General features: G+C 54.0%; 43 protein-coding genes and 1 pseudogene (1 of these 44 running past the window's edge). 14 read left to right on the forward strand and 30 right to left on the reverse strand.

Features of this window, described 5'->3' with window-relative positions; all coding sequences use genetic code 11:
* Positions 1-271 (forward strand): annotated as a pseudogene (locus ACFFJP_RS03075) (trypsin-like serine protease); the annotation flags it as partial.
* A gap of 155 nt (positions 272-426) precedes the next feature.
* Here ACFFJP_RS03075 and ACFFJP_RS03080 read toward each other — a convergent pair.
* The 8 genes from ACFFJP_RS03080 to ACFFJP_RS03115 all read right to left on the reverse strand — a co-directional run bounded on the left by ACFFJP_RS03080 (position 427) and on the right by ACFFJP_RS03115 (position 13,498).
* Positions 427-2,346: a sialate O-acetylesterase gene (locus ACFFJP_RS03080; protein WP_377240404.1), complete on the reverse strand. Its 1,920-nt coding sequence runs from the start codon at positions 2,344-2,346 to the stop codon at positions 427-429.
* A gap of 140 nt (positions 2,347-2,486) precedes the next feature.
* The gene (locus ACFFJP_RS03085) at positions 2,487-3,101 is read right to left on the reverse strand and encodes a response regulator transcription factor (RefSeq protein WP_377240407.1); all 615 of its coding nucleotides are present in this window, start codon (positions 3,099-3,101) and stop codon (positions 2,487-2,489) included.
* Positions 3,098-4,171, reverse strand: coding sequence for a sensor histidine kinase (locus ACFFJP_RS03090; RefSeq protein WP_377240409.1), 1,074 nt, complete (start codon positions 4,169-4,171; stop codon positions 3,098-3,100). Before ACFFJP_RS03090 ends, ACFFJP_RS03085 begins: the two co-directional genes overlap by 4 nt.
* Before the next feature lie 75 nt (positions 4,172-4,246).
* The gene (locus tag ACFFJP_RS03095) at positions 4,247-5,008 is read right to left on the reverse strand and encodes a tetratricopeptide repeat protein (protein ID WP_377240411.1); all 762 of its coding nucleotides are present in this window, start codon (positions 5,006-5,008) and stop codon (positions 4,247-4,249) included.
* A 622-nt stretch (positions 5,009-5,630) separates the two neighbouring features.
* On the reverse strand, positions 5,631-8,246 hold the full coding sequence (locus ACFFJP_RS03100) for a glycoside hydrolase family 3 protein (protein WP_377240413.1): 2,616 nt from the start codon (positions 8,244-8,246) through the stop codon (positions 5,631-5,633).
* Between the two features lie 71 nt (positions 8,247-8,317).
* Positions 8,318-10,861: a glycoside hydrolase family 3 N-terminal domain-containing protein gene (locus ACFFJP_RS03105; protein WP_377240415.1), complete on the reverse strand. Its 2,544-nt coding sequence runs from the start codon at positions 10,859-10,861 to the stop codon at positions 8,318-8,320.
* An 87-nt stretch (positions 10,862-10,948) separates the two neighbouring features.
* Entirely contained in the window at positions 10,949-11,962 is a 1,014-nt protein-coding gene (locus tag ACFFJP_RS03110) for a glycoside hydrolase family 43 protein (protein ID WP_377240417.1), read from the reverse strand.
* Between the two features lie 48 nt (positions 11,963-12,010).
* Positions 12,011-13,498, reverse strand: a complete 1,488-nt coding sequence (locus tag ACFFJP_RS03115) for an MFS transporter (RefSeq protein WP_377240419.1) — start codon at positions 13,496-13,498, stop codon at positions 12,011-12,013.
* Positions 13,499-13,838: 340 nt separating this feature from the next.
* Between ACFFJP_RS03115 and ACFFJP_RS03120 the strand changes: the two genes are divergently transcribed.
* Together ACFFJP_RS03120 and ACFFJP_RS03125 are read left to right on the forward strand one after the other, a co-directional pair.
* Positions 13,839-15,302, forward strand: a complete 1,464-nt coding sequence (locus ACFFJP_RS03120; protein ID WP_377240421.1) for a sugar porter family MFS transporter — start codon at positions 13,839-13,841, stop codon at positions 15,300-15,302.
* A 267-nt stretch (positions 15,303-15,569) separates the two neighbouring features.
* Positions 15,570-16,535, forward strand: coding sequence for an aldose epimerase family protein (locus ACFFJP_RS03125; protein ID WP_377240423.1), 966 nt, complete (start codon positions 15,570-15,572; stop codon positions 16,533-16,535).
* Here the strand turns inward: ACFFJP_RS03125 and ACFFJP_RS03130 are convergent.
* The 3 genes from ACFFJP_RS03130 to ACFFJP_RS03140 all read right to left on the reverse strand — a co-directional run bounded on the left by ACFFJP_RS03130 (position 16,526) and on the right by ACFFJP_RS03140 (position 19,324).
* Entirely contained in the window at positions 16,526-16,924 is a 399-nt protein-coding gene (locus ACFFJP_RS03130) for a VOC family protein (protein ID WP_377240425.1), read from the reverse strand. The genes ACFFJP_RS03125 and ACFFJP_RS03130 overlap by 10 nt on opposite strands.
* A gap of 297 nt (positions 16,925-17,221) precedes the next feature.
* The gene (locus tag ACFFJP_RS03135; protein ID WP_377240427.1) at positions 17,222-18,202 is read right to left on the reverse strand and encodes an alpha/beta hydrolase; all 981 of its coding nucleotides are present in this window, start codon (positions 18,200-18,202) and stop codon (positions 17,222-17,224) included.
* A 45-nt stretch (positions 18,203-18,247) separates the two neighbouring features.
* Positions 18,248-19,324: a glycoside hydrolase family 43 protein gene (locus ACFFJP_RS03140; protein ID WP_377240429.1), complete on the reverse strand. Its 1,077-nt coding sequence runs from the start codon at positions 19,322-19,324 to the stop codon at positions 18,248-18,250.
* Between the two features lie 717 nt (positions 19,325-20,041).
* Between ACFFJP_RS03140 and ACFFJP_RS03145 the strand changes: the two genes are divergently transcribed.
* Positions 20,042-20,734, forward strand: coding sequence for a hypothetical protein (locus tag ACFFJP_RS03145; RefSeq protein WP_377240431.1), 693 nt, complete (start codon positions 20,042-20,044; stop codon positions 20,732-20,734).
* Positions 20,735-21,160: 426 nt separating this feature from the next.
* Positions 21,161-21,625: a hypothetical protein gene (locus ACFFJP_RS03150; protein WP_377240433.1), complete on the forward strand. Its 465-nt coding sequence runs from the start codon at positions 21,161-21,163 to the stop codon at positions 21,623-21,625.
* Positions 21,626-21,829: 204 nt separating this feature from the next.
* Here the strand turns inward: ACFFJP_RS03150 and ACFFJP_RS03155 are convergent, their stop codons facing one another.
* The 11 genes from ACFFJP_RS03155 to xylB form a co-directional block, all read right to left on the reverse strand.
* Positions 21,830-22,153 carry a DUF5056 domain-containing protein gene (locus ACFFJP_RS03155; protein WP_377240435.1) on the reverse strand — a complete coding sequence of 108 codons (324 nt, stop codon included), beginning with the start codon at positions 22,151-22,153 and terminating at the stop codon, positions 21,830-21,832.
* Positions 22,150-22,719, reverse strand: a complete 570-nt coding sequence (locus ACFFJP_RS03160; RefSeq protein WP_377240437.1) for an RNA polymerase sigma factor — start codon at positions 22,717-22,719, stop codon at positions 22,150-22,152. Before ACFFJP_RS03160 ends, ACFFJP_RS03155 begins: the two co-directional genes overlap by 4 nt.
* The gene (locus ACFFJP_RS03165; RefSeq protein WP_377240439.1) at positions 22,709-23,086 is read right to left on the reverse strand and encodes a DUF6249 domain-containing protein; all 378 of its coding nucleotides are present in this window, start codon (positions 23,084-23,086) and stop codon (positions 22,709-22,711) included. The genes ACFFJP_RS03160 and ACFFJP_RS03165 overlap by 11 nt, the downstream gene beginning before the upstream one ends.
* Before the next feature lie 28 nt (positions 23,087-23,114).
* On the reverse strand, positions 23,115-24,554 hold the full coding sequence (locus ACFFJP_RS03170) for a serine hydrolase domain-containing protein (protein WP_377240441.1): 1,440 nt from the start codon (positions 24,552-24,554) through the stop codon (positions 23,115-23,117).
* Positions 24,555-24,838: 284 nt separating this feature from the next.
* On the reverse strand, positions 24,839-25,543 hold the full coding sequence (locus tag ACFFJP_RS03175) for a hypothetical protein (protein WP_377240443.1): 705 nt from the start codon (positions 25,541-25,543) through the stop codon (positions 24,839-24,841).
* Positions 25,544-25,876: 333 nt separating this feature from the next.
* On the reverse strand, positions 25,877-26,455 hold the full coding sequence (locus ACFFJP_RS03180; RefSeq protein WP_377240445.1) for a hypothetical protein: 579 nt from the start codon (positions 26,453-26,455) through the stop codon (positions 25,877-25,879).
* A gap of 11 nt (positions 26,456-26,466) precedes the next feature.
* On the reverse strand, positions 26,467-27,330 hold the full coding sequence (locus tag ACFFJP_RS03185; RefSeq protein ID WP_377240447.1) for an RHS repeat-associated core domain-containing protein: 864 nt from the start codon (positions 27,328-27,330) through the stop codon (positions 26,467-26,469).
* Between the two features lie 235 nt (positions 27,331-27,565).
* Positions 27,566-28,126: a response regulator gene (locus tag ACFFJP_RS03190; protein WP_377240449.1), complete on the reverse strand. Its 561-nt coding sequence runs from the start codon at positions 28,124-28,126 to the stop codon at positions 27,566-27,568.
* A 2-nt stretch (positions 28,127-28,128) separates the two neighbouring features.
* Positions 28,129-28,947 carry an RHS repeat-associated core domain-containing protein gene (locus tag ACFFJP_RS03195; RefSeq protein ID WP_377240451.1) on the reverse strand — a complete coding sequence of 273 codons (819 nt, stop codon included), beginning with the start codon at positions 28,945-28,947 and terminating at the stop codon, positions 28,129-28,131.
* Positions 28,948-29,511: 564 nt separating this feature from the next.
* Positions 29,512-30,831 carry a xylose isomerase gene (gene xylA, locus ACFFJP_RS03200; protein ID WP_377240453.1) on the reverse strand — a complete coding sequence of 440 codons (1,320 nt, stop codon included), beginning with the start codon at positions 30,829-30,831 and terminating at the stop codon, positions 29,512-29,514.
* Between the two features lie 157 nt (positions 30,832-30,988).
* On the reverse strand, positions 30,989-32,467 hold the full coding sequence (xylB, locus tag ACFFJP_RS03205; protein WP_377240455.1) for a xylulokinase: 1,479 nt from the start codon (positions 32,465-32,467) through the stop codon (positions 30,989-30,991).
* A gap of 181 nt (positions 32,468-32,648) precedes the next feature.
* On the opposite strand from xylB, the gene ACFFJP_RS03210 reads away from it, so the two are divergent.
* On the forward strand, positions 32,649-33,845 hold the full coding sequence (locus tag ACFFJP_RS03210) for a XylR family transcriptional regulator (RefSeq protein WP_377240457.1): 1,197 nt from the start codon (positions 32,649-32,651) through the stop codon (positions 33,843-33,845).
* A 50-nt stretch (positions 33,846-33,895) separates the two neighbouring features.
* Here the strand turns inward: ACFFJP_RS03210 and ACFFJP_RS03215 are convergent, their stop codons facing one another.
* Positions 33,896-34,201 (reverse strand): type II toxin-antitoxin system RelE/ParE family toxin, encoded by a 306-nt coding sequence (locus tag ACFFJP_RS03215; RefSeq protein WP_377240459.1) that lies wholly within the window; start codon positions 34,199-34,201, stop codon positions 33,896-33,898.
* A complete protein-coding gene (locus tag ACFFJP_RS03220; protein ID WP_377240461.1) occupies positions 34,194-34,448 on the reverse strand; it encodes a type II toxin-antitoxin system ParD family antitoxin in 255 nt (84 codons plus the stop codon). Before ACFFJP_RS03220 ends, ACFFJP_RS03215 begins: the two co-directional genes overlap by 8 nt.
* A 227-nt stretch (positions 34,449-34,675) precedes the next feature.
* Between ACFFJP_RS03220 and ACFFJP_RS03225 the strand changes: the two genes are divergently transcribed.
* Genes ACFFJP_RS03225 through ACFFJP_RS03235 form a run of 3 tightly spaced genes read left to right on the forward strand, consistent with a single transcriptional unit; the run spans position 34,676 to position 42,404 of the window.
* Positions 34,676-36,487, forward strand: a complete 1,812-nt coding sequence (locus ACFFJP_RS03225; protein ID WP_377240463.1) for a glycoside hydrolase family 43 protein — start codon at positions 34,676-34,678, stop codon at positions 36,485-36,487.
* On the forward strand, positions 36,487-39,498 hold the full coding sequence (locus ACFFJP_RS03230; RefSeq protein WP_377240465.1) for a glycosyl hydrolase 115 family protein: 3,012 nt from the start codon (positions 36,487-36,489) through the stop codon (positions 39,496-39,498). Before ACFFJP_RS03225 ends, ACFFJP_RS03230 begins: the two co-directional genes overlap by 1 nt.
* Positions 39,495-42,404, forward strand: coding sequence for an endo-1,4-beta-xylanase (locus tag ACFFJP_RS03235; protein ID WP_377240467.1), 2,910 nt, complete (start codon positions 39,495-39,497; stop codon positions 42,402-42,404). The genes ACFFJP_RS03230 and ACFFJP_RS03235 overlap by 4 nt, the downstream gene beginning before the upstream one ends.
* Before the next feature lie 25 nt (positions 42,405-42,429).
* Here ACFFJP_RS03235 and ACFFJP_RS03240 read toward each other — a convergent pair whose 3' ends face one another.
* The gene (locus ACFFJP_RS03240) at positions 42,430-44,049 is read right to left on the reverse strand and encodes a LytR/AlgR family response regulator transcription factor (RefSeq protein WP_377240469.1); all 1,620 of its coding nucleotides are present in this window, start codon (positions 44,047-44,049) and stop codon (positions 42,430-42,432) included.
* A 157-nt stretch (positions 44,050-44,206) separates the two neighbouring features.
* Here ACFFJP_RS03240 and ACFFJP_RS03245 point away from each other — a divergent pair, with 157 nt between their 5' ends.
* The 5 genes from ACFFJP_RS03245 to ACFFJP_RS03265 all read left to right on the forward strand — a co-directional run bounded on the left by ACFFJP_RS03245 (position 44,207) and on the right by ACFFJP_RS03265 (position 52,175).
* Positions 44,207-45,736 (forward strand): alpha/beta fold hydrolase, encoded by a 1,530-nt coding sequence (locus tag ACFFJP_RS03245; protein WP_377240471.1) that lies wholly within the window; start codon positions 44,207-44,209, stop codon positions 45,734-45,736.
* A gap of 116 nt (positions 45,737-45,852) precedes the next feature.
* Positions 45,853-46,308 (forward strand): MarR family winged helix-turn-helix transcriptional regulator, encoded by a 456-nt coding sequence (locus ACFFJP_RS03250; RefSeq protein WP_377240473.1) that lies wholly within the window; start codon positions 45,853-45,855, stop codon positions 46,306-46,308.
* A gap of 24 nt (positions 46,309-46,332) precedes the next feature.
* The gene (locus ACFFJP_RS03255; RefSeq protein ID WP_377240475.1) at positions 46,333-46,740 is read left to right on the forward strand and encodes a DUF1398 domain-containing protein; all 408 of its coding nucleotides are present in this window, start codon (positions 46,333-46,335) and stop codon (positions 46,738-46,740) included.
* A 344-nt stretch (positions 46,741-47,084) separates the two neighbouring features.
* A complete protein-coding gene (locus ACFFJP_RS03260) occupies positions 47,085-50,438 on the forward strand; it encodes a TonB-dependent receptor (RefSeq protein ID WP_377240477.1) in 3,354 nt (1,117 codons plus the stop codon).
* Between the two features lie 231 nt (positions 50,439-50,669).
* Complete coding sequence (locus ACFFJP_RS03265; RefSeq protein WP_377240479.1) at positions 50,670-52,175, forward strand: tryptophan halogenase family protein; 1,506 nt, start codon at positions 50,670-50,672, stop codon at positions 52,173-52,175.
* Between the two features lie 393 nt (positions 52,176-52,568).
* Here the strand turns inward: ACFFJP_RS03265 and ACFFJP_RS03270 are convergent, their stop codons facing one another.
* The 5 genes from ACFFJP_RS03270 to ACFFJP_RS03290 all read right to left on the reverse strand — a co-directional run.
* Entirely contained in the window at positions 52,569-53,108 is a 540-nt protein-coding gene (locus ACFFJP_RS03270; RefSeq protein ID WP_377240481.1) for an REP-associated tyrosine transposase, read from the reverse strand.
* A 399-nt stretch (positions 53,109-53,507) separates the two neighbouring features.
* Positions 53,508-54,449 carry a transaldolase gene (gene tal / locus ACFFJP_RS03275; protein ID WP_377240483.1) on the reverse strand — a complete coding sequence of 314 codons (942 nt, stop codon included), beginning with the start codon at positions 54,447-54,449 and terminating at the stop codon, positions 53,508-53,510.
* Positions 54,450-54,577: 128 nt separating this feature from the next.
* Positions 54,578-55,474 carry a GGDEF domain-containing protein gene (locus tag ACFFJP_RS03280; protein ID WP_377240485.1) on the reverse strand — a complete coding sequence of 299 codons (897 nt, stop codon included), beginning with the start codon at positions 55,472-55,474 and terminating at the stop codon, positions 54,578-54,580.
* A gap of 3 nt (positions 55,475-55,477) precedes the next feature.
* Entirely contained in the window at positions 55,478-56,305 is an 828-nt protein-coding gene (locus ACFFJP_RS03285; RefSeq protein WP_377240487.1) for an alpha/beta fold hydrolase, read from the reverse strand.
* 326 nt (positions 56,306-56,631) lie between these two features.
* Positions 56,632-57,671: the 3' portion of a diguanylate cyclase domain-containing protein gene (locus ACFFJP_RS03290; protein ID WP_377240489.1), read on the reverse strand. It continues 61 nt past the right edge of the window; only the last 1,040 of its 1,101 coding nucleotides appear in the window; its start codon lies beyond the right edge, outside the window — the gene reads right to left on this strand; its stop codon occupies positions 56,632-56,634.

Raw genomic sequence — 57,671 nt, forward strand, 5'->3', positions numbered from 1 at the left:
TGGACCGGCGTTTCTGCGCCGTAACCAGCAATTTTGGTTATTGGGTCTGAGTTCGCGCGGCGCTAACGACCATGGCAGCTTTTATGGCGGACGGGAAGTTTACAGCCGGGTGTCGTTTTTTCTGCCGTGGATCGAGCAGGTCATGCATCAGGCCGGACCACAAGTCCCGGCAACACTGGCGCTGCCTCAGCTACGGCGTTGGCCGGACGGGGTGACCGCAGAAAACATCCTGCAGATTTGTCAGGAGATAAGGCTGACTGCAAAACCCTGAGTTGGGCAGCGAGTTCTCTGAATCGGCTATTTGCCGAAGCTTTCGCTGCACACTGCGGCAAAAGCTCCGCGTTCAACCGCTTGTCCGAGCTGGCTAGCGCAGCCAGTATGTCGCGTGCTTTCATCAAGTGATGGGCATCACCTGACTTCAGGCCATCACTCTGCCAGCCGGGCGCTAAATGGCGATGCCGGCAGACCGGCGCTGTTGTAGAGCACCGCATCCGGATTGTCGGCATGGCCATAACGCACTTGCGTCGGGGCTGGCACTTGCGGATGAGACAAGCGGATCTGCCCATTTTCTAAGGCAACTTCAGCCCAGACAAACTGGCCGTCAGCACCAGCGATGGCAAAGGCCTTGCCGGGTTTCAGCACCAAGCCTTGTTCGCTGTGTGAAAAGCTCAGCAGCAACGACGCACCTTGTTGTTGCAGGCTTTGTAGCACTGGCCCGCGATACGCGATGTTTTCGCCATAAACCACCGCCCGCGCTGCAAGCGCCATGCGGCTGCTGAGCGTGCGCTTGTCGACCGGGTGGATGTCATTCCACTCGCCGGTATCGATGGCGACCACCATGGCAGTCTTGGGTTCGGTGAGCACGGCGGCTTGTGCTTCACGCAGACCGGCCCAGCTGCTTTGCAGTGGGTTTGATTGTTTCGGCAGGAAATTAGCCAATTGGACATATAAAAACGGCAATTCCGGCTGCTGCCACTGGGCACGCCACTGGCGGATCATGGCGCGAAAGCGCTGCTCATAGTGCTGGTAGGCACCGACATTAGATTCGCCCTGATACCACAACACCGCTTTTACCGGCAGAGTTTGCAGCGGCGCAATCATCGCGTTATAGAGCCCAAGCGGCTTCCAGCGGATAAAAGCATCCATCGGTAGCGCTTTGGCAGGCGTCGACGTCTGCATTTTCCACTGGCCGGTTAAATCGAATTTATTGCTGTCAGTGCCAAGCCAATAAGGTTTATCCGGGATAAAACCACTGCGGTTCTGCGCGCCATTGGTGACCGTGACGCGAACCGCAATCAAGTTGTCGCCGGCTTGAAGCAGGCCCTGTGGCAGCGGATAACGCCGTGGCGGATACATATAAGTGGTATTGCCGATTTGACTGCCGTTGACGTACACCTCTTCGGCATCAACGATAGATCCGAGCCGCAAAATCCGCGCCTGCGCGGCTTGTTCTGCTGTTAAGCGAATGGTTTTACGCAACCACCAGACGCCGGTGAAGGCATCTTGCCGAAAGCCAGGCACGGTAAAATCCGCCCACTTGCTGTCATCGAGCGCAGGCGAATACCAGGGCGTTTTTGCATGGAGGCCCGCGTCGTTCTTATGTAAATCACCATACCAGCGAGCATTTTTTGCCTGATCTGCCGCTTCAATATCGCGGATTAACGCATCGCTTTTGTAAATCTGCGCCAGTTGATAAGCGTCCGGAAACTGCTTAAGAGTGGACTCATCCAGCCAGGATTCGACCGGTGAGCCACCAAGTGCGGCGTTATAGATACCAATGGCTGTTTTGCTGTGAGCCTGTAAATCGCGGGCGAAATAAAAGGCCAGCGCGGAGAAATGCTGGATAGTCTTTGGACTGGCAACCAGCCATTGCCCTTCGCTGAGATCCTGCTGAGATGCTTTAAAATCATAACGTTGCGGTACATTAAACTGGCGAATAAGCGGATAGTTGGCGCTAAGCAGATCTGCCGGGTAGGCCTCTTCCAGCCGCGCCATCGTCAGTTCCATATTGGACTGACCGGAGGCGACAAACACATCGCCGAAGTAGACATCCTGCACTTTGAACAGGTTCTGACCCTGAAACTCCAGCAGATGCGGCCCACCGGCCACTTGCGGTGGCAAAGTCAGTTGCCAGCGGCCGTTTGCATCGGTTGTGACGGTGCCGGCAGCGGAGTCATTCAGGCGGACTGTGACTTGTTCACCCGGTGCGGCATAACCCCAAAGCGGCAGCGGCTGACCACTCTGTAACACCAGATGGTCACTGATGAGTTTGGGCAGGCGGATGTCCGCCTGCAGCGGGGCGGCGATGAATAACGTGAGCAGGGCGGACAAAAACAGCTTTGGCATCAGTCAGTTCCTTGGCTACATGGCACAAAACTCCAGACTGCCACGTACCCGCGGCAGGTCAAGCCATTTGACAGTTAAGGTCAGCCGGTCGCGAAATTTCGTAAAACAGCTGTGAACGCTGCCTGCTAAAAGCCCGCCACTTAAAGCCAGCCACGCTGCCTCGCGATGCGCGCGGCGTCGACGCGGTTGGCGGCATTAAGCTTATTGATCGCATCGGATAAATAATTACGCACTGTGCCTTCTGCCAGAAACAACAGCGCTGCGATGTCACTGGTGCTTTTGCCTTCACTGCACAGCCGCAGCGCGCGGCGCTCTTTGTCGTGCAGCGGGTTGTCCTGCCCGAGTGCCAGCATCGCCAGTTCCGGTGCTATCACTTTGCCGCCGGCCATCACTTTATCGATGGCGGCGAGTAATTCCGTGGCCGGGCTGTCTTTTAGCACAAAGCCGTCGACACCGGCCTGCAAGGCGCGGCGTACGTAACCGGCGCGTGAAAAGGTGGTTAGGATCATCAGTTTGCAGCGCTGACGTTCAGTCTTGTGCTGTTGTTCCTGCTGCAGCATTTCTACCAGTTCCAGGCCACTGAAACCGGGCATTTCGATATCGGTGAGCAACAAATCAAAGCTGTGCTGGCGCAGCAATTGCCGCGCTTGCTGGCCGTCTTCGGCTTCGGTGACCTGATGCTGGCCGAGCATTCGCAATAAGGTCGCCAGCGTGCTGCGTAAAATGGCCTGATCTTCAGCAAATAAAATGTTCATGCGGCGTGCTCCGTGATTGCGGGGGATTGCTGACAAGGCCAGCGCAAGACAAAACGGGTGGGTTCCAACTGCCAGCTGAAGCTACCGCCCAGCGCCTGCAGGCGCTGGCGGATGCCGGTCAAGCCGCTGCCGGGTAGCAGGTTGCTGCAGGGACCGTTGTCCTGTAGTTGCAGTTGCCAGTGGTGGCCATCGCTGCTGGCCTGCAAATAAAGTTCATCGCCATCGCTGTGTTTTAACAGGTTGGTGCAGAGCTCGGTCAGACAGAGCTCCAGCTCCGGCGGGCTTTGCGCGGCCAACGTGGTTAAATCCGCATCGACCAGACAAGTCCAGCCGTTGCTGCGCAGTAACGCTAACAATTCCGGTAACAGCACATCCAAGCCTTGCTGACGGTAGCCGCTGATGGTCTGGCGGACCTGCTGCAGGCTATGTCGCGCCAGCTGCTGCAACTCTGCCAGTTGCTGCCGTGCTGCCTGCGGCTGCTGTTGTGCCAGCCAGACGTCGGCGAGCTCGGCTTTTAACGCAATACTGGCCAGGCTATGCCCGAGTAAATCATGCAAATCGCGCGCGATGCGTTCGCGTTCCAGCTGGCGGGCCATCAACTGCAGTTCAGCGTCGCTGCGCTGCTGTGCTTGCTGATGCTGCAAGCGCATCCGCTCAACGATACCGGTCACTCCGACACCAAGCGCCACAATCACCGCATAAGCCTGCAACCATAGCGTCGGGTGCCACAGCCACAATAACGCGGCCTGCCACAGCAATAACAGCATGATGGCGGCAGCAAAACGAGCGCCGCTGAGCCAGAAACCGAGGAAAAAACTGAGGTAGGCAAACATCGCCATACTGCCGCTATTGAGCGGGGTCACCGCACTGGCGATGGCCCATAACCCGGCCAGCCACCACCAGCGCCGTTGTGGCTTGGCCTGATCAAGCTTCTGATAGATAAACAAAAAAGCGCCAAGCGCGCAGACGAGCACCGCCCATTGCCACCATGCGGTGGGTTGCAGCAGCGGCGGCAGGAAATAAAAGCCGAGGTACACCAGATAACCGCGACGCATGGTATTGGTTTGCATAGTTGGCTCCGTTCTGACAAAAACAGCACCGGGCAGGAAGGGCCCGGTGTTGTCGTGGCTAAAACATGGTGGTGTTTATGCGCCTTGCAGCAGCTTTTTCGCCCAGCCATAGTCCGGCGCCAGTTGCAGCGCCTGTTGCCAGTCCGCTTTGGCGCCGCTCAGATCCCCCGCTTCTTTTTTCGCCAGACCACGCCAGACATAGGCTTCGGCTTCGCCCCAGCAAATGTCCTGACAAGGTGCGGCGAATGCGCTAATCGCTGCATTGGTGTGGCTTAACGCAGCTTTTTTGTCACCGCCAAATAAGGTGGGTGTCTGATACGCCAGAATGGCGGCAGCCAGCGTGACGCGCGGGTTCTGTGGCTGCAGCGCGGTCGCAGCATCCAGCGCTTTACCGGACTGCTGACCGTAATACATGCCTTTAATCGGGTAGTAACCTGCCTGCATACCGCGGGTCAGCGCCAGCAAGGCCAGTGCTTCGGCTTTTAAGGTAGGCGCCGGTTCACTGGCAACCAACTGCTCCAATCGCTCGGCAGCAGCCGATAAAGCCGGCTTTAACACCGCTTCATCCGCCCGTACTGATGCGGTGACGGCCAGACGATATTGCGCGTAAGCGAACTGATAATCATCCTGCGCTTGCTGACTGAATTGCTGCAGCGCCTGGATATCCAGTTGTTGGCTGGCGAGGTCAATCGCGCTCAGCTGTTCTGTCACCGTCTCTGCAGCCGGTGCCAGTTGGCTGACAGCTAAGGCGCCCAGTAAAAAGACTGAGCGCAAGGTCAGACGCAGCGCATGTGTTGATGAATAATGTGTCGATGCAGTATGTGTTGTGGATGTCATGATGTGTGCTCCGGTGTAACGCCACCCTGGCGTTGTGGCAATCATGATGGCGCCCCGGCAGGAAGATCGGCAGTGTCAGACATCAGCAAGAGCGGGTGACAAATGTCAGGAGTTTGGGGGACATTGATATCATCAGAAGTTGTGTTACTGGCGGTGGGGTATAGGGCTACCAAGGCAACTTTGGGTGACATGTTGTGATGTTTGCGCTTGGGCGTCGCCCATCAATATCTGGTCTGTAACTGAGTTTTGTGCCAGTTGCGGACATTTTTTAATTATCATGTACGGCGTGTGACGCCCAGCGGGCGTTGCTTGCCGGTACCTACCGCCCCGACGTGAGGGTAGGCACGGTCAGCAACACCCGTTGTGCGACACCCGGTGTGCGACACCCGGTGGGTTTCGCTTTGCTCTACCCACCCTACCAGCCAGCGACCCGATCGTAGGGTGCAATGAGCAAAGCGAATTGCACCTTTGATATCCGTCGCAATATCAAACAATCTGAACCGAATTTCTGCATCACGCTCAAAACCGCCATTCCTAACGCCAACACCGGCGGCCATGATCTGGGCGAGCAACAGTGCATGTGCCAGTTGCCGGCACTCAACTACAGCCACCACCTGGTTTGCTATTGCCCGCCGCCACAAATGCCATTGCCTTCGTTTTCGGTTAAGCGAACTCTGGCCAGCTGGATTTGCAGGCCTTTGCCAGCGCTAATCAACAATGGATGGCTGATTTTGCTCAGATCAAAGGCTTTGTTGTTGTCAGTGAAACAGCGCAGCGGGATCTTCAGTTGTTGCCAGCCTTTGCCTTGCTGGCCCGCGAAGTTTGCAGTGAAATCGAGTAAGGTTTCACAGCCCGGTTGATCTGCTGTGCAGCGCATGCCGAGTTGAACTTTGCCCTGTTGTTCCGGCATTGCTAATAGCTGATATTCCAGTTCCAGTACCATGTCACCGTTGGCCTGGCGGGCCAGGTCTATGGCTTGCTGCTGGGCATGGGCAATAGCTGCCGTGGCCGGTGCGCTGAAACTCAGCAGGATCGAATCTTCCTGTTGCAGCCGGTCGGTCGCTTTGCTCGCGAGGGCGCCTGTGGCTGATTGTTGCTGCGGATCTGTCACTATCGTGACCTGAGCGCCATCAAGGAGCTGCAACTGCCATGGACTCACTGCTTTACCGGCATGCAGATAACGGCTGAAATTCACTACCAAATCGGCACTGATGCCAGAGTTTTCGCTGAGTTTTGCGACCACAACATCATCCTGATAATTCAGGCCATAACCAAAAGCGAATTGTGGCTTGTAGTCGGCATCGCCAATATTCAGCGGCTTGCCAGTCGCATCGGCCGGCCAGGAAAATGGCAGTTTGCCCTGGAAATCAAAACGGATGTTGCCATCCGGTGCCCGTACCAGCACATCGGCGATGGCACCGCCTTCAGTGCCCGGTAAAAAGGCGGCGACAAAAGCGTCGGATTGGTTCAGCTCCGGATTGACCCACAAAGGCCGGCCCGATAAAAACACCGACACGGTTGGAATACCCTGGGCTTTTAACTCGGTCAACACCTGCAGCGCGCGGCTGTCGTCAAAGGCCAGATGGGCGCGGTCACCGACAAATTCGGCATAAGGCTCTTCACCAAATACCACCACGGCCAGATCCGGTTTGCTGGTAAAACGGCCATTTTCACTCAGTTCAACTTTGCCGCCACCGGCTGCCAGCGCGCCTTGAAGGCCGGCATAAATCGATTCACCATTGGGGAAATCGCTGTTTTTATTGCCAGCACCTTGCCAGCTTAACGTCCAGCCGCCGCTTTGTTTACCGATATGGTCGGCGCCATCCCCGGCCAGTAACACTTTGCTGTTCGCTTTGATTGGCAGTAGCTTCTGATTGTTCTTCAGCAATACCAGCGACTTGCGCGCTGCTTCGCGCGCTACAGCCCGGTGTTCTGCGCTGCCCAGCAGCTCAAACTTGCCGGCGAGCGGGCGTTTGGACGGTTGCACCTGGTCAAACAGGCCCATCTCGGCCTTGATGCGCAGCACGCGGCTGACTGCTTCGTCGAGGCGGGCTTGAGTAATACGGCCGTCTTTGACCTGCGCCAGCGTGTTGTCATATAACTTCTGCCAGCTGTCCGGCGCCATAAACATATCAAGGCCAGCGTTTAATGCATTGGCACAGTCGGTTGGCGTGCAGCCTTTGACCTGACCATGGCCGTTCCAGTCGCCGACAACAAAACCGTCAAAACCCATCCGGCCGACTAACACGTCGCTTAACATCGGCTGGAACCCATGCATTTTTTCGCCGTACCAACTGTTGTAGGACGCCATCACCGCGCGAGCGCCGGCCTTGATCGCGCTGTAGTAGGGCAGGCCATGCAGATCACGTAAGTCGGCTTCGCTGTGCTGGTTATCACCCTGATCTTTGCCGTCGATGGTGCCGCCATCACCCAGGAAATGTTTGACGGTCGCCAGCATGTGGTTACCGCGCAGGAAGTCGGCGCTGCCCGGTTCACCCTGAATGCCTTGCAGAATTTCCGGCGCGTACGAGGCGACCAATGCCGGATCTTCGCCATAAGATTCGTAAGTGCGGCCCCAGCGGTCGTCACGCACCACGGCGATGGTTGGGGCGAATGTCCAGTCGAGGCCGGTCACCTGCATTTCAATTGCTGTCACCTGACCGATTTTGCGCAAAATCCCAGGTTCGCGCATCGCGCCTAAACCAATGTTATGCGGGAAAATAATGGCGCCTTTGACATTGCTGTGGCCATGCACCGCATCTGTGCCCCACATCACAGGAATATATGGCCGGCCGTCACTGGTGTCGGTGCTGGCTTGCCAGAACGCATCGGCCAGTTCCAGCCAGGCTTTGGGACCCACTCTGTTGTCGCGACCGGGCGCTGAGTTGCCGCCGTTCAGCACACTGCCGAGATAATAATCGCGCACTTGCTGTGGTGTGACCGAGGCGATGTCAGCCTGAATGAGCTGACCGACTTTTTGCGCCGGGCTCATTTGTGCCAGCAGCGCTTTGATTTTTTCCTCGACCGCCGGTTGGCGGGCGATAGGGGACGGTTGTAAAGGCCAGTTGTTTGGCTGGATCTGGGGTGTTGCCACCGCAGGCCCGGCGACCGCCGATGTTTCAGTCGTGGCGGGGGCTGTGTCTGCAGGCGCAGTGACCGCCGGCTCAGGCGCTTTGCCACAGGCGCTTAAGGCCAGGCTAGCGGACAGCAATAGGCCGGTGCTGAAATCTTTGTTCATGGTATCTCCTGATAAATTCGGCTGTGGTGCCAGGCTGGCCTTCTTTTTCATAGGGCGCTACGATTTATGGTTCACGGACTGCCATAACTGACGTTAACCCGGCTTTGTAAAGCCCTGGCCGCGCTAACATCGGTCACAGCGCCAGCGATGTTAAACACACCGCGCAGGCGCAGATCGGCCGACGAGCTGCCAATCATCACGCGGATCTCCCCGGGTTCCACCACCCAGCGCATTTGGCTGTCGAGAAATGCCAGTTGATTAACCGGCAAGGCAAATTTCACCCGTGCGGTTTGACCTGGTTCTAAACTGACGCGGGCAAAGCCAACGAGCTGTTGGACTGGCCGGGTTAAACTCGCCACCGGGTCCTGCACATAAAGCTGTACCACTTCAGTGCCGGCGCGCTTGCCGCTGTTTTTCAGCTGAAATTTAATCAGCGCCTCGGCACCAGCCGCCACATCAGGCGTGCTAATGCTCAGGTCGCTGTAGCTGAATTCGGTGTAACTCAGGCCATGGCCAAACGGATAGAGCGGGCTGATGTCGTCGTGCAGATAACCGCGGCTGCTGGACGCTTTGTGATTATAAAAACTTGGAATATGGCCGGCGCTGCGCGGGAAGGTGAGTGGCAATTTGCCAGAAGGGTTCACGTCACCAAACAAAATATTGGCAAGCGCTGTGCCGGTTTCTTGCCCCAGATACCAGGCTTCAACAATAGCCGGCATTTGGCTGGCGAGGCTGCCGAGTGTCAGCGGCCGGCCATTGCTGAGCACCAGCACCACAGGTTTGTCGCCGGCGGCGGCTTGTACTTGTGCTGCCAACAACTGCTGATCGGCGCTCAGTTCCAGCGTGGTGCGATCGCCTAAATGTTTGTCGGCCCAGGCTTCGCGGGCCAGCCCTTCGTTTTCACCGAGTACCAGCACCACGGCATCAGCCGTTTTCGCCAGCGCGACCGCTTCAGCGCGCAGCCGGGCGTTTTCTAAAGGGTCTGCTGCTACAGTGTCGTCGTGGTTCCAGCGTAGCATTGAATAAGTGCCGGCGTGCTGGCTGCGCTGCTGGATTGCTTTGGCCGCTGCGGCTTGCAGCGCATTGGTGCTGGAGGTGTCAGTGCTATCCGCTGTGGCAGCGCTTTTGGTTTGCAAAAAGCTGTTTTCGGTGATGCGGGCGCCGCGGGCAAAGCTGACCTTGGCTTTGCCCTTTAATTTCTGTTGCAGACCCTGCAGCACATTGACGGTCTGACGCGGAATACTGCTGTAACCACCCAACAGGGTTTCATCGGCATGCGGGCCAATCACGGCCAGATGCCGGATTTTACTGGCGTCCAGTGGCAGGGTGGCGTCATTTTTTAACAGCACAATGGATTTTTCGGCGATGCTTTGTGCCAGCTGGCGGCTCTTTGTCGAACCAAGTGTCTGATCTGCCTCTGCTACCACCACTTCCTGCTGTTCAAATAAACCGAGGCGGAATTTTAACCGCAGCACTGCGCGTACCGCGTCATCAATCACCGCAATATCCAGCGCACCGCTTTTGACCTGTTCGGCTAATAGCGGATAGGCTTTGGGATCTGGTGTTTCCATATCGACGCCAGCAAGCAAGGCTGCTTTGGCGGCTTCGGCATCATTGGCATACAGCTGATGGCGGCTACGCAGTTCCTGAATGGCAAAATAGTCGCTGACGACAGCGCCCTGAAAACCCCATTGCTTGCGCACTATATCGCGCAGCAACGGCTGATTGATATGCGATGGCAGCCCGTCAACTTCGTTGTAAGACGGCATGATACTGGCGGCATGCGCCAGCTTCACGGCGGCTTCAAACGGCGTTAAAAACACCTCGGCCAGTTCTCGCGGCGCGATATGGGCCGGTGCTGTGTTGACGCCTGCTTGCGGCTGACCATGGCCGGTTAAATGCTTTAGCGTCGCGACCACTTTGTCATTGGCAAAGCGCTGATCCCAGCCATGTTCTGGCGTAGGTTCACCCTGGAGACCGCGAATGGCGGCAATCCCCAGTGTGGCTACCAGATAAGGGTCTTCACCCATGGTTTCTTCAATCCGGCCCCAGCGCGGGTCGCGGGCTATATCCAGCACCGGCGCTAAGGCCCAGTGCGCACCGGTGGCGCGCATTTCACGCGCGGCGACGCTATACATCTCCTGCACATCATCGGCCGACCAGCTGCTGGCCAGTGCCATCGCCTGCGGGAAGCTGGTGGCATCAAACGCGACATAACCATGCAGTGCTTCTTCATGCATCAGCGCCGGAATGCCAAGCCGGGTATGTTCACGCAGCCAGCGCTGTGCCGCATTATTAAACTCGGCGGTTTGCTGTGGCGTTTTAAATTCACTGGGCCGGGCGATATGGCCAATGCCATGCGGCATCAGGCTGGCGGCTTTTTCCGGAATAAATTTCAGCTTTGCATCTTCCATCTGCCGGCGTTGATGCCAGACGCTCTGCAGCTGCGCCAGTTTTTCTTCCAGCGTCATGCGCTTTAATAAATCCTCAGTGCGCTCAGTGACGGAACGCGCCGGGTCCTGATAAGGCAACTTTGACGTTGCGGCAACGGCGGCGGCGCTTAGCACTGTAATTGACGCGGCTGCTGACATCGCACTGAGAATCGATTTACGCATAAAACTTCCTTGAATTGACCGGTTTAACGCCGGACTGTGAATCGCAACAGCCCGGTGTTTTATTCGCGACTTTTCATGCACGACTGTTCATGCACGATAGGGCTTCAGCGGCACAATACGGCCGTCAGCGTCATACTGCAGTTCGGCCATTTTGATACTGCGCAGGTGCGTCACGCCGCCAGACAAAATCGAGTCGTGGTAGAACAGATACCATTTGCCCTCGAACTCGGCGATCGAGTGATGAGTGGTCCAACCGACCACAGGTTCCAAGATATGGCCCTGATAAACAAAAGGTCCGTACGGGTTATCGCCAGTGGCGTAACACAATAAGTGGGTGTCTCCGGTCGAGTAGGAGAAGTAGTATTTGCCCTGATATTTGTGCAGCCACGACGCTTCAAAAAAGCGTCGTGCGGTATCGCCAGCCAGCAAAGGCTGGCCATTTTCATCCAGGATCCGGATTTCACGCGGCACTTCAGCAAATTCGAGTAAATCGTCGCGAAGCCGCGCTACTCGTGGGCCTAACGCTTTTTCAGCGGCGGCCGGTTCCTGATGGTCGGCATGCCATTGGTTGTCGCGGTAATGCTGCAGTTGTCCGCCCCAGATGCCGCCAAAATACAGATAATATTCACCGTCATCGTCGGCAAATACCGCCGGATCTATCGAATAACTGCCAGCGATTGGTTCTGGTTGTGGCGTGAAGGGGCCGGTCGGGCTGTCGCTTACCGCGACGCCAATCTGGAAGATCCCGTCAGCTTTTTTCGCCGGGAAATACAGATAAAACTGCTCACCTTTTTGCGCCGCATCCGGTGCCCACATTTGCCGCGTGGCCCAGGGCACGTCATTGACATGCAGCGCCACGCCGTGATCTGTCACGGGTTCGCCAGGCGCAGCCAGCGACAGCACATGGTAGTCCTCCATGCCAAAGTGATCGCCGTTGTCGTTAAACGGAATGCCGGCGTCGATGTCGTGCGACGGATAGATATAAATGCGGCCGTCAAACACATGGGCGGACGGATCGGCTGTGTAAATATGCTCGACCAAATCGGTCGAAATGGCTTGTTGCTTCAGCGCCTCGAGCTGCTTCGCGGTGTATTCAGACATCAGCGTTACTCACTTTCGTTATGCAGTTTTAATCTGTTCGTGCTTTGTTTATTCAGTGGCGAGACTGGCCGCGGCAGCGCGCCGTGCGCTCAGCTCACGCTCAATCTGGCTTTCTTTATGTTTATTGATTTCGTACAGGCAAACGATGCCAACTCCGAGCAAAAACGGCAGCGCGGCATACAGGCTGACCGATAATTTGATGCCGTCGATGGTGTCTGCGCTTTGCGTGGCAAGGCTCGCGTCATAACCCACGTTGGCCAGAATGCCAGCAACCAGGGCGCCGCCAATCGACAGGCCCAGTTTCAGCCCAAAAATCATCGCGGAAAAAATGATGGCAGTGGCGCGGCGGTGGTTTTTCCATTCGGAATAGTCGGCGACGTCGGCGATCATCGCCCACAGCAGCGGAATGGTGATGCCATAAAAAAAGCCGTGCAGAATTTGCGACAAAAACACCAGACCGATGGCATCGGACGGAAATAGGTAAAACGCCAGAATAAACAGCGTCGAGACAAACAGTGCTACGGCAAACACATCGCGTTTGCCAAAGCGGTCGGCCAGCGGTTTGGAAAAGCCGATACCGAAGATCATGCAAATGATGCCGCCGGCGTTGAACAGGCTAAAACCTGAGGTCGCCGCATCTTTTGGCCATAAGAACTCGGTTAACCCCAGGCTGGTCAGTACGGCATTTAAACCGGCAATAAAACCATTAAAACCAATGTCCTGCAGAAAAGTCGCAACCTTGGCGTCATCCAGATAATTCTCAAAATAGAAAATGTACATGCCGCCTTTGAGGGCCAGCGTGATAAACACCAGCACCGTTAAAATCAGCATGATGAGCCAGGGTTTGTTATGCACAAGGTCGCCGATGTCCTGACGGATACTGGACGACTGCGCGGCGATGGTCAGCACCCGTTCGCGGGTGGTCAGAAAAGTAATCAGGAAAAACACTATGCCGACGCTGGCAAACAACGTCATGGTGTTTTCAAAGCCAACGGCTTTATCGCCGTCGCCCAAAATCAGCACCAGCGGCAGCAACAGCGCCTGAATAATAAACTGCGCCACCATCACAGCCACAAAGCGGTACGCCGACAAGCTGTTGCGGTCGGCCATATTGCCGGTTAACACGCCACTGAGCGCCGAGTAGGGCAGGTTATTGGCCGAATACACCAGCACCAGCAACACATAAGTACAAAATGCGTAAGCGATTTTTCCTTCCGGGCTAAAAGCCGGCGTGCTAAAGGCGGCCAGCGCAATCACACCAAAAGGGATGGCTGTCCATAAAATCCAGGGGCGGAATTTGCCCCAGCGCGTTTGCGTGCGGTCAGCAATGATACCCATGATCGGATTAAAACAGGCGCCGATTAAACCGCCGGTAAAAATGATGGTGGCCGCAGCAGCGGGCGGGATTTGGTAGACATCGGTGTAGAAAAAGGCGAGAAATGTCATCAACGTCTGAAAAATCAGATTGGCGGCCAGATCGCCGAGGCTGTAACCGATTTTCTCGGTCACGCTTAAGTTTTGTCCTGCAGTTTGCATCGTCTATTGCCTGTGATTAAAAGCGCTGTGTTGTCACTATGCCGGCTGTCAGCGCCTGCTGTGATCGATTTTTTAATAATTATGTTTTATTTCAATAATTTATTATCTTTTTTGTGCCGCAGTTGCGAAGGCAAGATACTGCTCAGTACTGCCGCGCCGACCGCGCCGTTGCCAAGATGACAGCCTTACCATACAAGAACAACCGAGGGGCTGGTCTAACGGAATGTTCTGAAAGAATTATCTTTTTTCACATCGCCAGTGTGTTCCTGACAGAGAAAACTTATGCTGGCGAAAATAACGGCATCTGACAACAACAAGAAATCTGACAAGGAGCGACCCCGTGCAATCCGCAAATGATCCGCTGGCCCCAACGGCCGGCAATTCGCAACAAGACCATTTACTAAAAGACCTGACCCATGCGCAGGAAAATAAAGCGTTAATTCTGTTTATCAGTCTGGTGGCCACTATCGGTGGCTTTTTATTTGGCTTTGACAGTGGCGTGATTAACGGCACTGTCGATGGGCTGAAACTGGCGTTTCAGTCAGAGAGTGTCGGCACCGGCTTTAACGTCGCCAGTATGCTGTTGGGCTGCGCTATTGGCGCCTACTTTGCTGGCCGGCTGGCGGATATTTATGGCCGTAAGGTGATTTTGTTATGGTCGGCGGTGTTTTTTATCGTCAGCGCCTGGGGCTCTGGCATTGCCGACGGCTCGCTAGAATTTGTGATTTACCGCATTCTGGGTGGTTTTGCGGTGGGGGCTGCTTCGGTGATCACGCCGGCTTATATCGCCGAAGTGGCGCCGGCACGCTATCGCGGCATGCTGACGACTTTGCAGCAAATCGCCATTATCCTCGGCTTGTTTATGGCTTTTGTCAGCAATTACCTGTTGGCGGAATTTGCCGGTGCTTCAACCGAACCGCTGTGGTTTGGCATTGATGCCTGGCGCTGGATGTTCTGGATGGAACTGCTGCCTGCGGTGCTGTTCCTGCTGATGTTGTTGTTTATTCCGGAAAGCCCGCGTTTTCTGCTGCTAAAAGGCCGCGACGAGGCTGGTGCCAATGTACTGCAACGGCTGTATGGTCAGGCGGCGGCAAGCCGTAAAGTGCAGGAGATCCGCGAGTCACTGCAGGCTGACCACGCCCCCCGGCTGGCTGATTTACTTGATCCCGTCACCGGTAAATTACGCAAACTGGTGTGGGTTGGGATTGGCCTCGCCAGTTTTCAACAGCTGGTGGGCATTAATGTGGTGTTTTATTACGGCGCCGTGTTGTGGCAGGCGGTCGGTTTTTCTGAATCCGACGCCCTGATGATTAATGTGATCAGTGGCGGCATCAGTATCGCCGCTTGTGTGCTGACGCTGTTGGTGATTGACCGCATCGGCCGTAAGCCGCTGTTATTGTGGGGCTCTGTTGGCATGACGGTCACTTTAGCGCTGGTGGTCTATGCCTTTGCCAATGCCGATCAGGACGCCGCCGGCAATCTGCTGCTCGGTGACTACGGCACGCTGGCGCTGGTCAGTGCCAATGCTTATGTGTTTTTCTTTAACCTGTCGTGGGGCCCGGTGATGTGGGTGATGCTTGGCGAGATGTTCCCGAATCAAATCCGTGGTGTCGGCCTCGCGGTCAGCGGTTTGGCGCAGTGGCTGTGTAACTTCCTGATCACGATGACCTTCCCGCTGTTATTAACCGGCATTGGCCTCGCCGGCGCTTATGGTTTGTATGCGTTGGGTGCGCTGTTGTCGGTGTTTTTTGTGCTGAAAATGGTGCATGAAACCAAAGGCAAAGAACTGGAAGAGATGGAATAAAGCAGCGAAGTCGCAGCTGTGTTTTTACAGCAACACCTGTCAGGTGGAGGCCAGCTCGCTATGCTGGCCTCCATCCGCATGTCTGGCCGCAATGTAAGTGGAGCCAATAAAGTGTGAGCCGCCTGCGGTCACAGCTGGCCTGCAGATCTGCTTGCACAGCTGCCATCCATCCAACAACCAAATTCCGTAACAGCATCAATAACAAAAGTCATTCAAAGCACTGAAATCGCAGGCTAGGCTGAAACTTTCGGCGGACAAGGCGACGCGATGACACAATTCTCTCTGATCAATCAGCATGGCGATGAACTGGTAGTGTTAGCACAAGGCGCTATCCTACAGCGCTGGTCGACGGTGCTCGCCGGCGCGCGGCGTGAGCTGATTTTAGGATATCCGGCGCCGGCATATTACCGGCAGGACCCGTTTTATCTGGGGGCTGTGGTCGGTCCTTATGCTAACCGCATTGGCGGTGGTTGCTTTATGCTGGACCAGCAGTTGGTGCAACTCGAACAAAATGAAGGGGCCCAGCATCTGCATGGTGGTAGTATCGGCTTGCACCGGCTGATGTGGCAGCTGCAGGAACACAACCCTGATAGTCTGGTGTTAGCGGCCGAAGTCCCGGATGGGCAGGGCGGTTATCCCGGGCCCATAAAATTCTGTATTCGTTATCAGTTCAGTGCGCCCACAGCGCAGCAAACTGAGTTGCAAGTCACGCTGGAAGCGAGCAGCAGTTGCGCCACGCTGATTGGTCCGACTTTACACCCGTATTTTAATTTAGCCGGCAGTACGACCAACGTGAACGAGCATCAGCTGCAGCTGGCCGCGGCGCACTATGCAGTGGTCGATGAGAACAGTATTCCGACCGGTGAACTGCGCAAAGTGCAGGGCACGGCTTTTGATTTCCACCAGCCGCGCTTGTTGGCGGACACCCAGCTTGACCATAACTTTGTGGTACATGGTCATTTGCAGCAAGCGGCTGCCGTACTGACCAGCCCACAAGGCGATTTAGCGCTCAGCGTCAGCTCGGATTATCCCGGCCTGCAGGTCTATACCGGCGATCATCTCAAAAGCCCGTTTGTAGCGCGTCAGGGCATCTGTTTAGAACCGCAGTTTTTCCCCGACTCACCAAACCAAAAAGGCTTCCCATTCCATTTCACCCGGCCGGGTCAGCCGTTTGTGGCGAAGATCCGCTATGTGCTGAGCCGCGCTGACCAGCAGTTAAATCCTCAGGCATGAAACATCCAGCGCACGCCAAACGCATCGTTTAATGCACCATATAAACCAAAGGGGTGTTGCGTCAGTGGGTCTGTGACGGTCGCTCCAGCACTGAGCTGCTGAAACAGCCTGGTGGTTTCTTCCGCGCTGCCGCCACTGACATACAGACACATCAGATTGCCAGGCTGTGGTTGCTCTGTCGGATGCAGCCAGTCCGACGCCGCAATATCAATCAGAGGGGAAGTGAGCCGGGCATGTACCACGCGTGCATGCAGCGCTGGTGGAAAAGCCTGCTGCATCGGTGAATCACCGACTGTGGTCAGCTGCAATTCGCCACCAAACACTTGCTGATAAAAGGCAAAAGCCGCTGCACATTGGCCATCAAATAACAGGTAAGTAGAGATTTGCATCGGGAGCTCCAAGATCTATCCCTGGTGATGGTTGACTATGGCGCGGAACGGAATGTGTGGCAATTGCGATTTTTCATCAAACCTGCGGTTGCTGTGTCGTTGAATTGGTCGTTGAATTGGTCGCTGAATTAGCCGTTCGTACGCTGTTGTGACTGTGCCACTGCGTCTGCGGTGCAACATGCTATGTTGATACGAAGCCCCGCCCCCTTCAGCCATGCTGTTGCTGTGAAGGGGAGAGATCCCTGATGAGAATACAGTACCAACTTTTACCGGCTCTGAACGCAACCAACCAAATCTTCAGGTTTTTGGCTTGAACATGCCGTGCATCGTTAACCAGTTGGTGAAGGCTGCAAACCAGCCGGTGCTGGTGGTGGTTTTGGGGTACATGCCAAAGCCGTGACCGCCTTGTTCGTAAAAATGAAACTCAACCGGCTTTTTCGCCTGATGCCAGCTTTCGATCAGGCCAAATTTGCCATTGGCGAAAAACGGATCGTCGGCGGCCAGGGCGACAAACAACGGTGGCGCATCCGCCGGCACGGTCACGGCATCGAGCGGGCCATAGATATTGGCAATAAAAGCGGGTTTGGCATCTTTGCCGACCAGCGTGGTTGCCATCGTCAGCATAGCGCCAGCCGAGAAACCAATCATACCGATGCGCTTGGGATCGACTTGCCATTCGCCGGCGCGGCTACGCACCAGCGCGAAAGCGGCGCGGGAATCCTCTAACTGTGGTGCCAGCTGCGTAGCCATTGTTGCCGGATCAGGGCGGGGCGGCCGCCGTGCAGTGCCGGAAAACATCTCATGCATCGCCTGCTGGAAACCGGCCATGTCGGCTGGGGTCTGGTTCAGGCGATATTTCAGCACAAAAGCGGTGATGCCTTGTTTTGCCAGCGCGTTGGCGACATCCCAGCCTTCGTTGTCCATCGACAGCGTACGAAAGCCGCCACCGGGGGCCACTATCACCGCAGCACCACTGGCTTTGCCGGGCGCCGGCAACACAGGCGTCAGGGTTGCGACCGTGACATTGCGCACAAAGCGGCTGCCATATTGTGAGTGCCAGGATTCCTGTGCCACAGCGCCGGGCAGAGCTGGCGTGCCAAGTTCAATCGCCTGAGTCTGCGCCGGTGTAGCTATCGGCGTCATCTGGTCATTGGCTTGCGCGGCGGCCTTAAAAGTACACAGGCAAAGTGCGAGTAAGAACGACTGGCGTATTTTCTGCTGCCAGAGCAAGTGTGGGCGCGCAGAGCAGAGCCTGTGTCTGTTATTCAGGTTGTGCATTTTATCCTTCTCCTGGTTGGTTGCTGTGCATCACGATGGCTGCGACTAGGGTTTGCGCGTGCGGATGATTGGCTTGATGCTACCATCCGGATTAAAAAACACCTGGTCCAGCGCGACGGACCGGCGGTAATTGCCGCCACCGGGTAAGTCGGCGTTGTGGTAAGCCAGATAGGTCTGGCCGTTAAAATCAAACAGGGCCGGATGGATGGTCGTCGTGCCCGGCAGCGGGTCCATGATGACGCCGCGATACTGCCAGGGGCCGCTGGCAGAGTCGCTGGTGGCATAAGCCAGACTTTCCGGAAAGCCGGCCGCATACACCAGGTAATACATCCCGTGGTGTTTCGACAGATGCGGGCCTTCTTCGAAGTTCGGTAAAGTCGTCACCTTGTTGATGTTGACCTCGCTGCTATCGCGGTTCTGCATCCGGCCTTTTGCATCCAGCTGGTATTTTTCGCCTTTCAGATGGACCAAATCAGGTTCAAGTTCTGCCCACCATAACTGCTGATTGCCCCAATACAGATAAGCGTGGCCGTCGTCATCGACAAAGACCGCCGGGTCGATATTGCGCCAGCTGTGTTGTTTATCTTTGGCGGTATTTTCGAGCAAAATCATCGGCATGCCGCGTGGATCTGTGAAGGGGCCTTTCGGGCTGTCGCCAACTGCCACACCTATCGAAAAGCCAAAGGCGCCGCCGGTCTGGCCGCCTTCAACCGCAGCGTAAAAATAGAATTTGGTTTTACCGCTGGCATCTTTGCGGGCAATGACATGATGGGCGTAAGCATTGCCGGTCTTGGCGTCGCCACGCGCCCAGGCAAAATCAGTGGAGCGAAACACGGCGCCTTGATTTTGCCACTTGCTGAGGTCGGTACTGGTCCAGAGCCGGTAGTCATACATGCGGTAATCTTTGCCTTGCTCTGATTGTTCGTCGTGGGTGGTGTAGAGGTACACAGTACCGTCATGCACCAGCGCCGCCGGATCTGCCGTGTAAATCAGCGGGCCGTTTGGGGATGTTGGGTCTTTGCTGTCGGATTTAATGATTGGGTTGTCGAACTGGCTTGGCGTCGTTGTCGGTGGTGCTGAGATTTCGTTTTTTGCAGCGCTGGTAGCGGGATGAAGCAGCATAGCGCCCAGCAATAACGCCGATGCGAACCGAGATTTTACCGCGCGAAAAGAGGACAAAATCAACATCACCATGAGCCCTGTCTGATAACAAATAGTGTTAGTTAGTGTGTTGAAAATTCAGCCAAAACGGAACGGCAAGGCTGTTATGAAACTGGGTAAACGGTTTGTTTTATTTGGGCGTTAAGAGTTAGGTTGGACTTTGTGGGCGGGGCTGATTCGGGTTGTGAACTGATGGCTGTGTTGTGTGAACAGCTCGCCATTCGTGGCAAAGCCAACAGCGCCACCACTGCGTTCGCCCGTTCGCGCCTCCCGCGCTCACTCTTGATCGCTCACTCCGCGGCTGCCGCTGCTGGCTTTATTGGGGTTTGGAGATGACTGCTATGAGCGAATAGCGGTAGAAAGAAGTGTCTGGCTTTAAGCATTATGACGGTCTGCATTCGTAGTTAAAGCAGTCATCAATTTCAATTTAAAATATTTGTTATTCCGCAGGTGCAAATTGTAATACTATGGTGGAAGAGTTTGAAGTTTAGTAAACAGTTGGGGGGGGTAATTGTCCGTATTTTTTACACATCTAATCTAAGTCAAAGCTGAAAAAACATAAGCTATTGTATTTTATGTAAATAAAATATTGGCATAATTTATGCCGAGCGCCAACCTCAGGTGATATTAATGACACCGTTATCATATGGATAGATCACCCAGATTGATGGAGAGGTTATGTTTAAAAAAATTTTTTTAGTATCTAGTTTGCTCATCACGTCGATGACTGCTCATGCTGGCTTTATATCTGGTACCCATACAACCGCAGGTGGTAAAACTGTTAATTTACAGGGGTTGGAGTGGATGCCACTGGCTTATACTTTGGGTTTGTCACGCAATCAAGTCGAAGATGCGAGCGGCTTCACAGACAGATTCAACGGTAAGTGGAAAAATGGCGATTGGCGGTACGCCACGCGCGCCGAAACATCGTTACTATTAATGTCATTACACGGTGGTGACGACGCCAGCCAACATTTTTTCGACGAACTAAACGCGGACGGGGCTAAATGGTTCACTAAGCAGTTCGGTACTACGTACCACTATGATTGGTGGGACTACACATATTTCAATTATGGCGAGAGAGAACAATGTTCATATACGTACGAACATAAGGGGTGTCTGCAAGGGATCGTCCATTATCAGAATTTTCAAAAAAAAGGAATGTTTAGCCTCCAACAAGGGCTGAGCGCGACTGCCGATGAAAACCTTCTAGTTCGCTGGCATCCCGACTTTGCCAATTCGGTTACCGCAAGCCTATTAGTTCGCCCTTCCAGTGTACCCAGCACCCCCGTAAGCGCTCCTTCCGCCCTTAGCATATTCGCTTTAGGTTTATGCGGTTTGCTGTTGCGTCGTCGTAAAATTGCTGCATAAAGGCATGACACAGCACGCTGGGCTCTAACCCAGCATACACCCATTGCAGCCACCGCTGTTGGTAGGACGCAAGCAAGGCTGGTCGATTGGACTGGCCTTTCTTTTGCTCATAAAGCTGCGCTAGCCTACACCGGTATTTTTGCATTGTTTTTTCGGCCGGTTGCAACAACCCGCCACTAAAGAGATACCCTAAAAAACTAAAACCCCTCTCAATGGCGCCAATAAACGTCTTATCAGGGGCCTTGGTTAACTTTAACAGCGTCAACTGCTGGAACTCTGGTGACACCCACCCAAACTCGGCCAGATGGAAACTCTGGAAACTCTGGTGACACCCACCGATTCTTAACTCTCACACATTGACATTAACTTTTATGCAACCACATTTAACTTCAACTCACACGACAAGGAATGTCAGGGAGGGCGAAAATGGCCCAAGCAAGGAAGAAGCAGGTTTCTGTTGATGCAACACCAAGTTACCACGTGGTCAGCCGCTGTGTGCGGCGCACATTTCTGTTTGGTTGCTTTGAAAACAAGGATTTCAGCCATCGCCGGCAATTGATTGTTGAGCGCCTTGCTGAACTCGCCAAAGTCTTTTGTATAACAGTTTCAGCCTTTGCCATTATGTCCAACCATTACCATTTGGTTGTCCGCATTCAAAAGCAACAAGCTCTTGATTTAGATGCACATGAAGTAATCAGACGCTGGAACGCTTTGTTTCGGTTACCTGTTTTGGTCGAGCGTTTTTCCAACGACATCCCAATGTCATCAGCGCCACCACTGCGTTCGCCGGTTCGCCCGTTCGCCCGTTCGCGCCTCCCGCGCTCACTCTTAACCGCTCACTCCGGGGATTCCGCTGCTGGCTTTGTTGGGGGTTGGAGATGGCTGCAATGAGCGAGTTGTAGTCATCGAATATGAGGTAATGTACGGCGTGTGACGCCCAGCGGGCTGCGCTTGCCGGTACCTACGATCTTAATTAGCGAGTAGGTACGCGCAAGCGATAGCGCCGCCGTACATGACGATGAAAAATGTCCGCTTCTGGAAAAAGCGGCTGATGGATATCCAATGCCGTGGTCTGAATAAAACGAACACTACAGATTACTTCGTTAGTACTCCGGTGCTGGTGCAGCAAGCTGTTATGACGACCAGCACCAACACTAATGCACTTGCCATGCTGAACTGTCCTCCCGACCAGTCGCGGGCGACATGACTAAGCATGGGATTATCCTGTAATTGCCAGGCCGCTAATCCAACACCTGAGGCCAGACCCAACCACACTGCGCGGTTAGATCGCCGGCGCGGGGCTGGTAAGCGCGACATGACGGTATCGACAAAACCGTCATCTGGGACTGCATCTGCTGCACTGTCGCGAAGCAGCTGGTGCAACAGGTCATCGTCTTGATCTTCCGTGCTTAAACTCATGTCGTCACTCCTGTATTCTCGTTGCTTTGGTAGTCTTTCAACCATTGACGCAAACGCGCACTGCCGCGTGTTGCGTGCGTTTTAACCGTGCCAAGGGGCAACCCGGTGATGTCGGCAGTTTCCTCATGACTCAGTCCCATCTGCGTGTGATACAGCATCACCACCCGCTCGCCTTCAGGCAGCGCTTGCAGCGCCTTTTGCAAATCACGCTGCAAACCCGCGCGCTGCCGGGGTCCTGCGGCTTGATCAAGCAGAGTTTCTTCCTGCATTTCGTGTATGGGTTGCTGCCGATACGCTTGCAGGAAGCAATTGTGTGCGATGCGATACAACCAGGTCGAAAACCGCGCTTCGCTGCGAAATTGCGACAATTTGCGCCATGCCAGCAGGAAGGTTTCCTGCGCTAAATCATCTGCCCAGGCGTGATCATCCCGGCACAGGCGTCGCAATTGGGCGCGCACGTTGCTCTGATGCCTGCGGACCAGCTGATTAAACGCCTGTCGGTCTTCATGCAGCAGGACACGTTTAACCAGCGCAAGATCCAGGCGCGACTCAACTTCAGGTACCACGCATGTCGCCTGCGCGTTGATCGAGCCACCAATTGGCGAGATAGCCAAGGCCCAGCATGATTGGCAACAGCCCCAGCCCCCACAGATCCGCAAGATGCTGACCTTCGTCACTCTGCACCGGCAATACCAGTAAGCTCAGCATCAAACCGATGCCACCACACAATAGAACCAGACCGCGCCGCCGATCAGCATGGGGTTGGTGCTGCTCAGCCAAAACCGTCAAGGGTAAGTCCACGCCTTTGTCGGCCAGTTGCAGCAAGGTGCGATAACGCGCCTCCGTTTGCTGGCGAACAAAGCGCAGGGCAAGGGCGACCAGGGCAACAGGCGTTGCCAGAACTAAAAGCGGTATCATCATTTCGATGGTCATCTGCAAACACCTACTGTTTTATGCGTGGCTATTTGGATTGTGTGGTAACAGTCGTCACCAACGGCATCCGGTTACCATAGTATTCAACCAGCGATTCTGCCGCGGGCGGGTCCATGTTGGAAAGGGCAATCACCACATCACCAGTCGCCGGATAAATGCGTAAAGCGCCGTTCATGCCCTCTGCACCGCCGACATGGCCGAAGTGACGGGCAGTGCCTTCACCACCCAGTTGGAAACCGTAGCCGTACAAGCCACTGGGCGTCTGACTGCGGGTTGCTGCTGCCAGTGTTTGTGCTGCTATCAACTTGCCGTTTAATAATGCCTGTGCAAAGAGTTGCAGATCGCCGGTAGTTGAATAGCCGCCGCCGGCAGCAGTGCCGCGCCACGGCAAGGTGTCCCGATTATTGACCAGACCTTTTTCTGAATGCATATAACCGACAGATAGCTGTGTGCGTACCTGTTCTTCCGGTTCAGCACCAGTGGCGTGCATGCCGGCGGGTTTGAAGATATGGTCGCGGACATACGTGTGGTAAGACTGACCGCTAACCCGTTCAATCACCCGTCCCAGCAAGACGTAACCGTAGTTGGAATATGCCTCGCGACTACCGGGGGTGAACTCTGGCGCGCGGTGCCCAAACAACCGGACATAATCGGCGTGCTCACGGGTTTTTAGTCTTTGTTGCTGATATTCATCAGTAAAAATGTCGCCTGTGCCGCCGGTATGGGTCAGCAAGTGCCGCAGAGTTGTGTTTTTGGCGAGCGTGGTATTTGGATAATCGGATAAATAAGTAATCAGCGGCGCATCAAGCTGTAACTGGCCGCGTTCAACCAGTTGCAGCACCGCAATCGCCGTAAACATTTTGTACATCGAGCCGAGGCGGAACTGTGTGTTAGCTGTATTTTTTTGCGCGATGTCACGACGGGCGTCACCAAAATGTTGCTGCAAACGGATGTCGCCGCCACGAGCGACCAAAAGATTGCCGGCGAATTGTTCCTCTGCCAGCAGTTTCTGCGCTTTGCTTTGCAGCCGCTGCTGCGCATCGTGCTCGGACAACCGTGTGGGCATCAAATCCGCGGGCACAATTGCCATCGGCTGTAGGCTGACCGATTTGACCCGCTTTGAGTCTTTGCCATCCAGTTGCAGCGTCATGCTACCGACCCGGTCGCCATCATGTTCGCGAATAATCACCGTGACCTGGCCGGCATCATCCTGCGTCACACGCAACGCCTCAAATCCGCCCGTCATCTGCCGGAAAGCCAGTTCACGCTCCAGTTGCATATCTGGTTCATGTGCTGTTTTAAATGCTTGAAGCTTGGCCGCATCGCCGGTGTTAAAAGCTTGCAGCCGCTGTTTAGCGAGTTGTGCTGCCGGCGTATCCGGCCAGCGGATGTCAGCCAAAGTTGTTGCAGAGGCGAATGCCGCACAAAACAAAGCCAACAGGGAAATCTTCTTATTGAATAAATGCATGTGATGTCTCCGTCCAGTCCAATACTGGTTGCAAAGACTCTGATGCAAAGGGATGCGGTTTTAGATTCAATACCCAGAAATTTTTTCCAGGGCTCCGGCGGCCTGACTGAGTTGGCTGCGCCGCGCGACCAGATCCCGCCGGATCTGGCATTAGCTGAGGTTGATGAGCAGTACACTGCCTTACGGCGAGCAGAACCCCCGAAAGGGCACACCCAGCTAGCAGCGCTGGGTGAGAAATACGTATCCACTAAGAGTTGCCTGACCTGCGCCAGTGCAGTCCGAATTTACCTTGGAGTAAACTTCACTTCGATCTGCTGGTAGTACAGTGTGGTTTTACCTTCAAAACCAGAGTCAGTGCCAACAAATAACCAGACAGAACCCTGTGCATCGGTGGTCAATTCAAGGGCTTTTTCGGTGTTTTTTAATGTCTTGGCCCGGTAGACAGTGTTGTCACATTTACCGGCATCTGTCGCAATATTGCCTTGTACTTTAGCCTGAGTCCCGTCCTGCGACTGATCACCTTTTGGCACGTTGAGAGTAAACCCATCCTGTTGTGGCTCTTTGTCGGCATAACCAAACTTTAACCAGACTGACTCACCGGGCGACCCACCAATACCTACGCCGACACAGTCTTTACTTGCCGGACTGAGGAAGGTGACTTTCAGTTCGACCCTGTATCGACTGGACGGCGAGAGCCCGCTGATTTTGCGTTTTAAGAACATAAAGAGGTCAGCACTGCGGTTGTGGCCACTGAGCATAAATCCGGTCCCCTGAAAGCCTGCTGGTAAGTCGCGCAGGCCACTTTCCAATTCGTAGAGCGGAGCGTGTTTTAACAGATAATCACTAAAACCTGCTGTCCAGTTTTGGCTACCATGGCGGAAATCAAAACTAATCACATCGGTATGATCCCCAGATTTTATTTCGTGATCACAACCAGTCAGAAACAAGGTTGAGCATAAGGGTAAAAGCAACCAACACGGCAACTTCATCGCGATATCTCCCGGGTAGTTAAAGGAGTTTTTAGCCTATGAAATACTGTTCAGGGCAACTGTAACCTTGTGTCAATACACTGTGATTTAGATGGATGTCCTGTTACTACCTCCCGCGCTCACTCTTAACCGCTCACTCGGTGGATGCCGGTGCTGGCTTTGTTGGGGATTGGATATGGCTGCTATGAGCGAAAAGCAGATCTAAAAATGACTGATTTTCGAAAAAATAAATGTCCGCTTTGCTGCTGTTACGGACATTGCTGGAATTGCTTTTGGTGAAAAAAGAACACCCATAGTTCGGTCGGAGCTATGGGTGTCTTGAATCAATTTTCCTCAATTGTTATTTTGAGATGTGACATGACTAAAATCATTATTCAACCTTTCTATCTCAGAAATAAGCCAAGATTTAATATCTGGCCAACATTGAATAATTTTCTTAGGATTTGAGGGGTTAAATCTAACAACACGCCCACATTCATCTAAATTAACATATGAGCTATCTGCTAAATACCAACCTATTGTTATCTCATTAGATTCACTGCCTTTAATACGAATATCGCCATTCGCATGTAAGATGTCATCAGGGTAATCGAAGAAACCTTCTGAGACACGTTTTTCTGCAGGTACATATCCAAAGACTCTAAAACCTTTTTTGAAGAATAAGTTCATACCGTTCGCAAATCGGAAAAAATCTATAAGTGATGAATGTAAAATAGCTGGTTTCAGTATTTCATTCAGTTCAAGGATACTTTTCTCATCAATTGGAGGATATATAACATGTAAGTATGCTTTAGGTGCAACTTCTGGCATGTGTCCTAAAAAAATTGCTCCCGAATCACTTACCTTATTACCTACACTCGAGCCACAATTTAGCATACTGCTTATTTCATTATAAGGAAGATGACCATTCATTTTACTGACCTTTACTCACATGGAGTCAACGTTGCACACCCAGCTTCAGAAACCAGCATAGTTGCGTCCGGAATATACGACAATGCTTCTAACCCAGTAGCAAGAACAGTTAATGCTTTAACTCCAAAATCCCGATCTACTTCTGTAATCACCGTATTTGTTCCACCCAATTTTTGATGAAGATTCTCATGCTCATCTTTTTCCATGAACCGAATAAAGTTCGGATTCTCAGCAATAGCAATTTTCTCTTCAAGAGTTTTCCCGTTACTAACAGATGGCGCATGATGGCCATGCATACCTTTCAACTTGCCTGTTGAGAGCAATTCTTGCTGCCTCGCTTCAGACAGCCGTGAGCGTGGTGCACCAGTTTCTTCTAAGTACTGTTTCTCTAGCTTTAAAGCAGCTCTTCGACCTCGATCTCGAGCATTTTTAAGTGCTCTATCTTCCGCTTGCTTTCGGAGGTCTTTGATAGTTTTTGCAAGTACTTTCTTCTTAGCTAACCCATCAGGATCCACCGCATTCATAGGATCATTGCCAACATAGGCATAAAAGTTCATGCCGTCTTTGTAGCCAATCGGGTCGGTTTGTAGGAAACGGCCTAACTTTGGATGGTACACCCGCGCTTTGTAGTGATAAAGCTCAGTACCCGGCAATAAAATCTGGCCGGTATAACGAAAGCGCGATGCGCTTTGATTAATTGGTTCGCCATAAGGGCCGTATTGGTGTTTGGTAGTGACAGTACCAGCGCTGTTGGTCTCAGCCATAATGCTGCCGCGTTCGTCCGCGAGTAGGTAGGTCGGACTGGTGGTGCCGCTGCCGTCGTAACTGACTAACGGGTCGTCACTGCCAATGCCATGCACGTAGCGTTTAAGCATGGTGCCGGCGGCGTTATATTCCGCTATTAACTCTTAGCGGACTAAAGGCCGGTTGTTCTGGATCTGTTTATACCGCATCCGCAGCACAGCAAAGTGGTGTAGCCGTGCTCTTCAAAGCTGCTGTTGCGGACATTGCCTCAGGGCCTAAAAAAGAACACCCATAGTTCGGGGAAACTATGGGTGTCTCGGATTGGATTACTCCACCTGAATTAGGTAGACGCCAAATGATTTATTTTTATTGTACCGGGGGGCTGTTTACTTTTGATCGGAATCGCCACCAAATCGTGTAAAGCAATTTATATATCAAATAATACACAACAATAATAAACGTATTAAAATTCGTGTGAACACCCAACCCACCACTTGGGTGTATAAATTTTACTCCGTTATAATCTATGGCGTAAATCTCTGGTGGATAACCAACTGAAGAGTTATCTGTCTGTTTTTTTACATAAAAATCAACAGCGTAATCTATTTTCTTATCGTTTAGATGCATAATGCTTTCGATGTTGTCACAGTCCGCATAAGCACTAAATAAAATACGCCGCTCTGAAAAGCTTGACTTTATATACAAATAGTCCGTACCTGACATTTTTTTATCACAATAAAACCACTCAAGCACACCTCTCTCTCTCTTTAATTCTTTAGGATCTACCCCATAAATATATGTGCTAAAAAAGAACGAAATAGCAACCAATACAAGGGTGGATATAATCAAATAAAAAATGCTGGCATTGCGGATTTTAAAGTCTATCCAACTCTCCATGCGGTCTAAAAATTTGAGTCTATGAAACATTGTTATTTACCCTTGCAATCTATACGACCTGAGCACTCGACGATTCTAATCGCTTCTTTGTAATTCTGTCCGTCATTTACAACTCCAACAGCACCTGCGGCGTCGACAGCATCACCGCTTCTAGTCGCAGTTTTTATGTAACTTGCAACTCCGCCTGAAGCCAACGACTGCACTAGATCACCCGTCTTTTCAGCAAATTCAAGAAGTGATTCGTCTTTTGTGAGAAGTTCACCAGCAATTTTTGTAGTCAGTATTCCTGTAGCTGTCGGCTTGCCTGTCCAGGATGCATAAAGACTATTGGTGCTTGCCGCCAGCAACACCATACCTGTAAATGGACGGCCAGACCTAAAAGTAAGCGCAGATCCCGCGACACCGATTACTCCAGTAGCCGCGCCAATTGTATCTTTTGGAGCATAACTTTTCATTTCCAGCTCAGTCCTTTTTACCGCTGCATCGGCGCTGGTATAGGTATCAAATCCAAATGCTTGAGCAAGGCCATGCATAATTTCTTCACTATTTTTCCCCTCCGGATCTACGGCATTCATCGGGTCATTGCCGACATAGGCATACCAGTTCATGCCGTCTTTGTAGCCAATTGGGTCGGTTTGCAGGAAACGACCTAACTTTGGATGGTACACCCGGGCTTTATAGTGATAAAGCTCGGTGCCCGGCAATAAAATCTGTCCGGTGTATCTGAAACGCGAAGCGCTTTGGTTAATCGGTTCGCCGTAAGGGCCGTATTGGTGTTTGGTGGTGCCGCTGCCGTCATAACTGACTAAAGGGTCGTCACTGCCCACGCCATGCACGTAGCGTTTGAGCATGGTGCCGGCGGCGTTATATTCCGCTATTAACTCTTAGCGGACATCACAGTTACCAGCGTCAGAATGTCCGCTTTTGGCACATAGCGACGCCACAAACGAACTCGCAAAACGGTCGGGCGACAACGTTAGCAGACCCTCTGCGGCAGGGTGAAGACGGGATTTCAACAAGTCAGCAGTCTGGCTTGTTGCCGACTGAACGGGTTTTGCTCTGCAAAACCCCGGAACGCGGCTGACGAGACCCGGGAGTATTCACTGCGTGCGTGTGACGCCCATCGTGTGACGCCCAGTCTGTTGTCGTCAGTGCCGTTTGCTGCGGTCTTAGTCTGGTGTTCGTTTTGAATGTGGGTGTCCATGGATTCGTTGAACGAGGGGGCCTTGGATTCGCAATCGTACGGCGACGCTGCGCTTGCCGTACCTACGCCTCCCATCAGCGTTTTTTCCGGTTTCCCGGCATAAAAAAAGCCCGGCTAATCAGCCGGGCTAAAACCAGTTAAACACACACATCACACACTGGGACTAACTGGTGACCGGGACAGGGAGGCCTCGATCACCGGGACTACGGGGTTAGCGGTACAGCACCAGGTTGACCTGGTTTTCCAGCAATTCCTGCCGGCCACTGACGGCTTGTGGGCTCAGTTGTTTCTGTTCCACCAGCTCTGCCAGCGATTGCAGCGAATGTTGACCTTGCACAATGCCCTTCCCAAGCGGGGCGCTCCAGCCGGCGTAGCGTTTGGCAACGGCTTGGCCGAGGAAGTCTTTTTCAATCAGCAGCGCGGCTTTTTTCAGCGCTAAGGCTAAATGGTCCATGCCGCCGATGTGGCCGTGGAACAGGTCGTAGCGGTCAACGCTTTGACGGCGCAGTTTGGCGTCGAAGTTAAAGCCACCAGTCGAGAAGCCGCCGGCTTTGAGAATTTCGTACATCACCAGGCTCAGTTCTTCCACGCTGTTCGGGAACTGGTCAGTATCCCAGCCGTTTTGCGCGTCGCCGCGGTTGGCGTCGATGCTGCCAAAGATGCCGAGCGAAATGGCGGTGGCCACTTCATGGTGGAACGAATGACCGGCCAGGGTGGCGTGGTTGGCTTCAATATTGACGCGGAATTCTTTCTCGAGACCAAATTGCTTCAGGAAGCCGTACACAGTCGCTGAGTCATAATCGTATTGATGTTTGGTCGGTTCCTGTGGTTTTGGTTCGATCAGCAGCATGCCTTTAAAGCCGATTTTGTGTTTGTGCTCAACCACCATTTGCATAAAACGGCCGAGTTGCTCGCGCTCCTGACGCAGGTCGGTATTAAGCAGCGTTTCATAACCTTCACGGCCGCCCCACAGCACGTAGTTTTCACCGCCTAAACGCTGGGTCGCGTTCATGGCATGGAACACCTGAGTAGCGCCGTAACTGAACACTTCCGGGTCCGGGTTGGTCGCGGCACCTGCGGCATAACGCGGGTTACTGAACAGGTTGGCGGTGCCCCACAGCAGTTTGACGCCGGTTTCCGCCTGTTTTTGTTCCAGTACGTCGGTCATCGCTGCAAAGTTATTGATGTACTCGCGGATGCTGTTGCCTTCCGGCGCCACGTCAATGTCATGGAAACAGTAATAAGGAATGCCCAGCTTACTGAAGAATTCAAAAGCCACATCGGCTTTTTGCCGCGCCCGTTCCATCGCGTCACCGGCTTCCAGCCATGGCCGGCCAAAAGTGCCCTGACCAAACACGTCCTGACCATTCCAGCAGAAGTTATGCCAGTAACAGGCGGCCATGCGTAAATGCTCGGCCATGGTTTTGCCAAGGATTTTTTCGTTGGCGTTGTAATGTTTAAATGCCAGTGGGTTGGTGCTGTCGGCACCTTCAAAAACGATTTTGTCTAAGTTGTCGAAATACTGAGCCACGCTGCTCTCCTGAATATCATCGATACGGTTGGTGCTGTTGTTGTCATGGTGGGCGCTGGCTGGCATTCCCACAATTATGTTTTTTCAGAGCAATCTTGTGCTTTTCATCACAAGGGGGGCGCTGAGACCCCAAGCGCCTGCCGCGCAGGCAATAGGCCTAAAAATGTGGCTTCAGCGCGTCGTACAAGGCTTTAAAGCTGTTGTAACGTGCTGTCAGCGCCTGATGACGTTGTGGGTCCGGCTGGTGCGAACTGACCAGCGGCGGCGGTGGACACAAGGTCGCCGCCGCGACATCCGGATTCATCGCCAGCGCCGCCAGTCGGGCCGCACCCAGTGCCGGGCCTACTTCGCCACCTTCGCGAAAATTCAGGGGCAGGTTCAGTACGTCGGCCAGCAACTGCCGCCAGTAGGCGCTGCGCGCACCACCGCCAATCAGATTGATTTCATGCGGGATGCCACTCGCGCTATGCAGTGCTGCTGCACCCTGCGCTAAGGCAAAACTGACACCTTCCAGTACCGAATAAGTCATGGCGGCGCGGTCAGTATCGTGCGTCAGGCCAAACCAGACGCCTCGGGCATTGGGGTTGTTATGCGGGGTGCGTTCACCGGATAAATACGGCAGGAAAATCGGCGCTGCTGCCGGAATACCATCAGGCCAATCGTGGGTCTGTTCCAGCTCTGCTAACAGCTCGGCTACCGGGATTTTCATCAACTGTTCGCTGTACCATTGCAGGCAGCTGGCAGCGCTTAAGGTGACGGCCATCAGATGCCAGCTGTTCGGTAGTGCATGGCAAAAGGCGTGTACGGCGGAATCCGGATTGGCGCTGTAGCCCTGACTTACCGCGAAATAAACCCCGGACGTGCCAAGCGACAACATGGCCTGACCCGGCGCTAAAATACCGGCACCGACCGCACCGGCAGCATTATCGCCACCGCCGGCCACCAGCGGCACTTGCGCCATGCCCCAGCGTGCCGCCAAATCGGCGCTCAGCACGCCGGTGATTTGATTGCCTTCATACAGTTTTGGCATTTGATTGCGGCTGAGGCCACAAACACACAGCAGTTCATCGCTCCAGTCACGGGCTGCCATATCCAGCCACAAAGTGCCGGCCGAATCCGACATATCGGAGGCGAAGTCGCCGCTTAAACAGAACCGTAGGTAGTCTTTGGGTAATAACACCATCGCGACGCGGGCAAAGATGTCCGGCTCATGTTCACGCAGCCAGATCAACTTCGGTGCGGTAAAACCCGGCATCGCCAGATTGCCGGTGATATCAGCAAGCTCCGGTACCCGCTCGGTCAGTTGTTGGCACTGCGCGCCACTTCGGCCATCGTTCCATAAAATCGCCGGGCGCAGCACCTGATGCTGTGCATCCAGCAAAGTCGCGCCATGCATCTGGCCGGCCAGGCCAATGGCCCGGACACTGCTTAAGTCGCGGCGGGTGCTTAAGGTGTCGAGACATTGCTGCAATGCCGTCCACCAATGCGCGGGGTCCTGTTCCGACCACAATGGCTGTGGCCGGCTGACGGTGAGTGGGGCACTCGCACTGTCAATTACATGGTCTGCTGCATCCAGCAAAATCACCTTGATGCCGGATGTGCCTAAATCGATGCCTACATACATGGGCCAAATCACTTCTGTTACCTGAGAAAGATGGGCTCATGCTTGGGGTTTGGCTGGTTTGCGGCAATTATGAAAATTCATAATTTGCTGTTGAATTCTGCTTTCGACTTCCAGTCTTGATCCTTGTCAGTCTATTATCGATGCGGATAAGACGATTTTACTGATAACCAAAAAAGATAAAGACGGTGGAATTATGTTCAAGGCAAAACACAGTATTACGCTGCTGTTTAACGCAAACAAAGTGTACGATCGACAGGTGATTGAAGGCATTGGGCATTATCTGCAGTCGTCGAAAGTCGACTGGGATGTGTACCTCGAAGAAGACTTTTTATGCCGGCTGGAGCATATCCAGGAGTGGGGCGGCGACGGCATTATCGCCGACTTCGACGATATGGAGATCCAGCGCGCTTTAGCCGGTGCCAGCAAACCCGTGGTTGGAGTGGGCGGTTCGTATGCCAATGCGCAGGATTATCCGCCGGTGCCTTATGTGGCGACTGACAACTATGCGTTGGTACAGGCCGCGTACGAGCACTTAAAGCGCAAAGGCCTGGACCGTTTCGCGTTTTACAGCGTGCCGGCTGATGAAAACCATCGCTGGGCCGCCGAGCGCGAAAACGCTATTAAAAAACTGACCGCCAAAGATGGCTACGACTGCCAGATTTATAGCGGTCATTGCACCAGGCCTGAAACCTGGCAATATGCGATGAACCGGCTGACCGACTGGATCCAGTCTTTGCCAAAACCCATTGGCATTATCGCTGTGACCGATTCACGCGCCCGCCATCTGCTGCAGGCCTGTGAACATGTTGGCATCATAGTGCCGGACAATATCGCCATTATCGGCATCGACGATGATGACATCGCCCGTTATTTAAGCCGCATCAGCTTAAGTTCGGTCACGCAGGGCTGCTTTGAAATGGGTTATCAGGCGGCGAAATTGCTGCATACTCAGCTGAACAATATCGATGTCGGCCGCAAGCGTATTCTGGTATCGCCGGTCGGCGTGGCGTCCCGCCAGTCCACCGACTTTAAAGCACTACGCGACCCTTATGTCATTCAGGCGATGCACTACATCCGCCGCAATGCCAGCCGTGGTGTGAAGGTGGAGCAGGTCACTGATTTTGTGGGCATTTCACGGTCCAACCTTGAGCAACGGTTTCGCGCCGAACGCGGCCATTCGATCCACACCGAGCTGCACAATCAGAAACTGACCCGCGCCTGCAAAATGCTGATCGACACCCAGGTCAATCCAACCGAAATCGCCAACTTGTGTGGTTACCCGTCGTTGCAATATATGTACGCGGTATTCAAACGCCATTTTGGCCAGACGCCGAAGGAATACCGCATGGCCCGCGGTGAAGCTTTTGTCGATCAGGCGGTGAATGATTAGGGGGATGTGGCTGCGCAATATGCCAGCCACAACCTTTTTACAGGCTGAGTTTAAAACTCGTCCTGGAATTGGTTTAACACGTCCATGTGCTGATGGAGAACCCGCGCTACTTCAATATATTCAGGCGGTGCGGAACGGTAAAAAAAGATATGTTTGCCACATGGAAAGCTCCGTGCGCCCGGAGCGATCTCATCGCGTTGTCGGCCCAATTCGGGCTGCAACGCCAACAATCGTAGAGTTTTATCCAGCTCTGCCAGATACGATCTGGCTTGTGCAGTTCCCCAACGAGCTAACGCGCTTGCAGCAATCCCTCTGAGATCGGCCTCTGCCAGCGCTGATAGGCGGTAGCTAGCCATGAGATTCAGAGTCTACTTCTGCAAAAATATCCAATGCAGTTTTTGATGTTGATTCGCCAGCGGAAAGTTGGTCAAAACCTCTTGCCACTTCTAGCCTGAGGATTTCCAGCTTTTGTTGTTTCAGCAAGTCTTTTTCAAACAATAAACGCAGTCCATCCCGGATCACTTCACTGGCGGAGGTGTAGAGCCCTGAGGCAACTTTTTCGTTGATGCGTTTTTCAAACTCTGTACCCAAAGTGATATTCATTGTCACCTCAAAAAATGATTGCAATATGCGCATATTATGCCTGTATTCTGCGTGTCGCAATATGTGTTTAGGTGTTAGAAAAAGTAGCAAAGCAATTGAGACAGGCTGATCTGACAGTGAACCCCGGCCAAAAATCGCACAGTGCTGATGTGTTTTCATAACCGCCAAAGCATTGCTGTCTGGCGGTTTTTTCCTTCTAATTCATCAGGAAAAATGGAGATACACTGATGAATTTAACACTGAAATTTACGTCGGCCGCTTTGCTTGGCCTGGGCCTGTGTGCCTGTCAGGATGCCAAGGTGGCTGCCCCGGCCGCGACGGCAACGCCTGTTGTCCAGGCCTTACCTGCTGCTGCATTTGACTGGTTTAGCTATGAAGGTCGTGACCCGCAGTTCGTTCCGCCTGTCACCGCCGGCACTTACCAGAACCCGGTACTGGCCGGTTATTTCCCAGACCCGACCATCACCAAAAGAACCAATGCCGACGGCTCTGAAGATTTTTACATGGCGGTGTCGTCTTTTGTCATGACGCCGGGCCTGCCGATTTTGCACAGTAAAGATCTGGTGAACTGGCAGCTGATTGGCCATGCGCTGGAACGGAATTCGCAGTTTGATATGCGCGGCCAGCAAATCTCGCAGGGCATTTATGCGCCTACTATCCGTTATCACGATGGTGTGTTTTATCTGATTAACACCACAGTCGCGACCCAGACCACCAAAGGCGGCAATTTTATTATGACCGCAACCGATCCGGCCGGTCCCTGGTCCGATCCGATTTGGTTGCCGGAAGTGCCGGGCATAGATCCGGATATCTTTTTTGACGACGACGGCAAGGTCTATATCACCCACAATGCCGAAGCGCCGGGTGAAGCGCTGTACGAAGGCCATCGCGCTATCTGGATGTGGCAATACGATCCGGTGCAAAAAGCCGTGCTGAAAGATTCGAAAAAACTGCTGGTCAATGGCGGCGTGGATTTGGCGAAAAAACCAATCTGGATTGAAGCGCCGCACCTGATTAAACACAACGGTTGGTATTATCTGATCTGCGCCGAGGGCGGCACCGCCGACCAGCATTCTGAGGTGGTGTTTCGCAGCAAAAGCCTGAACGAGCCCTTTGTGCCCTGGGAGAAAAACCCGATCCTGACACAGCGTGATTTGGCGCCGAACCGGCCCGATCCGGTGACCACCGCCGGCCATGCTGATTTTGTCCAGCTGGCAGATGGTAGTTGGTGGGCGGTGTTTCTGGCAACGCGCGCCTATGACGAGCAGTATTTTAATGCCGGTCGTGAGACCTTTTTATTACCGGTCAGCTGGCAGGATGGCTGGCCGATGATTCTGCCACAAGGCGAAGTGATCCCGATGCGGCCGGCGCTGCCTGCCAGCCTCGCCGGTAAAATGCCGAAAGTCGCCGACCCGCTAACCGGCAATTTCAGCTGGCGCGATGAATTCACCGCAGCGACGCTCAGCAAACACTGGTACCAGCTGCGGGAACACAGCAAAGCCCGCTTCACACTTGACGGCCAGCAGTTAAACCTGAAGCCGGCTGCGACGCTGGCGACTATGGAGCAACCGGCCTTTGTCGCACGGCGGCAGCAGCATCTGCATTATGACGCCAGCACGGCACTGACAGTGCCAGCGGCCGGCAGCTCTGCCGGAATAGCCGCGTTCCAGAACGAGCAATATCACTATTATCTCGGCTTACGTCATCATCCGGATGGGGCTGAGATCTTCCTCGAACAAGCCGCAGGCGCAGCTCCGCAGCAAATGCTGAGTCAGGTGGTGAAGGGATCGCAGCAACAGATCCAGCTGAAAATTAGCGGTGACAAAGGTGAAGTGCGGTTCTTCTATGCGCTGGGTGGCGTGGGCGGTGATCATGCCAAAGCTGACTGGCAGCCTTTGACCAGCCCGCAAGGCGCGGTGTTTGACGGCAAAATCCTCAGTACACAGGTCGCCAAAGGGTTTGTTGGCACTATGCTCGGTATGCATAGCCGGCTGGAACCTGCGGTCATGCAGACAGTGCCCGCGACGGATAAACCCTGATGCGGTCGGGGCTTTCTGTCTTCGGTGCAGCGGCGTTCTGCCTGTGGTGGTGCGGCAGCCTGGCGCTAGCCGCTGAGCCTGCGCCCGCCGCTGTGCCTTATGTAGTGACGGAGCCAGCGAGCCCCGCTGATTTTGCGCTGGTCGGCGAGCAGACGGCTACGAAAATGCTGGTAGATCGGCAGGACCACAAAGGTTTGTTACGCGCCGTCGCAACTTTGCAGCAGGATATCCGCAAAGTGACGGGCCGGCAGCTGCCGATGCTGCACAGCGTTGTAGCTGGCACTGAACAGGGGCTGGCGCTGATTGTCGGCAGTCTGGACCAATCCGCCTTACTGGCGGACTTGGTTCAGCGCGGCAAACTCGATGTCAGTGCCATCAAAGGCCGCTGGGAAGCCTTCCAAATCAGCCTGGTTGAAGCGCCGCTGCCGGGCATCCGCCAGGCGCTGGTGATCGCCGGCAGCGACAAGCGCGGCGCAATTTTTGGAGTCTATGATCTGGCCGAGCAGATGGGCGTGTCGCCCTGGGTCTGGTGGGCTGATGTGCCGGTAAAAACCAGCAAGATGCTGTATATCAAAGCCGGCACGTTTAAAGTGGACGCGCCAAAAGTCAAATACCGCGGTATTTTCCTCAACGACGAATACCCGGCGTTAACCAGCTGGGTCATGCAAAAATACGGCGGTTATAACCATCAGTTTTATCAGCAGGTCTTTGAACTGTTGCTGCGGCTCAAAGCTAATTTTCTTTGGCCCGCGATGTGGAATAACGCTTTTGCCGACGACGACCCGCAAAACGCTATTGTTGCCGACGAAATGGGCATCGTGATGAGCAACAGCCACCACGAGCCGATGATGCGCGCCGACAAAGAATGGAACCGTTATGGCAAAGGCCCGTGGGAGTACTCGAAAAACCGCGAGGCGATTTATCAGTTCTGGCAGCACGGGGCGGCGCGGCACAAAAACTTAGAAAGTATCTTTACGCTTGGCATGCGCGGTCAGGAAGACGAGCCGATGAGTGAAGGTGAAAATATCGGTTTGCTGGAAAAAATTGTCGCGGATCAGCGGCAAATTCTGGCTGAAACCTTCAAAAACCGCGACGTCAGCACAGTACCGCAAGTCTGGGCTTTGTATAAAGAAGTGCAGGGCTTTTATGAGCGCGGCATGCGGGTGCCGGAAGATGTGACGCTATTATGGTCCGACGATAACTTCGGTCATTTACGTCGCCTGCCGACCTTGGATGAGCGCAACCGCAGTGGCGGCGCCGGGGTTTATTACCATTTTGATTATGTTGGCGGGCCACGTTCTTACACCTGGATCAACTCCACACCCATCGCCAAAATCTGGCAGCAAATGGAGCTGGCCTGGCGTTATCAGGCCGACCGCATCTGGATAGTCAATGTCGGCGATTTAAAACCGATGGAGTATCCGATCGACTTTTTCCTACGGATGGCCTGGAACCCGACACAGTTTACTGCCGGCAACCTCGAACAATATGCCCGCGATTTTGCCACCCAGCAGTTTGGCCCTGAGCATTCGACAGAGATCGCCTGGTTACTGGAAGGCTATAGCCGCCATAATGGCCGGCGCCGGCCTGAAGCGATGACGGCCCAGAGTTATCCGCTGCTGGCTAATCAGGAAGCTGCGCGGGTCAGTACAGAGCTGGCTGATCTGGCCGCGCGCTCGAGCACATTGTTGGCTAAATTGCCTAAAAATCAACAGGATGCCTTTATTCAGCTGGTCGATCATCCGGTACAGGCGACGCAGGCCTTGTTTGAGTTGTATCACGCCGAGGCGCGTAATCAGTTATTGGCGAGTCAAGGGAGGCGCGAAACCAATGCCGCCGCAGCTGACGTCAAACGCTGGTTTGACCGCGATGCCGCTTTAACGGCGCGTTATCACGCCATCGGCAGCACGTCGGATAAAACTGGCCGCTGGGATCAGTTGATGGCGCAGCCGCATATTGGCCTTCGGTATTGGCGCAATCCGGAAGCTAACACCATGCCCGTTTTACTTACTAACCAGCCTATCGAAGCGGCGGATATGGGTGTGGCGGCTGAAGGTTCAAGCGCAAGTTGGCCGCAAAGTGATGATTTAGGGCATAGCCTGACGCTGCCGCGGTTTGACCGGTTGGGCATGCAGCAACGTGTCATTGATATATTTAATCGTGGCAGCCAGCCATTTCAGTTTGAAGCCAAAGTGGTTGATGCCAGTTCTGGTAAGAACAAGGCAGGCTGGCTACAAATCAGCGCCAGCCAAGCTGAAGTGAAAACCTCTTATCCGCTCAAAGTCAGCATCGACTGGAGCAAAACCCAACCGGGGCTGAATCAGGCAGAAGTCTGGGTCAAAGGTACCGGCTATGGCTGGGCCAAAATCAAAGTGACAGCACTGGATAGCCCGGCCGCGCGCGCGCCGGCCATTCAGCCGGCATTGGCCGCACGGCAGAACGCGCCTTTTGCTGACGCCGATGGTTATATTGCAGTCAACGCCAGCAGTGCACAGGTACAAGGCAACAGTACAGAACGCTATTGGCAGCAGGTCGCAGGTCTCGGTCGTTTCTTGCTGGATGAGCAGGCGGGCAGCATGGTGGCGGTGACGCCAGCGGATCAGCTTGTCGATACAAGCCCGGCCGCCATCAAACAAGCGCCGCACTTGCTGTTCCCGTTGTATTTCCAGCAGGCCGGCGAATTTAATCTGCAGTTATATCTGTCACCGGCGCTGCAAATCACGCCGGGCCGTGGCGTGCGGTTGGCGGTCGCGCTCGACGATGCAGAGCCACAGCTACTGGATCTGATGGCCAATTACGACGACAAAGTTTGGCAGCAATCGGTGCTGGATAATATCCGTATCCTCGGTCACCGGCTGCAGGTCGCCAGCCCGGGTTTACATCAACTCCGGGTTTATCTGGTCGACCCGGCAGTGGTGTTGCAAAAAATCACTATTGATACCGGCGGATTACAGCCGGGTTATGTAGGGCCGGTGCAGAGCCGCCGCTTGCATCCACAGGAGAACCAATGAAACTGCGTTTTTTATCCAGGACTTTTTGCGCCATCACTTTGTGTAGTCCGCTATTGGCGGGCCTCAGTGGCTGTGCCGGTGAGCCAAGCCAGCCTGAACAAACAGCCGCGAAGCAAATGGCAGCAGAGCCTGCCACTGCAACCGGCCTGCGCCATGCTTTTGCGCCATATTTTCTGCTGGGAACAGCGCTGAGTCAGGCACAAATCAGCGGCGCTGAAAGCAGCATTCAGCCGCTGCTCGCGCAGCATTTTAATAGTCTGACCGCCGCTAACTTGATGAAATGGGAAAACATTGAACCCGTGGAGGGCCAGTTTGATTTTAGCGGCAGTGATGCGCTGGTAGCACTGGCCAAGGCGCAGGGCAGTGTGGTGATTGGGCATACTTTGCTTTGGCATCAACAAACGCCGGCCTGGGTATTCCGTGGTCCTGACGGTCAGCCGGCCAGCAAAGCGTTGCTGTTAGAAAGGCTGAGCCGGCATATTCAGACTGTGGTCGGGCGTTATCGCGGCCAAATCAAAGGCTGGGACGTGGTCAATGAAGCGCTGAATGAAGACGGTAGCCTGCGTAACAGCGAATGGCGACAAATCCTTGGCGATGACTATATCCTCACCGCTTTTCGGCTGGCACAGGAAGTCGACCCGGCGGTAGAGCTCTATTACAACGACTTTAACCTGTATAAACCGGAAAAACGCCAGGGCGTGCTGAGGCTGGTGAAACAACTGCAGGACGCCGGTATCCGCGTGGCTGGTATTGGTATGCAAGGCCATTATGGACTGCAGTCACCGCTACTGAGCGAGGTGGAAGACTCAATCCGCGCTTATGCCGCGACCGGCGCTCAGGTAATGATTACCGAGCTTGATATCTCAGTGTTGCCCTGGCCCGAGCAAGTGGCCGGCGGCGCTGAGATTTCGCATAAGCTGGCGCTGGAGCAAAAGTTAAACCCTTATGCCGCCGGTTTGCCGGCAGATGTGGCGGCACAGCATAGCCAGCGATATGTCGATTTATTCCGGTTATTTTTAAAATATCAGGCCAGTATCAATCGAGTGACTTTGTGGGGCGTGCATGATGCGGAGAGTTGGCTGAACAATTTCCCGATGCTGGGCCGCACCGACTACCCGCTGTTATTTGACCGGCAACAGCAGGCCAAACCTGTGGTGGCGGTATTAACGCAGCTGGCGCAACAGTTCGGTACATCATGCGCAGTGGTGCAGGTCAATCAAACCGGCTATTTGCCGTCAGCCAGCAAGCAGGCGCTGGTACAAGGCGCAATCGCGCCGCAGCAGTTCCGCATCTTTGATGCCAGCGGTACTGTGGTGTTTGCGGGGCAAAGCTCAGCGCCTGCTGACTGGGCGTTAACAGCGCCGGCTGATCGGCGATTAGCTGCGGAAAAGGTCGCGACGCTGGATTTCAGCGCACTGCAGCAACCGGGTTTTTATCAGCTGCAATTACAAAACGACTGCCCGCTGACGCCATTTCGGGTGGCGCCAGCGGTTTACAGCGCTGTGCATGATGGCGCCATCAAAGCGTTTTATTTTAACCGCGCGTCGACGGCGTTAAGCCCGGAACACGCCGGGCCCTATGCCAGAGCGGCCGGTCATCCGGATGAGCAGGTGATTGTGCACGCCTCGGCAGCTTCGGCCAGCCGTCCGGCCGGGACGCAGTTTTCAGCGCCAAAAGGCTGGTATGACGCCGGTGATTACAACAAATATGTGGTGAACTCCGGCGTATCGACTTACACCTTGCTGCAGGCCTATAGCGACTTCCCGGCCTTTTATGCCAACAGGCAATGGCAGATCCCGGAGTCGGGCTTAGGTTCAGCAAAAAATGCCATGCCGGACCTGCTGGCTGAAGTGCAGTGGAACCTCGACTGGCTGCGGGCGATGCAGGACCCGTTTGACGGCGGCGTCTATCACAAACTGACCAATCTGACGTTTGATGGCGTGGTGATGCCAAAAGATGCCACTAAACCACGTTTTGTCGTGCAAAAAACTACGGCGGCGGCGCTGAATTACGCTGCGGTTTTGGCCAAAGCCAGCCGGGTGTTGGCGGCATTTCCGGCTGACCAAGCTCAGGCCGCCGGCTATGCAACGCGCGCGGTTGATTATGCCAAAAGTGCCGAAGCTGCCTGGCGCTGGGCACTCGCTCATCCTGACGTGGTGTACCGGCAACCAGCTGATGTGAAAACCGGTGCTTATGGCGACGATGTGCTGAGCGACGAGTTCGCATTTGCCGCCGGTGCTTTGTATCTGCAAAACGGCCGGGCCGACTATCTGGCGGCTTTTGAAGCTTTTAGGCAAAAAGCCGGGCCATTACAGGTCGCCGGCTGGGCCAATCCGCTGGCGCTGGTCGTGGCAGAACTCGCCGTGACGCCCGTTGTCCCGGCAGCACTGCGGGCAACCTTGCAACAGCAAATGACCGGGCTGGCCAATGAATTTGTCCGGCAACAGCAGCAATCGCCGGCAGCGCTGGCGCTGGTGGAAAACGATTTTGTCTGGGGCAGTAATGCCGTGGCGCTGAATAAAGCCATGCTGTTATTACAAAGCGCTCGGCTGTTAGGCACAGATGCCGCGGGCAAGATTCAACAGCAGCAATATCAGCAGGCAGCTCAGGGTTTAGTCGATTATGTGCTGGGCCGCAATCCGACCGGCTACAGCTATGTCAGTGGTTTTGGCAGCAAAACGCCGCAGCATCTGCATCACCGGCCGTCAGAGGCGGATGGGGTGACTGCGCCGGTGCCAGGCTGGCTCGCCGGTGGTGCCAATCCGGGCCAGCAGGACGGCTGTGTCTATCCGTCCAAAGCGCCGGCCAAATCTTATAGTGACACCGAATGCAGCTACGCCAGTAACGAAGTGGCGATTAACTGGAATGCGCCGCTGGTGTATGTATTAGCGGCGTTGCTGAACTGACGGGCTCACCGGCCCTCTGTGCTCGCTAGCTGCTCGTCGCAGCAGGAGTCAGCATGGCACTGCGCACCGCCGGGATTAAGCGCCGGCTGACCGGGACTTGCTGGCCACTGGCCAGAATTAACACAGCGCCACTGCCGCTATCGGCGTCCGTGGTGGTGCGAAATTGCCGGACCTGATGTGCATTGACCAGGTAAGAGCGGTGCACGCGGATAAAGTGACCGGGTAATTCCTGTTCCAGCGCCTTGATCGTACCGCTGTACAAATGTTGCCGACCATCCGTAAGCCAGATCTCACTGTAATCACGCGCGGCCTGACAATAGGCAATGTCATCTGCCAGCAGCCGCTGCACCTTGCCGGCACTGGTTAAGGTCAGACTGGCTTTGGGCGTAGCGCTTTGATTTTGCTGTAATTGCAATTGAAGTTGCAGGATCAGTTGTTGATCGGCAAGTTGCTGTCTGAGTTGTTGCTGACGTTGCAGCGCCTGCTCGATAAAGAGGCCACAGAGCAGCAAAGTCACCAGCAAAAACGCCAGAATTTCCTGAAAAATACCGTTTAGCACCACCGCCAGGATCAGATAAAGCAGTAGCAACACGGCACTGGTACCGGCGCCTTCTGTGCTTGCAGTATCTTTGTGCTCCGCCTGATACCAGTGGACGGCGGCGATCAGGGCCGCCAAAGCGGCCGGTAATAACGTCGCGATAGCGATGCGGCCATCAAAGCTATCCAGCCACCACAGCACCGGCAGCAGCACCAGCAACGTCAGCAGCGTCCAGAAGCGCCAGCGCTGTGGCTGATAACGCAGCAGCGTGAGCCACAATAATGCAAAACCAAAGCCGCAGGCGCACAACAAAATGGCGCAAAGCCGCAACTCATGCAGTGGATACGGATAACCGAGCAGTCCCCGGCTCATTTCCAGCCATAACTGCGCCGCAGCACAAAGACACAACAGCGCCAGCAACGCATCCTGGCCACGCGCTGTATCACCAGAAAGAGCCGCTGCGCTATTGCCAAGCAATGCCAACGCACTGAAATACAACAGGCCGGTGCATAACACGCCAAGGATTAACAAACCCAGGCCGGTGTATTGCTGCAGATAGACACTGACATCGCTATAAGGGCCAATGCCAATAAAGTGGATCGGCTGCGCCAGTCTGAACCAGCCTTGTTGTGCCGACATCAACAAAACCAGTTGATTGCTGCCGGTGCGCAGCAACTTGGACGGCAAGTAAATCCGACTGTCCATCTGGCCGGCGATTTCAGTGGCGGCATCACCGGGCTGGCCATTTTGCCCCACCAATTGGCCGTTTAAATACACAGCGCTGGAGGCTTTGGCAAAATTAAACAGCGCCAGCGGTTGCTCGGTGGCACCGGAGGGCAGTTCAAACGGCAGTTCTAACCACAGCAAGCGGCCCTGTGGATCGGCCGGCTGCGCGGCCTGCTGCTGGCAGCCTGCCACGCTGAAACTGCTGGGGATAGTCTGGAATTGCCCGCCATCACACCAGGCTTTAATGGTTAACTCCTGCAATTGCGGCAGCGCGCGCGGTTGGTGCAGCACCAGCGCAAAACAGCTGAACAGGATGATCAGCAGCACAGCCAGCGCACTGCTGCGGGCCAGCTGCTTGCGGGGCAGGGCAAAGGTCTGCATCGATGGCTCCGGTGGCAGAAAAGCGCTGCCGTTTAGCGGAAAAAACACGACCGTTCAGCGCCGCCGCTGCAAAACATCCTACCGTTGGCAGATGACAGCTCGCGGATCAGTTCCAGCCTTGTTTTACTGCGGGAAAGTTAACCAAGGAGTGCATGTTATGTTATTGAAATGTCTATCGACAAGTAGTTTGTCCCGCCGCCCGCTGCCGCGGAATATAGTGTTAGCTGTGATGGGTTTACTGATGGCCGGTCAAAGCGCGCAAAGTCTGGCCGCGGACAGCAAAGCGCAGCGGTATGCTAATGAAACGGCGTTTCGCTTCACTGCCGGCAATGGCGAAAGCACCGATGCCTTTCGCGGTTTCTTTTTAGTGCCGGAGAACCGGCAGCGCGCTGGCAGTCGCTTGCTGAAACTGCATTATGTGCGTTTCCCGGCCACAACAGAGCAACCGGGCTCGCCGATTATCTATCTGTCTGGTGGCCCCGGTGGTTCCGGCATTCATACCGCGAAAGGCCCGCGTTTTCCATTGTTTACCGGTTTGACCGCTCAGGCCGATGTGATTGCGCTGGATCAGCGTGGTGCCGGCCTGTCGGCTGACGTGAAACCTTGCCAGTCGTCTGTTGTGGTGCCGACCAATCAGCGGATCGACGAGCCGCGATTTGCCGCACTGTACCAGCAGGCTGCAGCCGAGTGCCAACAACGCTGGCAGCAGCAAGGGGTCGATCTGCTGGGCTATACCACAGTGCAGAACGCGTTAGACCTCGATGCACTGCGCCAGCATTTGGGCGCTGACAAAGTGACGCTGTGGGGCATTTCTTACGGCACGCATTTAGCATTGGCAGCCAGCAAGCTGTTCCCGCAGCGGCTCGACAAACTGGTGCTGGCCAGTGTGGAAGGTCTGGACCAGACAGTGAAAATGCCGGCACAGACCCAGCTGTATTTGACGCGTCTGCAGCAGCGGATTGCGCTGGACCCGGCATTGCAGGCACGTTTTCCGGATATTGCCGCGTTGATGCAGCAGGTCCTGACGCAGCTCGACAAAACGCCACTGCTGCTGAGCCTGAAACAAGCCGATGGCAGCAGTCGCGACTTTTTGTTTCAACGATTGCATCTGCAACTGCTGACGTCGATGTCGCTGGCCGACCCTAACCAGCGCATAGGTAGATTGCTGCAGTTGTATCAGGGCTTGCAGGCGCAACCGGAGGCGATGAAACCGGTGCTGGCAGAGATCCTGGGCACAGGTCTGCTGGATGGTTATATCGCGGGGCCAATTGAACTGCAGATGATGTCATTAATGATGGATGTCGCTTCTGGTATTTCACCAGCGCGTTTACAGCAGTTCAACCAGCAGCAGCCTTCCGCTTTGCTCGGCGGTATGCTGAATTTCCCGGTACCGCAGCTGAGCAATATTGTGCCCGGTTTAGACCTTGGCGACGCATTCCGCCAGGAAGCCAGCCATGCTATTCCGACGCTGGTGCTGAGCGGCACGCTCGATGGCCGCACTTACCTGGCGGAGCAACACCAGGCGGTCGCCGGATTAACCGCACGCCAGCAGGTCACAGTGCAATATGGCGGGCATAACCTGCTGGAAAGCTCGCCTGAAGTGCTTGCGGTGATCCAGCAATTTATCTACAGCGGCAAGGTCAGTCAGCAGCAGATAGAGTTGCCGGTGCCTCATCTTGGCCTGTAACAGCGATCAATGCGTGCCGGATCAGCAACGCGCTGTAGTTGTTCGGCATCATTTAAGTATTGACATGTGTTTCCGCGGAAACTAATATTCACTTAAGTTTCCATGGAATCCTAAATATGACCACTACTGCTGCTCCATTACAAGCGCACCTCGGTTTTTGGCTGCGCTTTGTCTCCAACCATGTCTCGATGCGGTTTCAGAAATTATTAGAAGAAAAAGGCGTGACTCTCAGCGAATGGGTCGCACTGCGTACTTTATGGCAGCAACCCGGTACCAGCCATGCAGCCCTGATTGAAGCGCTGGGGATGACTAAAGGCGCGGCGTCCAAAGTGATGAGCCGGCTGGAAGAAAAAGGCTATGCGGTGCGTCAATTGGCTGAAGGCAAAGCGCGCGAACAATGCCTGGTGCTGACACCAGAGGGCTCAGCACTGGTGCCGGTGTTGGCAGCCCTGGCCGATGCCAATGATCAGCACTTTTTTGGCCATCTCACACCCGCTGAACAACAGATGTTGCTGCAGAGCATGCAGGCGCTGGTATTGCATCATCAACTGACTGAAATTCCAACCAACTGATTTTTATTTAATTAGAGGTATCTGATGACTCAACCGCTTAAAGAAAGTTGCCGGGCGCTGATCCAGGCTACATTTGCCGCGTCGAACAACGGCACCATTCATTTTGGCCAGGTGATTGGCCAGTTGTTCAGTGTCGGTGTCGAAGCCTATCAGGTGGACTACCGGGCCGGTCGTGCAACTTATTATCTGCCTTCCGGCGAGACTGTCGACTTAGATTTTGCTAAGCCAGAGCAGGGTATTGCCGACACATTCAGTACCGACGCGCTGCGCGCCGCGATCCGTGGTGCGCAGCAAGGAACTGTGATGTATCCCGAGTTTAAATTGTTGTCTCAGCAAGCTGGTTGTATCGGCTATACCGTCTGGATCGCGGGCCGCCATGTCAGCTATTTTGGCCGCCGCGGTGAAGTCCATATTGAACGTTTTCCCGATTAACCACGAACCACCAGATAATCGACAGGTTCGGTTTTCGCTCGGACCTGCCGAAGTCGCTGGCTGTCATACCCACTCAACTACCTTGCCCATCCGCTGACCCCGTGCGTTTTATGTTTTCTCTTTTGCGTTTTTTGCCACTTGGTTTGACCGCTTTGTCATCGCCCCGCAATATCAGATCGGCCAGCGCTGGTGTTAACAATGTCGGATCAGATGGAGATGAACGATACAAAACACACCAGAAACTGCTGCGATATCAATGAGTCAGGCGATTGTGTGTCGGGATTGGGCTGTCCCCGAATTTTTCGCACTGGCAAAAAACAAGAATAAGTGCGGAGACACAAGCGATGAGGAAAGGCGATTTATACCAGCAGACTGCACAGCGGTCTGCTTCAAAACGACCGGCGTTTAAACGCTCGGTGCTGGCGATGGCAATGCTGGGGTTGTCTGTTGGCGCTTATGCCCAACAAGCCGCGCCAGCGGACAGCAAAAAGACCAAAGACGAAGCCAGCGTCGAAGTGATTGAAGTCAAAGGCACCCGTGCCAATTTACAAAGCGCACAGAATATCAAGCGGCTGGCGGACACGATCATTGATGGCATTTCGGCAGAAGATATCGGAGTGCTGCCGGATCGCAGCGTGTTGGAGGCTATCCAACGCGTGCCGGGGGTTTCGGTCGAGCGTTTTGCCGGCCCGGATGATCCGGACCATTTCAGCGTCGAAGGCAGTGGCGCCATTATCCGTGGCATGACACAAACCCGCAGTGAGTTTAATGGCCGGGATTCTTTCACCGCCAACTCAGGCCGCGGTCTGTCGTTTCAGGACGTATCGCCTGAACTGATGGGCGGCGTTGATATCTTTAAAAACCAAACGGCGGATATGATTGAGGGCGGCATTGGCGGCACTGTCAGTTTGCGTACGCGCAAACCCTTTGATTCCGACGGCCGGGTGTTTGCGATCAGTGGCGACTGGTCTTATGGCGACTTGGCAGAAAAAGGCAGCCCGACCATGTCCGGTCTGTTCAGTGACCGGTTTGAATTAGACAGCGGCGGCGAAATTGGTTACCTGTTTAACGCCGCCCATTCCCAGCTTTACGGCAAATCGCATGGTATCCAGTCCGATGCTTATGTGCCGTTTTTAGCCAATACTCTGGCTGGCGCTGAAGCTTTTGCCGGTGCCGACAATAAAGGCACCGTCTGGATGCCAAACGCCGCCAACCTGCTGCAAAAATTCGATGACCGCGAACGCACCGGCTTTTCCAGTGCGCTACAGTGGCAAAACAAAGACGAAACCTTGTTAGGCACGTTGCAGTATATCCGTTCGGACGCCCGGTTATCCTGGCATGAACAGGCAGTGAAATATCAGGGCGGTTATTACAATATCGCTGGGCGGAGGTCGCGCCCGCTGGAAGGCACTCAGTTTGCATTTGATGAACAAGGCCTGTTTGAGTCTGGCAGCATTGTTCAGGGTGTCGATGGCTGGCGCGCCGCCGACGGCAACGTCGACCGGGTCGCCCGTGGCTGGGGCACCAATGCCCGCAATCAGTTTGGTTATGTCACGCAGTTTGACAGCCGCATCAAGGATACCAACACACTGGTTGAAGATATGTCATTGAACCTGCAGTGGAAAGTGACTGAAAAACTGAAATTGACCGGCGACGTGCAGTGGGTGGAAGCCGATACGCAGGACGACGACGTCGTGGTGCATACCGCCGCTTTTGCTGGTCAGCAATACGATGTGTCAGGTTCGACGCCGACCATGACGTTACTGGAACCCTGGTTTGGTCATCGAGATGCCAATCCGGCTGCTTTTGCCACCGGCTACCCGGGTTTTAGCGGCGATGCCAATGGTGATAAAAACTACTTCCAGGACCCAACATCGTATTTCCTCAGAAGCGCGATGGACCACTATGAACGTTCGGAAGGTGATTCGGTCGCAACCCGGCTGGATGCCAGTTATGAACTGGATAATCTCGGCATCCTGACTTCGATGCAAGCCGGTTTACGTTATGCCAAACGGGAACAAACCGTGCGGTCGACCAGCTGGAACTGGGGGGCGTTAGCGCCGGAATATTCAGGGGCCGCTGCTGCCGGCTGGCTGGATAAAATCCCGCTGGACGCTAACGATTATGAAATGGTCGACTGGTCAGATTTTCATGGCGGCGGTATCGCCAATATCCCGGGTAATCAAACCATCCACATGACAGAGGCTTATGTGCGCTCGATCATGGGGGCCAATCCGGCGCGCCAGCCATTTAAATCGGCGGGTGGCAACTGGACGCCTTACCCGCAGCGCAGCAATGTTGATGCGCAATATGGCATTTTCACACCGGGTGAAGTGAACGACACCACGGAAACCAACAAAGCGGTTTATGCCCGCTTTAATTTTGAAGGCGACGCCGGTTCGATGCGCTACGCCGGGAACTTTGGTATTCGGTATGTCGAACTGGATCGCGAGGCCAATGGCTTCGTAACATTCCCGGATTTGCTACCGGATTTCCTGCCGCCGGAAGGCCTGCGCAATCAGCAGCTGACCAAAGATAAAGTGCTGACCTGGGTCAATCAGCAACTGAGTGCCGGCAAATATGCCTCGGTTGAAGACGCCTTAAAAGCGCCGGAAAACCGCTGGATTGGCGATGCGGTGAACTACCTGCCAGATGCGGATCGGGCCTATGGCAACGATGCTGAGGACCGTTTAACTGCTGAATCCAAGTACAAGACCTGGTTGCCAAGTTTTAACCTCAAAGTCGAGTTGACCGATGAACTGATTACGCGTTTCGCCATCTCTAAAGCCATCGCGCTGCCAGATATGGGCGACGTGCAAAACCGGCTGACGCTGGGCAGTGAACCGGTGCAAACCGAACGACCTGTGTTAGTGGTAGACCCGGCTAATCCGCCGCTGCCGCAAGACAACATGATCACCCGGGCTTATATTCCGGCCTGGACCGGTAGTGGCGGCAACCCTTATCTGCAGCCGATGGAATCATTGCAGTATGACGCATCGATTGAATGGTATTTTGCTGATGTGGGCCAGCTCAGTGCGACACTGTTCCACAAAGATCTGTCAAATTATTTCATTCAGGGCGCCTTTGCGCAGAATGTGACGAATCCGAGCACAGGCGCCAACCAAACCTCGTTGGTATCAACCACCATCAATGGCGGTGAAGGCGAAATGGACGGTCTGGAACTGGCCTATCAGCAATTTTTTGATCAGTTGCCTGAACCCTTTAACGGCTTAGGTTTACAGGCCAGCTTTACTTACATTGATGCGGGCGGTGTGCCGAATAACCAGGTCGATGTCGAAGATGAAAGCTGGCTCGGTGATGACTTCACCGACACCGGGATCCGCGTCAACATGGCGAATGTACCGCTGCAGGGCCAATCGGATAAAACCTTTAACATTGTTGGTATGTACGAGAAAAACGGCTGGAGTGCGCGGCTTGCTTACAACTGGCGTTCGAAGTATCTGCTGACCACCCGTGATGTGATCAGTAAAGCGCCGCTGTGGTATGACGACCACGGTCAGCTGGACGGCTCGGTGTTCTACAACTTCGACAATATTAGTGTCGGTTTGCAGGCCACCAACATCACCAACTCGCAGTCGGAAACGCTGATGATGCTCAATGATGCTGGCTTAACCGCCGGGCGGTCCTGGTTTGTTTCAGATCGGCGTATTGCGCTGGTGATGCGGGCCAATTTCTGATTGGTGCGTTGCGGTAGGGCGAGTGGTGGGTTTCACTTCGCTCTACCCACCCTACGATCGTAAATTCGGCTGATAAGGTGGGTTTCGCTTCGCTTTACCCACCCTACGATCGTAAATCTGGCTGATAAGGTGGGTTTCACTTCGCTCTACCCACCCTACGATCGTAAATCCGGCTGTAGGGTGGGTTTCACATAACGGTTATCGCACCGCTGTAACGGAACCAAGGTGGTTATGATCAATAAAATTAAAAAAATCATCATATTAGGTGGTGGCTCTGCCGGCTGGATGACGGCCGCTGCGGTAGGGAAAGTGCTGAAAAATCGCTATTGCGAGATCCAGCTGATTGAATCTGACGAGATTGGCACTGTGGGTGTTGGCGAAGCCACTATTCCACAAATCATGTTGTACAACGACTTAATTGGCCTCGACGAAAACGAGTTTATGCGCCGTACCCAGGCCACTTTTAAGCTCGGTATCGAGTTTGTGAACTGGTCGGAAATCGGCAGCCGGTATTATCACGCCTTTGGTGATGTCGGCAAAAATATGGAAGGGATCCAGTTTTATCATTATTGGCTGAAAATGCGGGCGCTCGGTAAGGCCGCGCCACTGGATGAATACACCTTAAGTTCGCTCGCCTGCAACGAACGGCGCTTTATGCGCTCCATCGATGCCGGCCATTCGCCGCTTTCCAATATCGCTTACGCCTTTCATTTTGATGCAGGTTTGTTCGCGTTGTACTTACGCGAGCTGGCGCAGGGCTGGGGCGTACAGCGTACCGAAGGCAAAGTGGCGCAGGTGTATCAGCATGACAATGGCTTTATCAAAGGGGTGCAGCTGGCCGATGGCAGTATGCATGAAGCTGATTTTTTTATTGATTGTTCCGGGTTTCATGGTGTGCTGATTGAGCAGGCGCTGCAAACCGGCTACGACGACTGGTCGCATTGGCTGCCATGCGACCGGGCTATTGCAGTGCCGTGCGAAAGTGCTGGCGAGCCATGGCCATTTACCCGCGCCACCGCGCATAGTGCCGGCTGGCAATGGCGCATTCCGTTGCAGCACCGCATCGGCAATGGTCATGTGTTTTCCAGCAAATTTATGTCGTCGGACGAAGCCACCTCTATTTTGCTGCAAAACCTCGATGGCGCCGCGCTGGCTGAACCGCGCGAGCTGCGGTTTGTTACTGGGAAACGGAAAAAATTCTGGAAAAACAATGTGCTGGCCGTTGGGCTATCAGGTGGTTTTATGGAACCGCTGGAGTCGACCAGTTTGCATCTGATCCAGGCCACTATTGCCAAGATGTTCAGCTTTTTTCCGCAGCAGGGCTTTTCGCAGGCCGATATCGACGAATTTAACCGCCAGATGGATTTTGACTATGAGCGGATCCGTGATTTTCTGATCCTGCATTATCACGCAACACAACGGAACGACTCACCATTCTGGCAGTACTGCCGGACGATGGCGGTGCCGGCTGAGCTCACGCAGAAGCTGCAGCAGTTCCGGGCGTCAGGCCGGATCTTTCGCCACAACAACGAGATGTTCAGCGATTTAAGCTGGTTCGAAGTGATGTATGGTCAGGGCATAGTACCGGATGGCTATCATCCGCTGGTGGATATGTTCAGTGAGCAAGAGCTGCAGGGCCGGCTCGACAGCATTCGCCAGGTGATCCGTAAATCGGTCGATTACATGCCGTCCCATCAGCAATTTATCAATGAACATTGCAAGGCCGGCCGCAATTAATGCCCGCCGGTTACCGCGTAACCGTTACGCGGTAACCGGTGTGCGACACCCGTTACGCGGTAACCGGTGTGTTTCGCTACGCTCTACACACCCTACGCTTTGTTAAAGCTGACGTAGGGTGCAATGAGCAACGCGAATTGCACCGCCAAAGATCACCGCCAGCATGCTAACCGGTGTGTTTCGCTACGCTCTACACACCCTACGCTTTGTTAGAGCTGGCGTAGGGTGCAATGAGCAACGCGAATTGCACCGCCAAAGATCACCGCCAGCATGCTAACCGGTGTGTGACACCCATTACTCGGTAACCGGTGTGTTTCGCTGCGCTCTACACACCCTACATTTTGTTGGAGCTACCGTAGGGTGCAATGAGCGACGCGAATTGCACCGGGTTATTTACTCTCCGGCGCTAGCGATTTTTGCAACTGTATCGTGGCTGCCACCCCAATCGACCGGATAAATGCCTTGTTGCACATAACGATGAAAGGTTGAAAACGGCCAATCGGCGACTTGTGTTACATAACCATGATGTTGCGGATTGATATGAACATAATCAATATGTGCACGCCAATCCCGTTCATCCCTGATCAGATGCTCCCAATACCGACGTTGCCAGATATTGCGCTCGTAGCGTTTGTGACGATTGTCAGAACTGGGTTCTGTTGCCGATAGCTGCCGGCTGAAATAGCTTTTAATCAAACGCCAGCGGGTCGGGTAATCAACATCATCGGCTGGGAGTGTCAGCACACAATGCAGATGGTCGGGTAGTATCACGATGGCATCCAAGCCAAAAGGGTGGCGTTGTACGACATCCCGGAAAGCAGCCCGTAACACGTCGATATGGCGCACCAGCAAATCGTTTGGATAACGCTGTTGCAGATTCACGGTGAAAAAATAGCAACCGCCGGCTTGATAAGCCCGATGATAGTTAGGCATTGGTGTCCTCCATGACAGCACAAAGCCTTGATTCGGTAGGGCAATATGTCAAGGGCGGACGCCGGTTCTTTGGGAAACATGGCCAAGTAAACGGAATGCGGTAACCGTTACTCGGTAACCGGTGTGTGACACCCGGTGTGTTTCGCTACGCTCTACACACCCTACGTCAGGTCAAACAAAGCGTAGGGTGCAATGAGCGACGCGAATTGCACCGCCAAAGATCACCGTCAAGCATGGTAGCCGTTACGCTGTAACCGGTGCGCGACACCCGTTACGCGGTAACCGGTGTGTTTCGCTGCGCTCTACACACCCTACGTCAGGTCAAAAAAAGCGTAGGGTGCAATGAGCGACGCGAATTGCACCATCAAACCTCACTATCAAACCTCACCGGGATTTCACTCAGAGTTTTTGCTGCAGCTGCTGCAACAGCTGTTCCAGTTTGATTTGGTCCACGGCAAATTTACGGATACCTTCGGCTAGTTTTTCGCAGGCCATGGCATCCTCGTTCAGCTGCCAAAGGAATTCAGCTTCAGTCAATGGCGTGGCTGCTGCCGGGGCCCGGACCACATCAGGTTGTAAATGACGAGGCAGCGGTGCCGCTGCAGCCTGCAGCTGATTCAGTAAATCCGGTGCTATGGTCAGCAGGTCGCAGCCGGCCAGCTGGCGGATCTGGTCAATATTGCGAAAGCTGGCGCCCATCACCACGGTACCGATGCCATGGCTTTTGTAGTGCTGATAAATCTGCCGGACTGACTGTACACCGGGGTCCGATGCGCCGCTGAAATCAGTATTAGGCTGCTGTTTTTTATACCAGTCCAGAATACGTCCGACAAAAGGCGAAATCAGCGTCACATTTGCATCCGCGCAGGCTTTGGCCTGGGCCAGCGAAAACACCAGCGTCAGATTGCAGGCGATACCTTGTTGTTCCAGTTCCGCTGCCGCCTGAATGCCGGGCCAAGTGGCGGCGAGTTTGATCAGCACCCGCGATTTATCAATGCCTTTGGCGGCGTAACGCGCAATGATGCTGTGTGCTTTTGCCACGCTGGCGGCACAATCAAACGACAGCCGCGCATCGATTTCGGTCGAGACCCGGCCGGGAATATGCTTGAGGATCTCGGCGCCAAAGTTGACGGTGACCTGTTCAGAAATCGCCGCTATAGAGTCCGGATGGGCGCGGCAGGCGTCCAGTAATAAAGCCTGGTACTGCGGGAGCTGACTGGCTTGCAGGATCAATGACGGGTTGGTGGTCGCTTCAGTCGGCTGCAGCTGTTGGATCGCGGCAATATCGCCGGTATCAGCCACGACCGTGGTCAAGCTGCGTAATTGTTCAAGTTGGTTCATCAGAGCACTCATGGCTGGTAAGAAATACTGCGACCACAGTACAAAGTACCGGCGCTGCTGACATTGGCGCATTTTGATCGCCGGTTTATGTTTTTTAGCGGGTTGACCCGGATGTCAGGACTGAAGCGTTAAATGTCGGCGGGATATAACGCAGCCACCAGCCGATTACGCCCGGCATGTTTGGCTTCGTACAATAATAAATCCGCTTGTTTGTAGAGTTGCTCAAAAGACAATTGTCCGGCGGTGGCGACTCCGATACTGACAGTCACCGCAATACCATCGATCGGTTCCGCACTGACCAGTCTGAGTAATTTTTCAGCAAAAGCGGCGGCCGAGTCGGTGGGGCTGTCCATACATATGATGGCAAACTCTTCGCCGCCAATGCGCGCCAATACGTCGTGCTCGCGGCAGTTCTTCTGCAACAGCTGACCGAGCTGGCGTAACACTGCATCACCGCAGGCATGACCGTGCAGGTCATTGATTTGCTTAAAATGGTCAATATCTAATAACAGAAACGAACAGGTTTGGTCATGCCGGTGCGCCTGCTTCAGCAGTAGTTGTGCCCGGCTGATAAAAGCGCGGCGATTGAGCAGGCCGGTGAGTTCGTCGGTCTGTGACAATAACTCCAGGCGCTCTGCTTTCTCTTCCAACGCATTTCTCAGGTCGACCAGTTCCTGATAGAGCTTGTCACGTTGCTTGGCACTGTTAATCACCCAAAAAATCAGTGGTTCATCACCCTGCTGAACATTGGCATTGACTAACACCGGCAAGCGCTCGCCACTGTTGCCCTGAATGGTCAGCTGGATTTCCTCACAATGTCCCATGTTCAAAAGCATCGGCATGACAAAACTTTCTAACACGATTTTTGATGCCGGAGTCAGCACATCACTAAGACGCTGTTGTGCTTTCGGTGCTTGCTGGAACTCCAGATAAAAATACGGATTCGCCCGAAGGATCACTTGCTCGGAGAGCGTGGTGACGAGGCAGCCACAGGGAAAGACGTCGGGCGTAAACACCGGAACCATGGTTTATTCCATTGTCTGAGTGAGTCGTTGTAAAAACGCATGGATCTGATCCGCCACCGGTTGAGGATGAGTCATATGCAGGCAATGTCCTTTTGCTTCAATAACTTGGAGTTCACTTTGTGGCATGTGCGCTTGCATATATTCGCCGATAAACAACGACGCCAATGCATCCCGCTCACTTTGTAACAACAGTACCGGATGTTGATTTAATGGCAACAAAGCCCGGTAGTCAGAAAAAAACGTCGCTTTGGCAAAGTTTTTCGCGGTCACCGGATTGGTGCTGCAAAAGCTGTCAGATAACTCCGCACTATATTGCCCCGCATCCGGATCGCCGATGACCAAAGGCGCCAGATACTGTGCCCAGCCGATGTAATTTTTATCCATCAAATCCATCAGTTCCTGCAGGTCGGCTTTGGCGAAACCGCCGAGGTAATCCGGCGGTAAATTCAGGAAACAAGGGGAGGGGCAGATCATGATTTGTGCGCGGATCCGCTGCGGGATTTTCTGCGTTGCCAATAAGCCGATAATGCTGCTGACTGAATGACCACACAGGATGACATTCTCTAGCTCTAATGCTTCACAAATTTCTATAATATCAAGTGCATAGCCATCCAACGATGCGTAGCGTTGTTTATTGTAGGCTTGCATGTCAGACGCACCGGAGCCGACATAATCAAACAGTACGATGCGAAAATTCGGGCTCAGCAGCGGCAGTAAAAACCGCCACATCTGCTGATTGCAGCCAAATCCATGGGCTAACAGCAACACCTGTTCACCAGTGCCGGTGATAGTGACATTGTTGCGGGTGAGAATATCACTGCTTGGGTGCATTATGCCTCTGATTAGTTCACTAATATTTAACATATTGATTCATCAAGCATTATAAGCCATCACTGCAGCAAATGACTGGTTAATTTCACGTCAGGTAACAACAACTGAGATCGGTACCCTGGCGAACGCTGCATCTTGTTGGCACAAGATTCACGCAGTTAGTGCAGCAGCAAACGCACGGTGCATGGGGTTAAATCAAGGAACATGTACCGATAAAAACTTGAACTTTGTAAAGGCAGGTAGCCTAGTGGAGCCTGGTTGACGTTATATTTGGGCTGGAAGCGCAAAACCAAAGCTTCCGGCTAAACATGCGGCTACGCCTGGGATCAGCTGTCTGCTGCTGCAGAATCTTCGGTATAAAACGCGCAATGGTTGCGACCATTGCTTTTGGCCTGATACATCGCGAGGTCGGCTCTCTGGCAGAGCACATCAAAATCATTGCCATCGCGTGGATAGAGCGCAATGCCGATGGAGCAGGTAGAACTGAGTATTTGTCGCCCAAAATCTATTGGTGTGGCGACAGCGGCCAGTAGTTTTTCCGCCAGCTGCCGTACTTCGGCTTCATCGTGAAAGCCTTCGGCCAGCACCAGAAACTCATCACCACTGATCCGACACACCAGATCTGCGCTGCGCAGATGACTGCATAACTGGCTGGCAACCGCTTGTAACAGCTGGTCGCCGGCATGATGGCCAAGGCTGTCATTGACCTGCTTAAAATTATCTAAATCAATAAACATCAGCGCGACCAACTGGCCAGGTTGCTGACACATTTGCAGTGCTTGTTCACATTTTTCCCGGGCAACAATCCGGTTAGGTAACCGAGTCAACGAATCGTGGTTAATCAGCTGGCGGATTTGTTGTTGTGACTGATGGACCCTGGCATTTTCTGCTTTCAGGGCCTGTACCAGCTTATTTAAATCACCAATCATCAGCCAAATACTGCTGGCCAGTACCAGCAGAATGAGGCAAAGCAACACGGCGGAATTCAGACTGCTTTGCATCGGTTCATGCTGCAGCCACTGCAGGTCGTTGCCAATACCGAGCACCAGCATATTCGTCACCATAAATGCCGCCATCCAGATAAAGGTCCGGCGCAACCCCATCAATGCGGCAAACATCAGGATACAGGGATAGCCCAGTAAGGCTTCATCGGACAACCCGTTAAAAACCCAAAGCAGAATTGTCACCAACAAAGTCAGGCTAATCAGTAACCAGCGGCTGGCAAATTTTAATGCGTCACGTTGTGCCAGAAACCAGACTGGGCTTAGCAGTAATCCGGCTAATACCAGAGCGGCTGACAGTTCATTGGCTTGTTCGGAATCAACAAAAAAGCGATGCACGGCTTCTATTAGCAGCATCGCTTCGG

It is taken from the genome of Rheinheimera tilapiae (genome assembly GCF_042432165.1).
Lineage (GTDB): Bacteria > Pseudomonadota > Gammaproteobacteria > Enterobacterales > Alteromonadaceae > Pararheinheimera > Pararheinheimera tilapiae.

Excerpts from the sequence above, each read along its gene's own strand:
- ACFFJP_RS03080 (WP_377240404.1), bottom strand. The coding sequence starts at position 2,346 with ATGCCAAAGCTGTTTTTGTCCGCCCTGCTCACGTTATTCATCGCCGCC.
- ACFFJP_RS03085 (WP_377240407.1), bottom strand. The coding sequence starts at position 3,101 with ATGAACATTTTATTTGCTGAAGATCAGGCCATTTTACGCAGCACGCTG.
- ACFFJP_RS03090 (WP_377240409.1), bottom strand. The coding sequence starts at position 4,171 with ATGCAAACCAATACCATGCGTCGCGGTTATCTGGTGTACCTCGGCTTT.
- ACFFJP_RS03095 (WP_377240411.1), bottom strand. The coding sequence starts at position 5,008 with ATGACATCCACAACACATACTGCATCGACACATTATTCATCAACACAT.
- ACFFJP_RS03100 (WP_377240413.1), bottom strand. The coding sequence starts at position 8,246 with ATGAACAAAGATTTCAGCACCGGCCTATTGCTGTCCGCTAGCCTGGCC.
- ACFFJP_RS03105 (WP_377240415.1), bottom strand. The coding sequence starts at position 10,861 with ATGCGTAAATCGATTCTCAGTGCGATGTCAGCAGCCGCGTCAATTACA.
- ACFFJP_RS03110 (WP_377240417.1), bottom strand. The coding sequence starts at position 11,962 with ATGTCTGAATACACCGCGAAGCAGCTCGAGGCGCTGAAGCAACAAGCC.
- ACFFJP_RS03115 (WP_377240419.1), bottom strand. The coding sequence starts at position 13,498 with ATGCAAACTGCAGGACAAAACTTAAGCGTGACCGAGAAAATCGGTTAC.
- ACFFJP_RS03125 (WP_377240423.1), top strand. The coding sequence starts at position 15,570 with ATGACACAATTCTCTCTGATCAATCAGCATGGCGATGAACTGGTAGTG.
- ACFFJP_RS03130 (WP_377240425.1), bottom strand. The coding sequence starts at position 16,924 with ATGCAAATCTCTACTTACCTGTTATTTGATGGCCAATGTGCAGCGGCT.
- ACFFJP_RS03135 (WP_377240427.1), bottom strand. The coding sequence starts at position 18,202 with ATGCACAACCTGAATAACAGACACAGGCTCTGCTCTGCGCGCCCACAC.
- ACFFJP_RS03140 (WP_377240429.1), bottom strand. The coding sequence starts at position 19,324 with ATGCTGCTTCATCCCGCTACCAGCGCTGCAAAAAACGAAATCTCAGCA.
- ACFFJP_RS03145 (WP_377240431.1), top strand. The coding sequence starts at position 20,042 with ATGTTTAAAAAAATTTTTTTAGTATCTAGTTTGCTCATCACGTCGATG.
- ACFFJP_RS03150 (WP_377240433.1), top strand. The coding sequence starts at position 21,161 with ATGGCCCAAGCAAGGAAGAAGCAGGTTTCTGTTGATGCAACACCAAGT.
- ACFFJP_RS03155 (WP_377240435.1), bottom strand. The coding sequence starts at position 22,153 with ATGAGTTTAAGCACGGAAGATCAAGACGATGACCTGTTGCACCAGCTG.
- ACFFJP_RS03165 (WP_377240439.1), bottom strand. The coding sequence starts at position 23,086 with ATGACCATCGAAATGATGATACCGCTTTTAGTTCTGGCAACGCCTGTT.
- ACFFJP_RS03170 (WP_377240441.1), bottom strand. The coding sequence starts at position 24,554 with ATGCATTTATTCAATAAGAAGATTTCCCTGTTGGCTTTGTTTTGTGCG.
- ACFFJP_RS03175 (WP_377240443.1), bottom strand. The coding sequence starts at position 25,543 with ATGAAGTTGCCGTGTTGGTTGCTTTTACCCTTATGCTCAACCTTGTTT.
- ACFFJP_RS03180 (WP_377240445.1), bottom strand. The coding sequence starts at position 26,455 with ATGAATGGTCATCTTCCTTATAATGAAATAAGCAGTATGCTAAATTGT.
- ACFFJP_RS03185 (WP_377240447.1), bottom strand. The coding sequence starts at position 27,330 with ATGCTTAAACGCTACGTGCATGGCATTGGCAGTGACGACCCGTTAGTC.
- ACFFJP_RS03190 (WP_377240449.1), bottom strand. The coding sequence starts at position 28,126 with ATGTTTCATAGACTCAAATTTTTAGACCGCATGGAGAGTTGGATAGAC.
- ACFFJP_RS03195 (WP_377240451.1), bottom strand. The coding sequence starts at position 28,947 with ATGCTCAAACGCTACGTGCATGGCGTGGGCAGTGACGACCCTTTAGTC.
- ACFFJP_RS03210 (WP_377240457.1), top strand. The coding sequence starts at position 32,649 with ATGTTCAAGGCAAAACACAGTATTACGCTGCTGTTTAACGCAAACAAA.
- ACFFJP_RS03215 (WP_377240459.1), bottom strand. The coding sequence starts at position 34,201 with ATGGCTAGCTACCGCCTATCAGCGCTGGCAGAGGCCGATCTCAGAGGG.
- ACFFJP_RS03220 (WP_377240461.1), bottom strand. The coding sequence starts at position 34,448 with ATGAATATCACTTTGGGTACAGAGTTTGAAAAACGCATCAACGAAAAA.
- ACFFJP_RS03225 (WP_377240463.1), top strand. The coding sequence starts at position 34,676 with ATGAATTTAACACTGAAATTTACGTCGGCCGCTTTGCTTGGCCTGGGC.
- ACFFJP_RS03230 (WP_377240465.1), top strand. The coding sequence starts at position 36,487 with ATGCGGTCGGGGCTTTCTGTCTTCGGTGCAGCGGCGTTCTGCCTGTGG.
- ACFFJP_RS03235 (WP_377240467.1), top strand. The coding sequence starts at position 39,495 with ATGAAACTGCGTTTTTTATCCAGGACTTTTTGCGCCATCACTTTGTGT.
- ACFFJP_RS03240 (WP_377240469.1), bottom strand. The coding sequence starts at position 44,049 with ATGCAGACCTTTGCCCTGCCCCGCAAGCAGCTGGCCCGCAGCAGTGCG.
- ACFFJP_RS03245 (WP_377240471.1), top strand. The coding sequence starts at position 44,207 with ATGTTATTGAAATGTCTATCGACAAGTAGTTTGTCCCGCCGCCCGCTG.
- ACFFJP_RS03250 (WP_377240473.1), top strand. The coding sequence starts at position 45,853 with ATGACCACTACTGCTGCTCCATTACAAGCGCACCTCGGTTTTTGGCTG.
- ACFFJP_RS03255 (WP_377240475.1), top strand. The coding sequence starts at position 46,333 with ATGACTCAACCGCTTAAAGAAAGTTGCCGGGCGCTGATCCAGGCTACA.
- ACFFJP_RS03260 (WP_377240477.1), top strand. The coding sequence starts at position 47,085 with ATGAGGAAAGGCGATTTATACCAGCAGACTGCACAGCGGTCTGCTTCA.
- ACFFJP_RS03265 (WP_377240479.1), top strand. The coding sequence starts at position 50,670 with ATGATCAATAAAATTAAAAAAATCATCATATTAGGTGGTGGCTCTGCC.
- ACFFJP_RS03270 (WP_377240481.1), bottom strand. The coding sequence starts at position 53,108 with ATGCCTAACTATCATCGGGCTTATCAAGCCGGCGGTTGCTATTTTTTC.
- tal (WP_377240483.1), bottom strand. The coding sequence starts at position 54,449 with ATGAACCAACTTGAACAATTACGCAGCTTGACCACGGTCGTGGCTGAT.
- ACFFJP_RS03280 (WP_377240485.1), bottom strand. The coding sequence starts at position 55,474 with ATGGTTCCGGTGTTTACGCCCGACGTCTTTCCCTGTGGCTGCCTCGTC.
- ACFFJP_RS03285 (WP_377240487.1), bottom strand. The coding sequence starts at position 56,305 with ATGCACCCAAGCAGTGATATTCTCACCCGCAACAATGTCACTATCACC.